Annotated in this window: 54 protein-coding genes and 3 tRNA genes (1 of these 57 running past the window's edge); 23 read left to right on the top strand and 34 right to left on the bottom strand. The window is 65.0% G+C overall.

The features are described 5' to 3' along the window. Positions 1-809, bottom strand: the 5' portion of a protein-coding gene (locus NOG11_RS10685; RefSeq protein WP_256619749.1) for an HWE histidine kinase domain-containing protein. The gene continues 292 nt to the left of window position 1, outside the view; only the first 809 of its 1,101 coding nucleotides appear in the window; it begins with the start codon at positions 807-809; its stop codon lies beyond the left edge, outside the window. 125 nt (positions 810-934) lie between these two features. On the opposite strand from NOG11_RS10685, the gene NOG11_RS10680 reads away from it, so the two are divergent. Genes NOG11_RS10680 through NOG11_RS10660 form a run of 5 tightly spaced genes read left to right on the top strand, consistent with a single transcriptional unit; the run spans position 935 to position 5,471 of the window. Continuing rightward, positions 935-2,899, top strand: a complete 1,965-nt coding sequence (locus tag NOG11_RS10680) for a heme lyase CcmF/NrfE family subunit (RefSeq protein WP_256619748.1) — start codon at positions 935-937, stop codon at positions 2,897-2,899. Then, a complete protein-coding gene (locus tag NOG11_RS10675) occupies positions 2,896-3,249 on the top strand; it encodes a cytochrome c-type biogenesis protein (protein ID WP_256619747.1) in 354 nt (117 codons plus the stop codon). Before NOG11_RS10680 ends, NOG11_RS10675 begins: the two co-directional genes overlap by 4 nt. Further along, positions 3,249-3,848, top strand: coding sequence for a YdcF family protein (locus NOG11_RS10670; protein WP_256619746.1), 600 nt, complete (start codon positions 3,249-3,251; stop codon positions 3,846-3,848). Before NOG11_RS10675 ends, NOG11_RS10670 begins: the two co-directional genes overlap by 1 nt. Before the next feature lie 5 nt (positions 3,849-3,853). Further along, positions 3,854-4,549, top strand: a complete 696-nt coding sequence (locus NOG11_RS10665; RefSeq protein ID WP_256619745.1) for a lysophospholipid acyltransferase family protein — start codon at positions 3,854-3,856, stop codon at positions 4,547-4,549. Between the two features lies 1 nt (position 4,550). Next, positions 4,551-5,471, top strand: a complete 921-nt coding sequence (locus NOG11_RS10660; RefSeq protein WP_256619744.1) for a DUF2125 domain-containing protein — start codon at positions 4,551-4,553, stop codon at positions 5,469-5,471. Between the two features lie 189 nt (positions 5,472-5,660). On the opposite strand, the gene hisC is transcribed toward NOG11_RS10660, so the two are convergent. Both hisC and NOG11_RS10650 read right to left on the bottom strand, forming a co-directional pair. Further along, on the bottom strand, positions 5,661-6,761 hold the full coding sequence (hisC, locus tag NOG11_RS10655) for a histidinol-phosphate transaminase (RefSeq protein WP_256619743.1): 1,101 nt from the start codon (positions 6,759-6,761) through the stop codon (positions 5,661-5,663). 32 nt (positions 6,762-6,793) lie between these two features. Next, positions 6,794-7,543: a class I SAM-dependent methyltransferase gene (locus NOG11_RS10650; protein WP_256619742.1), complete on the bottom strand. Its 750-nt coding sequence runs from the start codon at positions 7,541-7,543 to the stop codon at positions 6,794-6,796. Between the two features lie 86 nt (positions 7,544-7,629). On the opposite strand from NOG11_RS10650, the gene gloB reads away from it, so the two are divergent. The 3 genes from gloB to NOG11_RS10635 are packed head-to-tail and all read left to right on the top strand — an operon-like array spanning position 7,630 to position 9,287. After that, entirely contained in the window at positions 7,630-8,406 is a 777-nt protein-coding gene (gloB, locus tag NOG11_RS10645) for a hydroxyacylglutathione hydrolase (protein ID WP_256619741.1), read from the top strand. Beyond that, a complete protein-coding gene (locus tag NOG11_RS10640; protein ID WP_256619740.1) occupies positions 8,403-8,768 on the top strand; it encodes a cupin domain-containing protein in 366 nt (121 codons plus the stop codon). The genes gloB and NOG11_RS10640 overlap by 4 nt, the downstream gene beginning before the upstream one ends. Positions 8,769-8,777: 9 nt before the next feature. Further along, the gene (locus NOG11_RS10635; protein ID WP_256619739.1) at positions 8,778-9,287 is read left to right on the top strand and encodes a DUF3429 domain-containing protein; all 510 of its coding nucleotides are present in this window, start codon (positions 8,778-8,780) and stop codon (positions 9,285-9,287) included. 183 nt (positions 9,288-9,470) lie between these two features. On the opposite strand, the gene pdeM is transcribed toward NOG11_RS10635, so the two are convergent. Beyond that, entirely contained in the window at positions 9,471-10,196 is a 726-nt protein-coding gene (gene pdeM / locus NOG11_RS10630; protein ID WP_256619738.1) for a ligase-associated DNA damage response endonuclease PdeM, read from the bottom strand. A gap of 714 nt (positions 10,197-10,910) precedes the next feature. Continuing rightward, positions 10,911-11,990: a 2'-deoxycytidine 5'-triphosphate deaminase gene (locus tag NOG11_RS10625; protein WP_256619737.1), complete on the bottom strand. Its 1,080-nt coding sequence runs from the start codon at positions 11,988-11,990 to the stop codon at positions 10,911-10,913. 87 nt (positions 11,991-12,077) lie between these two features. Between NOG11_RS10625 and apaG the strand changes: the two genes are divergently transcribed. Further along, a complete protein-coding gene (gene apaG, locus NOG11_RS10620; protein WP_256619736.1) occupies positions 12,078-12,494 on the top strand; it encodes a Co2+/Mg2+ efflux facilitator ApaG/CorD in 417 nt (138 codons plus the stop codon). A gap of 188 nt (positions 12,495-12,682) precedes the next feature. On the opposite strand, the gene ttcA is transcribed toward apaG, so the two are convergent. Then, positions 12,683-13,531, bottom strand: a complete 849-nt coding sequence (ttcA, locus tag NOG11_RS10615; protein ID WP_256619735.1) for a tRNA 2-thiocytidine(32) synthetase TtcA — start codon at positions 13,529-13,531, stop codon at positions 12,683-12,685. Between the two features lie 58 nt (positions 13,532-13,589). Here ttcA and trpS point away from each other — a divergent pair, with 58 nt between their 5' ends. Then, positions 13,590-14,603 carry a tryptophan--tRNA ligase gene (gene trpS, locus NOG11_RS10610; protein WP_256619734.1) on the top strand — a complete coding sequence of 338 codons (1,014 nt, stop codon included), beginning with the start codon at positions 13,590-13,592 and terminating at the stop codon, positions 14,601-14,603. Positions 14,604-14,812: 209 nt separating this feature from the next. Here the strand turns inward: trpS and NOG11_RS10605 are convergent, their stop codons facing one another. Genes NOG11_RS10605 through pyk form a run of 3 tightly spaced genes read right to left on the bottom strand, consistent with a single transcriptional unit; the run spans position 14,813 to position 17,743 of the window. After that, positions 14,813-15,676, bottom strand: a complete 864-nt coding sequence (locus tag NOG11_RS10605; RefSeq protein ID WP_256619733.1) for a hypothetical protein — start codon at positions 15,674-15,676, stop codon at positions 14,813-14,815. Between the two features lie 13 nt (positions 15,677-15,689). Continuing rightward, positions 15,690-16,328 carry a bifunctional 4-hydroxy-2-oxoglutarate aldolase/2-dehydro-3-deoxy-phosphogluconate aldolase gene (gene eda / locus NOG11_RS10600; RefSeq protein WP_256619731.1) on the bottom strand — a complete coding sequence of 213 codons (639 nt, stop codon included), beginning with the start codon at positions 16,326-16,328 and terminating at the stop codon, positions 15,690-15,692. Then, complete coding sequence (gene pyk / locus NOG11_RS10595; protein WP_256619730.1) at positions 16,325-17,743, bottom strand: pyruvate kinase; 1,419 nt, start codon at positions 17,741-17,743, stop codon at positions 16,325-16,327. The genes eda and pyk overlap by 4 nt, the downstream gene beginning before the upstream one ends. 84 nt (positions 17,744-17,827) lie before the next feature. On the opposite strand from pyk, the gene NOG11_RS10590 reads away from it, so the two are divergent. The 3 genes from NOG11_RS10590 to phoB all read left to right on the top strand — a co-directional run bounded on the left by NOG11_RS10590 (position 17,828) and on the right by phoB (position 20,987). Further along, positions 17,828-19,234, top strand: a complete 1,407-nt coding sequence (locus NOG11_RS10590; RefSeq protein WP_256619729.1) for an ATP-binding protein — start codon at positions 17,828-17,830, stop codon at positions 19,232-19,234. Positions 19,235-19,566: 332 nt separating this feature from the next. Next, the gene (gene phoU, locus NOG11_RS10585) at positions 19,567-20,277 is read left to right on the top strand and encodes a phosphate signaling complex protein PhoU (RefSeq protein ID WP_256619728.1); all 711 of its coding nucleotides are present in this window, start codon (positions 19,567-19,569) and stop codon (positions 20,275-20,277) included. Positions 20,278-20,285: 8 nt separating this feature from the next. Next, positions 20,286-20,987 (top strand): phosphate regulon transcriptional regulator PhoB, encoded by a 702-nt coding sequence (phoB, locus tag NOG11_RS10580; RefSeq protein WP_256619727.1) that lies wholly within the window; start codon positions 20,286-20,288, stop codon positions 20,985-20,987. Between the two features lie 29 nt (positions 20,988-21,016). Here phoB and NOG11_RS10575 read toward each other — a convergent pair whose 3' ends face one another. Then, positions 21,017-22,492 carry a TrkH family potassium uptake protein gene (locus NOG11_RS10575; protein WP_256619726.1) on the bottom strand — a complete coding sequence of 492 codons (1,476 nt, stop codon included), beginning with the start codon at positions 22,490-22,492 and terminating at the stop codon, positions 21,017-21,019. Positions 22,493-22,676: 184 nt separating this feature from the next. Here NOG11_RS10575 and NOG11_RS10570 point away from each other — a divergent pair, with 184 nt between their 5' ends. Beyond that, complete coding sequence (locus NOG11_RS10570; protein WP_256619753.1) at positions 22,677-23,825, top strand: patatin-like phospholipase family protein; 1,149 nt, start codon at positions 22,677-22,679, stop codon at positions 23,823-23,825. 299 nt (positions 23,826-24,124) lie between these two features. Here the strand turns inward: NOG11_RS10570 and NOG11_RS10565 are convergent, their stop codons facing one another. Continuing rightward, a complete protein-coding gene (locus NOG11_RS10565; protein ID WP_256619725.1) occupies positions 24,125-24,577 on the bottom strand; it encodes a M23 family metallopeptidase in 453 nt (150 codons plus the stop codon). Between the two features lie 92 nt (positions 24,578-24,669). Between NOG11_RS10565 and NOG11_RS10560 the strand changes: the two genes are divergently transcribed. After that, positions 24,670-25,467: an undecaprenyl-diphosphate phosphatase gene (locus NOG11_RS10560; protein ID WP_256619724.1), complete on the top strand. Its 798-nt coding sequence runs from the start codon at positions 24,670-24,672 to the stop codon at positions 25,465-25,467. 170 nt (positions 25,468-25,637) lie between these two features. After that, entirely contained in the window at positions 25,638-25,877 is a 240-nt protein-coding gene (locus NOG11_RS10555) for a DUF1150 family protein (protein ID WP_256619723.1), read from the top strand. A 296-nt stretch (positions 25,878-26,173) separates the two neighbouring features. Here the strand turns inward: NOG11_RS10555 and NOG11_RS10550 are convergent, their stop codons facing one another. The 8 genes from NOG11_RS10550 to NOG11_RS10515 form a co-directional block, all read right to left on the bottom strand. Further along, positions 26,174-26,641 (bottom strand): PTS sugar transporter subunit IIA, encoded by a 468-nt coding sequence (locus tag NOG11_RS10550; protein ID WP_256619722.1) that lies wholly within the window; start codon positions 26,639-26,641, stop codon positions 26,174-26,176. Positions 26,642-26,792: 151 nt separating this feature from the next. Further along, a complete protein-coding gene (gene hpf, locus NOG11_RS10545) occupies positions 26,793-27,368 on the bottom strand; it encodes a ribosome hibernation-promoting factor, HPF/YfiA family (RefSeq protein WP_256619721.1) in 576 nt (191 codons plus the stop codon). A 219-nt stretch (positions 27,369-27,587) separates the two neighbouring features. Beyond that, entirely contained in the window at positions 27,588-29,015 is a 1,428-nt protein-coding gene (gene rpoN / locus NOG11_RS10540; protein ID WP_256619720.1) for an RNA polymerase factor sigma-54, read from the bottom strand. A 67-nt stretch (positions 29,016-29,082) separates the two neighbouring features. After that, a complete protein-coding gene (lptB, locus tag NOG11_RS10535) occupies positions 29,083-29,859 on the bottom strand; it encodes an LPS export ABC transporter ATP-binding protein (protein WP_256619719.1) in 777 nt (258 codons plus the stop codon). Continuing rightward, entirely contained in the window at positions 29,859-30,362 is a 504-nt protein-coding gene (locus tag NOG11_RS10530; RefSeq protein WP_256619717.1) for an LptA/OstA family protein, read from the bottom strand. The genes lptB and NOG11_RS10530 overlap by 1 nt, the downstream gene beginning before the upstream one ends. A 41-nt stretch (positions 30,363-30,403) precedes the next feature. Next, complete coding sequence (gene lptC, locus NOG11_RS10525) at positions 30,404-31,096, bottom strand: LPS export ABC transporter periplasmic protein LptC (protein WP_256619716.1); 693 nt, start codon at positions 31,094-31,096, stop codon at positions 30,404-30,406. 120 nt (positions 31,097-31,216) lie between these two features. Continuing rightward, a complete protein-coding gene (locus NOG11_RS10520; RefSeq protein ID WP_256619715.1) occupies positions 31,217-31,843 on the bottom strand; it encodes a ribonuclease D in 627 nt (208 codons plus the stop codon). A 60-nt stretch (positions 31,844-31,903) separates the two neighbouring features. Further along, positions 31,904-32,176 carry a CBU_0592 family membrane protein gene (locus NOG11_RS10515; RefSeq protein WP_256619714.1) on the bottom strand — a complete coding sequence of 91 codons (273 nt, stop codon included), beginning with the start codon at positions 32,174-32,176 and terminating at the stop codon, positions 31,904-31,906. A gap of 61 nt (positions 32,177-32,237) precedes the next feature. Between NOG11_RS10515 and NOG11_RS10510 the strand changes: the two genes are divergently transcribed. After that, entirely contained in the window at positions 32,238-33,131 is an 894-nt protein-coding gene (locus tag NOG11_RS10510; protein WP_256619713.1) for an NAD(P)-dependent oxidoreductase, read from the top strand. 317 nt (positions 33,132-33,448) lie between these two features. On the opposite strand, the gene NOG11_RS10505 is transcribed toward NOG11_RS10510, so the two are convergent. From NOG11_RS10505 to NOG11_RS10470, 8 genes are all read right to left on the bottom strand, one after another. Continuing rightward, positions 33,449-33,524, bottom strand: a tRNA-Thr gene (locus NOG11_RS10505). Positions 33,525-33,550: 26 nt separating this feature from the next. After that, on the bottom strand, positions 33,551-35,932 hold the full coding sequence (pheT, locus tag NOG11_RS10500; RefSeq protein WP_256619712.1) for a phenylalanine--tRNA ligase subunit beta: 2,382 nt from the start codon (positions 35,930-35,932) through the stop codon (positions 33,551-33,553). Next, on the bottom strand, positions 35,929-36,327 hold the full coding sequence (locus tag NOG11_RS10495; RefSeq protein WP_256619711.1) for an acyl-CoA thioesterase: 399 nt from the start codon (positions 36,325-36,327) through the stop codon (positions 35,929-35,931). The genes pheT and NOG11_RS10495 overlap by 4 nt, the downstream gene beginning before the upstream one ends. Then, positions 36,327-37,385, bottom strand: a complete 1,059-nt coding sequence (pheS, locus tag NOG11_RS10490) for a phenylalanine--tRNA ligase subunit alpha (RefSeq protein WP_256619709.1) — start codon at positions 37,383-37,385, stop codon at positions 36,327-36,329. The genes NOG11_RS10495 and pheS overlap by 1 nt, the downstream gene beginning before the upstream one ends. A gap of 66 nt (positions 37,386-37,451) precedes the next feature. After that, positions 37,452-37,943: a hypothetical protein gene (locus NOG11_RS10485; RefSeq protein WP_256619708.1), complete on the bottom strand. Its 492-nt coding sequence runs from the start codon at positions 37,941-37,943 to the stop codon at positions 37,452-37,454. A gap of 89 nt (positions 37,944-38,032) precedes the next feature. Beyond that, positions 38,033-38,392, bottom strand: coding sequence for a 50S ribosomal protein L20 (rplT, locus tag NOG11_RS10480; protein ID WP_256619707.1), 360 nt, complete (start codon positions 38,390-38,392; stop codon positions 38,033-38,035). 28 nt (positions 38,393-38,420) lie between these two features. Then, positions 38,421-38,621 (bottom strand): 50S ribosomal protein L35, encoded by a 201-nt coding sequence (gene rpmI / locus NOG11_RS10475; RefSeq protein ID WP_256619705.1) that lies wholly within the window; start codon positions 38,619-38,621, stop codon positions 38,421-38,423. 114 nt (positions 38,622-38,735) lie between these two features. Beyond that, positions 38,736-39,701, bottom strand: coding sequence for a complex I NDUFA9 subunit family protein (locus NOG11_RS10470; RefSeq protein ID WP_256619704.1), 966 nt, complete (start codon positions 39,699-39,701; stop codon positions 38,736-38,738). Between the two features lie 129 nt (positions 39,702-39,830). On the opposite strand from NOG11_RS10470, the gene NOG11_RS10465 reads away from it, so the two are divergent. Together NOG11_RS10465 and NOG11_RS10460 are read left to right on the top strand one after the other, a co-directional pair. Beyond that, positions 39,831-39,917: transfer RNA gene (locus NOG11_RS10465), tRNA-Leu, on the top strand. A gap of 361 nt (positions 39,918-40,278) precedes the next feature. Continuing rightward, on the top strand, positions 40,279-41,445 hold the full coding sequence (locus NOG11_RS10460) for an aminotransferase class I/II-fold pyridoxal phosphate-dependent enzyme (protein ID WP_370468266.1): 1,167 nt from the start codon (positions 40,279-40,281) through the stop codon (positions 41,443-41,445). Here the strand turns inward: NOG11_RS10460 and NOG11_RS10455 are convergent. After that, the gene (locus NOG11_RS10455; protein ID WP_256619702.1) at positions 41,428-42,231 is read right to left on the bottom strand and encodes an LD-carboxypeptidase; all 804 of its coding nucleotides are present in this window, start codon (positions 42,229-42,231) and stop codon (positions 41,428-41,430) included. The two genes, NOG11_RS10460 and NOG11_RS10455, sit on opposite strands and share 18 nt — an antisense overlap. Further along, the gene (locus NOG11_RS10450; RefSeq protein ID WP_256619701.1) at positions 42,228-43,619 is read right to left on the bottom strand and encodes a Mur ligase family protein; all 1,392 of its coding nucleotides are present in this window, start codon (positions 43,617-43,619) and stop codon (positions 42,228-42,230) included. The genes NOG11_RS10455 and NOG11_RS10450 overlap by 4 nt, the downstream gene beginning before the upstream one ends. A gap of 321 nt (positions 43,620-43,940) precedes the next feature. On the opposite strand from NOG11_RS10450, the gene NOG11_RS10445 reads away from it, so the two are divergent. Then, a complete protein-coding gene (locus NOG11_RS10445) occupies positions 43,941-45,044 on the top strand; it encodes a Fic family protein (protein ID WP_256619700.1) in 1,104 nt (367 codons plus the stop codon). Positions 45,045-45,160: 116 nt separating this feature from the next. Here NOG11_RS10445 and NOG11_RS10440 read toward each other — a convergent pair. Both NOG11_RS10440 and NOG11_RS10435 read right to left on the bottom strand, forming a co-directional pair. Beyond that, a tRNA-Arg gene (locus tag NOG11_RS10440) sits at positions 45,161-45,237 on the bottom strand. A gap of 58 nt (positions 45,238-45,295) precedes the next feature. Further along, entirely contained in the window at positions 45,296-46,021 is a 726-nt protein-coding gene (locus NOG11_RS10435; protein ID WP_256619699.1) for a YbjN domain-containing protein, read from the bottom strand. Between NOG11_RS10435 and NOG11_RS10430 the strand changes: the two genes are divergently transcribed. Then, positions 46,020-47,405: an RsmB/NOP family class I SAM-dependent RNA methyltransferase gene (locus tag NOG11_RS10430; RefSeq protein ID WP_256619698.1), complete on the top strand. Its 1,386-nt coding sequence runs from the start codon at positions 46,020-46,022 to the stop codon at positions 47,403-47,405. The genes NOG11_RS10435 and NOG11_RS10430 overlap by 2 nt on opposite strands. A 151-nt stretch (positions 47,406-47,556) precedes the next feature. Here the strand turns inward: NOG11_RS10430 and NOG11_RS10425 are convergent, their stop codons facing one another. Further along, the gene (locus NOG11_RS10425) at positions 47,557-50,148 is read right to left on the bottom strand and encodes a zinc-dependent metalloprotease (RefSeq protein ID WP_256619697.1); all 2,592 of its coding nucleotides are present in this window, start codon (positions 50,146-50,148) and stop codon (positions 47,557-47,559) included. Between the two features lie 281 nt (positions 50,149-50,429). On the opposite strand from NOG11_RS10425, the gene NOG11_RS10420 reads away from it, so the two are divergent. Then, entirely contained in the window at positions 50,430-51,149 is a 720-nt protein-coding gene (locus NOG11_RS10420; protein WP_256619696.1) for a Bax inhibitor-1/YccA family protein, read from the top strand. Positions 51,150-51,422: 273 nt separating this feature from the next. Beyond that, positions 51,423-52,973, top strand: a complete 1,551-nt coding sequence (locus NOG11_RS10415; protein WP_256619695.1) for a serine hydrolase domain-containing protein — start codon at positions 51,423-51,425, stop codon at positions 52,971-52,973. A 265-nt stretch (positions 52,974-53,238) separates the two neighbouring features. Here NOG11_RS10415 and NOG11_RS10410 read toward each other — a convergent pair whose 3' ends face one another. Next, positions 53,239-53,655, bottom strand: coding sequence for a hypothetical protein (locus NOG11_RS10410; protein ID WP_256619694.1), 417 nt, complete (start codon positions 53,653-53,655; stop codon positions 53,239-53,241). 75 nt (positions 53,656-53,730) lie between these two features. Beyond that, complete coding sequence (locus tag NOG11_RS10405) at positions 53,731-54,063, bottom strand: DUF2794 domain-containing protein (protein ID WP_256619693.1); 333 nt, start codon at positions 54,061-54,063, stop codon at positions 53,731-53,733. Positions 54,064-54,443 lie beyond the last annotated feature (380 nt).

The following is a 54,443-nucleotide window of genomic DNA, read 5'->3' as shown; positions in this document are numbered from 1 at the left end:
GCGAGCCCGATCGCCTCCGCCGCCTCGCCGCTGATGGTCACCGCCGGTCCTTCGATGCTCAGACGGTCGTCCTCTTCCGGGAAGAAGGCCAGCATCTGGCTCGCGATCAGATCGTGCAGCGACGCGCCGCGGTCGCTGGCCGCCAGGAGATGCCCCTGGGCATGACCGAGGGACTGGAAGCGTCCGATAAGCACGCTTTTGGCCTCCTCCAGCGAGCGCTCACCCGACAGGGTGCGCGTGGCGATGGCGCTGGCCACGGCGAGGACGTTCTTGGTGCGGTGGACGCTCTCCTGGAGGGCGGTGGCCTGGCGCGCGGCCTGGCGCTGGAGCTCCATCAGGCGGACGGTCTGGTGGGCGAGAAGCTTGAGCTCCTCGAGCTGCTCCTCGCCCAGCCCTTCGGGCCGAGGCTCCGGGTCGATGACGCAGAGGGTGCCCAGGGGCAGGTTCTCCGACCCGACCAGGGGTATCCCCGTGTAGAAACGCACCGGCCCCTCGGTGCAAAGGGGGTTATCCCTGAAGCGCGGGTCGGCGAGGGTGTCCGGGATGACAAGCGGCTCGTCCAGGAGGATCGCATGGGCGCAGAGCGCGACGTCGCGCCCGGTCTCGGGCTCGCCGAGCCCTTTGCGGGACTTGAACCACTGACGCTCGCGGTCGACCAAGCTGACCAGGGCGATCGAGGTGCCGCAGATGCGGGCGGCGAGGGCCGTGATGGTGTCGAAGGCAGGGTCGGCCTCGGTATCGAGGATACCGTAGCTTTGCAAAGCAGCGAGGCGGGCAGCCTCCTGCGGATGCGGGCGAGCTTCGGTCATGACGGCCAACTTGTGCCTCAAGGGGTTGATGAAAATGAATTAAAACCACTACGCGAGGGCGCGGCAAGCTCGAACTTGCACCTTTCGCAGTGAAGATGCATCTCCTGGCCATGGGAATTAGCGAATTGGGAACTTTTTTGCTAGCCGTGGCGGCAGCGCTGGGGGCTGCGGCGGCGGGTCTCGGCCTGTCCCCCTTCGCCCGGACGAGCCCTCGGATCGTCGCGCTGTCCGGTGCGGCCATGACGGCGGCCTTCGTCACCGTGGCGAGCGCCTTTCTGTTTCTGCTGATCGCCTATGCCGAGACGGACCTCTCCCTTCTCAACGTCTATCTCAACAGCCACTCGCTGAAGCCCCTGGCCTACAAGCTGGCGGGGAGCTGGGGCAATCACGAGGGCTCGCTGCTCCTGTGGCTTCTGATGCTGGCCGGTTTCGGCGCGGCGATCAGTTTGAGCCCCTTCGGCGACCTGCCCACCAAGCGCTACGCCATCGGCGTGCAGGCGATGCTGCTCGCGGCCTTCGGGCTCTTTACGGTGCTGACCTCGAACCCCTTCGCGCCCTATCCCGAGGCGTGGCCGACCCCTTCTGACGGGCGGGGGCTCAATCCGCTTCTTCAGGATCCCGGCCTCGCCATTCATCCGCCTACGCTCTATCTTGGCTATGTCGGGCTCTCTGCGGTCTACAGCTTCACCATGGCCGGGCTTCTGACGGGCCGCATCGGCAGCGCCTGGGCCAAGGCGGTCAGGCCCTACCTCCTCTTCGCCTGGTCGGCGCTCACTTTGGGGATCGGGCTTGGCGCCTACTGGGCCTATTACGAGCTGGGCTGGGGGGGCTTCTGGTTCTGGGACCCGGTGGAGAACGCTTCGCTGATGCCCTGGCTGGCGGCTACCGCGCTTCTTCACTGCGTCATGGTGCTGGAGCGGCGGGACACGCTGAAGCTCTGGGGCGCGGCGCTGGCGATCCTGGCCTTCGGCGCGTCGCTTCTGGGCGCGTTCCTGGTGCGCTCGGGCATCGTCACCTCGGTCCACGCCTTTGCCAACGATCCCGAGCGGGGGGTCTTCCTTCTGCTCCTCTCGCTCCTCTTCATCGGTGCGGGCTTCGTTCTCTTCGCGCTGAGGGGATCGAAGCTGCAGCAGACCGCGCGCTTCTCTCCGGTGAGCCGGGAGGGGGCGATCGTGGTCAACAACCTCCTCTTCGCCGTGGTGCTGTTCACGGTGTTCCTCGGCACGTTCTGGCCCATCGTGATGGAGACCCAGACCGGCAGCCGCATCTCCGTTGGCCCGCCCTACTACAACGCCATGCTGGCGCCGCTAGCTCTTCTGATGGCGGGGACGCTGCTCTTCGGGCTCCTCGTCCCGTGGAAGACCGGCGGCTCGGGGCAGTACCGCAGGCCCCTTCTGGTGGCGGCCGGGCTCAGCATCGCAGGCGCCCTCGCGCTGACCTTAGCCACCGGAAGATCCGCCCTGGCGCTGGCAGGCTTCGCCGCGGCGTTTCTGGTGCTGGCAGCGTCCCTTCTGGACCTCCTGCGTAAGGGCGGGTTCGGCACGGCCGAGGGGTTCAAGGCTTCGCGCCTGCAGGGGGTGACCGCCCGGAGCTGGGGCGCGCTGGTCAGCCATCTCGGCCTCGGCCTCGTGCTTCTCGGCATCACCGCCAGCACGGTGTTCCAGGGGGAGGTCCGCGCTGTCCTGACCCCCGGCGAGAGCACGAGGCTCGGCGCGTTGGAGATCGACTACATCTCCAGGAAGCAAATCGCCGGGCCGAACTACATCGCCGAACAGGACCTCTTCCGGGTGATGAAGAACGGCAGGCTCCTGACCGAGCTTACCCCCTCGCGGCGCTACTATCCCGCGGCCAACCAGGCGACGACGGAGGTGGCGATCGAGCGGCGAGGCCTCTCCAACCTCTATCTGGCCTCCGCGGCCGGTCAGGGCCTGGGCGAAGCCCGGATCGTCAGGGCGCACAGCCACCCCCTCATCCATGTCCTTTGGGGCGGGGTGCTGCTTCTGGCCGGAGGCGGGCTGACCGCCGGCTTTGCCAAGCGCCGCGAGCGGCAGCGGGCAGCGGCGGGCAAGCTGCAGGAGCGTCCCGCATGATCGCGGCGGTTCTTCTTTTCCTGGCGGCCCTCACGCCCGAACAAGCTGCCCGCGCCGAGCGCATCGCCAAGGACATCCGCTGCGTGGTCTGCCAGAACCAGTCCGTGGCCGACAGCGAGGCGGAGCTGGCCAAGGTCATGCGGCGGATCATCGAGGAGCGCATCGCCGCCGGTGACAACGATGCCGAGGTGCGCGGTTATCTCGTGGCCCGCTACGGCGAGACGGTGCTGTTGAGGCCCACCGCCGAGGGCGCGAACATCGTCCTCTGGGCGGCCCCGGCGATGGTTCTCGTCCTTGGAGCGCTCTGGGCCTTCTCCTTGCTGCGGGGCGGCGCTAAGGCCGCTTCGTGATGGGTTCGACCTCCTTTCTCAAAGCCGTGCTCAGCCTCGTCCTGCTCGTGGTGATGGGCGTGACGGCGGGCTTTTTCGCCTTCTGCGCCACCCTGCCGAGGGCGGACGATGCCGCAGCCGGTCTCGACCGAAGCCGTGCCGAGGGACGCGGCATCATCGTGCTGACCGGGGACAACGGCCCGCGCATCGAACGCGGTCTTGAACTGCAGGCGCGGGGCCTCGCCGAACGGGCGCTGATCTCCGGCGTTCACCCTCAGACGCGGAAGGAGGATCTCTACACGATGGGCGACCAGGCGGTGCTCTCCTGCTGTGTGGACCTCGGCCCCTGGGCGCGCTCGACCAGGGGCAACGCCATCGAGAGCCGGGACTGGCTGGTGCGCAACGGTTTCGACACGGCGATCCTCGTCACCTCCGACTTCCACCTGCCCCGCGCGAGGGCCGAGCTGCGCCGCTCCGCCCCTGACATCGCCATCATCGGCGTGCCCGTAGCCAGCGACCTCGCCCCTCAGAAAGAGTGGATGGGCAGCCTGCGTGCCTGGCGGGTCCTGGGGCTCGAATATCTCAAATTCCTGGTCGTCTCGGTCAGGTCCCTCGTCTGAGCGTCATGCAGAAGGCCCTCTCCATCCTCTTCATCGTCTATCTGTTCGTGTTCTCGATCCTGGTCGGGATCATCTGCTCACCGGCGCTTCTCAAGCGAGACTGGTCGATCGCGGTGTCGAAGTTCTGGGCCGGTGGGCTGCTCGGTGGGCTGAACGTGCTGTGCGGCGTCAAAGACGAGGTGCGCGGCGCCGAGCACCTGCCCGAAGGTCCCGCCCTCGTCGCGGCCAAGCACCAGTCCATGTGGGAGACCCTCAAGCTGATGGTGATCCTGCCTAGGCCGAGCTTCGTGTTGAAGAAAGAGCTCGAGCACTGGCCGATCTTCTCCTGGTTCTGCAAGGGCAACGGCTTCATCTTCATCGACCGGGCGTCGGGGGCGAGCGCGATGCGGGACATGACGGCCAAGTCCAGGGCGCGCCTCGCCGAGGGGCATCAGATCGTCATCTTCCCCGAAGGCACGAGAAGCCTGCCCGGCAAGCGCGTGCCCTACCAGCCGGGCGTGGCGATGCTGGCCAAGACCCTGAAAGTCGTCACGGTACCAATCAGCCACAATAGCGGCGAGCACTGGGTCCAGCCGGGGCCGCTCAAGCTGCCCGGCACCATCACCATGACCGTCCACCCCCCGATCAGCTCGATCGCCGACCGCAAAGCGTATTTGCGAGCCGTGGAGGACGCGATCGAAGGGCCTGAGGAGGCCGCCTGACATGTTCAAGGGCCGCCTCGGTCTCATCCTGCCGTTCGTCGGCTTCGGCGTGCTGTTCGCTCTTTATACGGTTCTCTGGCACCGCAGCGCCGATGTGATGGAGGCGGAGATCGCCGCCTTCGCCGAGCGTGAAGCGGCGGCGGGGCGCAGCTTCTCCTATTCCGGCGTCGAGATCGAGGGCTACCCGCTTTCCCTGCGCGGTATGCTGAGCGATGTGGCCTGGGACGGCGGGCTTCACGCCTTTGCCGCCCAAGAGGTGGCCATCGTCACCCTCCCCTACGATCCGAGCCGCATTCTGTTCCAGCCGAGGGGCGAGAAGGCGCTGACCTTCTTTGGCCAGGAGTATGATTTAAAGGCGGACGATCTGCGGTTCAGTCTCGAGCGCGAGTTCTCCGCTGCCGAAGCGCACGGCGTGGTGCTCTCCGACGAGAACGGCGAGGTGGTGTTCCGGGATCTCGTGATGAACCGGCAGAAGCTGGCGGGCGGGGAGAGCATCGCCTTCTCCCTGCAGGGTCTTCAGTTTCCCGAAGAGCAGGTCACCATCCACACGATCGACATAGCCGGTAGCCGGGTACAGGGGGGCCTTGCCGTCAAGGGGCTCGGCATACGGATCGCTTCGGAGGGGGTGCAGATGCCCACAGAGATCGTCGGCGAGGGCGAAGCCTTTGCAGGCGAGGACGGGCTTCTGGACGGCGCCTTCACCCTCACCTTCCAGCGGGAGGATGCAGCCATCGACGCGATGGAGAAGTTCGGTGTGCTGAGCGGTCTGACCTCTCAGCTCGCCAGCCAAGTGCTGGGGCTCTACAGCTCGAAGGGCGAGGAGCCCGTCGAGCTGCCGATGACCATCACGGACGGGCGGGTGAAGCTCGGCTCGATCCCGGTGACGACCCTGCCGCCGGTGGTGGAGCCTTCCGAAGGCTGAGGGAGGAGGCGCCCCAGAAGCAGGTCTGTCGCCTATGCATGATCGCGTCATCCCGGCCGAAGCGCCAGCGGAGAGCCGGGACCCATGGACCGATCGGACAGAACAGCAGCGGCCCTTCAGTCCATGCGTCCCGGATAAGCCTTACGGCTTTCCGGGATGACGGAGGGAATGAGCAGGAACGTTCTCGCTCTAGCTTCGTCGAAAAGCCGAGGCAGCTTCCAAAAACGCATTGTTCGCCTCCTTGCTTCCCACCGACACCCGCACGAAGCCGGGCAGGTTGGAGCTCGATAGGCCGCGCAGCATGACGCCGTGCTCTTCGGCGTGGGTCAGGAACCGCTTCGCTTCCTCCTCCGTACCAACATCGAGAAGGATGAAGTTCGCCCTGGTCGTGCGCACCCGGAACCCTCGCTGGGTGAGGACCCCTTCGAGCCGCGCCATCTCTTCCTCGTTATGCAGACGGTTGCGCTCGACGAAGTCCTGGTCGCCGAGGGCCGCTTCCGCCGCTGCCAGCGAAGGCGCACCGACATTGAACGGCCCCCTCACCCGCTGCATCACGTCGATGACGTAAGGCGGCGCGTAGCCCCAGCCGACCCTTAGGCCGCCGAGGCCGTAAATCTTGGAGAAGGTCCGTGTCATGATGACATTGTCGGTGCCGGTTTCCTCGGCCTCGTCCACCAGGCTGCGTCCTGCATCGTAGCCGTCCTCCTTCACGTACTCCGCATAGGCACCGTCGAGGACCAGCATGAGATGCGGCGGCAGCTCGCGGCGAAGGCGGCGGACCTCCTCGCTGGGAAGCAGCGTGCCGGTCGGGTTGTTGGGGTTGGCGAGGAAGACGAGCCTCGTTCTGTCCGTCAGCGCCGCCAGGAGTGCGTTCACGTCGGCGGTGAGGTCGTCCTCCTCCGCCATCACCGGCACGCACCCCTCGGCCCGCGCGATGATGGGGTAGTAGGAGAAGCCGTGCCTGGTCATCAGCACCTCGTCGCCGGGCTCGGTGAAGCAGCGCACAGAGAGGCTCAGCACCTCGTCCGAGCCGTTGCCGACGATGAGACGCTCCGGGTCGAGATCGTGCAGCTCGGCCAGTTTGGCGCGCAAGGAGGTCGCGGCGCCCTCGGGATAGACATGACTATGGGCTGCCGCCTCCCTCAGCGCCTCGATGGCGGAGGGGGCGGGGCCGAGTGCGCTCTCGTTCGAGCTGAGCTTGTAGGTCCTGCGCCCGGCCGCCCCGGCCTTGCCGGGAACGTAGGGGTCGATGTCGAGAATGCCGGTGCGGGGCTTGGGCCGTTGGGTCATGGCCGCCCTTTGCCCGAGAGCCGCCGGGTTGCCTAGCCGCTGCGGCGCTTCTTCTCGGCGGCGAGCCCCACCACACGCCGCCTGCCTGGCGCGAGGAGCGGGCCGAAGACCTCTGCCTTGCTGCCCGATGCGGGCACGGCGAGGGAGCAGCGCGCCTCGATCAGGAGCGCCCCGGCCACGTTGGGCAGCGGGATGCCGAGGGGCTCCAGCCTGTCCCCTGTGCGCTCCCACAGAGGCGCGATGGGCCTGAGCTGGGTCAGCGGCGGGAAGTAGAGGGCCGAGGCCTGGGCCGTGGGCGCGAACATGCCCTTGGCGAGCAGCTCGTGAAGCTGACGCCTGGAGAAGGGGCGGCCCGCGGCGAGCGGCGAGTTCTCGATCAGAGTCCAGAAGCCGTGACGGTTGGCCGCGATGATGATCAGCCGCCCGTCATCGGTCAGCACCCGCCAGGCCTCGCGCAGGATACGGCGGGGGTCGCTGGCCTCCTCGAGGGCGTGGAACAGCACCAGACGGTCGAGGGAGGCCTCGCGCAGGGGCCAGTTGTCCTCTTCCACCAGCACGGTGTTCGGGCCGATCACCGCCCCTGCCCCGGCGGGAGCCATGTCGATCACCCGCTCAGCCTTGGGAAAGACCGGCAGGAGGCCGCCGGTAAAGCCAAAGCCCCCTACCCGCAGGCCGCTGAGGTCCCCCCAGGCATCGGCCAGCTTCTGGCGCAGCACCTGGACGGCGAGCTGCCCCAGGGAGCCGCCATAGAAGCGGTCGAGCGATGCACTGGAGGTGCGCAAGGGACCTTCGAAGCCTCCTCAGCTCAATTGCTGGACGGGTACGGCTTGTGCCCGCTACGCCCCCACATAGGCAAGGAGCACAAGCAATGCACGAGCTAGGCCCCATCGACGTCCATCAATTCCCCTGCCTTGCGGACAATTACGGCTTTCTGGTGCGCGACCGGGAGAGCGGCGAGGTGGCCGCCATCGACACTCCCGATGCGGCGCGGATCACCGAGGAGGCAGAGAAGCTGGGCTGGCGGATCACCCACATTTTCAACACCCACTGGCACCCCGACCACGCAGGCGGCAACGAGGCGGTGAAGGACCGCTGGGGCGCTGAGATTTTTGCGCCCGAGGAGGGCGGCAAGATCGCGGTGAAGGACCGCATCGTCCGGGGCGGCGACCGGGTAATACTGGGAGAGACGGCGTTCGAAGTCATCGCCGTGCCGGGCCACACCCTCGGCCATATCGCCTATCATGTGCCCGAGGCGGGGGCGGCCTTTGTCGGCGACACGGTCTTCTCCATGGGCTGCGGGCGGATGTTCGAGGGGGACCGCGAGACCTTCTGGTCATCGCTTCAGAAGCTGAAGGCCCTGCCCCCTGAGACCGTGCTCTTCTGCGCCCACGAGTACACGCTGGCCAACGCGGCCTTCGCCCTCTCGGTCGATCCCTCGAACGAGGCCCTGGTTGAGAGACAGGCGGCTGCGAAGGCTGAGCGGGAGCGAGGTGAGCCCACCGTGCCGGTGCGGCTGGCGGACGAGCTCTCCGTGAACCCCTTCCTCCGCGCCGATGACCAGGGGCTGGCAGCCAGCATCGGCCTCGAGGGCGCCTCTCCGGCCGAAGTCTTCGGTGAGCTGCGCCGGCGTAAGGACGCGTTTTGACCCTTACCGAGCTGGTCGAACGCTACGGTCTGGAGCCGCACCCCTTCGAGGGCTACTTCATCCATGACGAGGACGGCTATTTCCAGGCCCTAGGCGCGCTGGACGAGGCGCACTGGCACAAGATCGAAGCCAGCGTGACCTATGCTCTTGTGGAGGGCGGCCCGGCGGTGGTCACCTTCTCCGCCGACGGTAGGACCGCGAAGGCCGTGCGGCTCTCCTCGCCCAAGCACGGCATCACCGTTCCGGCGGGGGCGGCGCGAACCCTTAGCTGCCTAGGACAAGCCGTGCTCCTGCATGTCGCAGCGGACTCGGACGCCGCCGCGCGCTATCTGATGCCGGACGACTGGTTTCCGCATGAATAGGGGGCAGGAATGAGGTCCATTCACAGCGATGTCGATAGCGGGGCGCTGGCGAGCCGCGGCGCGCAGATCTTAGGCTTTGGCGGGGTCATCCCCTTCTGGCTCGCCCTCGCCGTGCAGTTCTTCGAGCCGGCCATCGGCGAGGAGGAGGCGCGGGTCGCCGAGCGCATCGTCGTGCTCTACGCGCTCAGCATCGTCAGTTTCATGGGCGGCGGGCGGTGGGTGCTGCGGCTGCAGAGCCCCGATGCGAAGGTCGGCTCCCAGTTCGGCGGGCTGTTGATGGCGGTGGTGCCGCCGCTCCTCGCCTGGCTGATCGCCTTTCTGCCCGAGACCGTGAACGGCAATGAGTTCAGCCCGCTCATGCGCCTGTTCCTGATGGCGCTGCTCCTGTGGTTCCAATACGTCCAGGACGACAGCCACGGCGCCGAGCCGATCTCCGGCTATCTCCGCTTGCGCCTGATGCTGACGATCGGTGCGACCTTGCCGCTCTTTGCGGCAGTGGCGGTGGCGCCGTTCTTCTAGGCTTCGTGCTTCTCCATTAAAAATAGCTCTCTGACGCTACTTCCCTCACCGTCATCCCGGCCGAAGCGCAGCGAAGAGCCGGGACCCATGGATTGAGCGAGCAAATTAAGATCAACGTTCGGTCCATGGGTCCCGGATAAGCCTTTCGGCTTTCCGGGATGACGAACTGGAAAAATAGCTACTTCACCGTGCCCAGGCCGCAGGTGGGCCGTCCGGCCTGAGGCTGCGCGGCGGCACCTGGTAGACCCGCGACTTGCTGCAGAGGTGGACCTGCAGCTCGCCGTCCATGAGCCCGTGAAACGCCTTGTCGAGCACGTTGAGCCCCCCGGTGAAGGCGCCGAAGGCGGGCATGATCATCCGTGTGCCATCAAGGACGAAGGCCGGAAGCCGCACCCCCCGCCCGTTCTTCGCCGCGATGGCGCAAGGGTGGAGGTGCCCAGCCACGTTCCAGCCCTCGCGTTCCCCCGGCTCGTGACAGAAGGAGAGCCCGGCCAGCTCCACCGCCTCCTCCGCATGCCCCCTGAAGCGCTTGGGCGGCAGCGGGTCGTGGTTGCCGAGCACCCAGACCCAGGAGGCGGCGTTGCAGAGCCGCTCCAGCCGCACCGCATCGGCCTCGTCCATCCGGGCCTCGGCATCCTTGTCGTGAAAAGCATCGCCCAGCGACAGAACCGTCCGTGGGCGGCAGAGCCGCATCAGCCGCTCCACCGCATCCAGGGTCTGGCGGGTATCGTAGGGAGGCAGGAACTGACCTTTACGCGCGAAATGCGAGCCCTTCTCGAAGTGAAGGTCGGAGAGAATGAGAAGCTCCGCCTCCGGAACGAACGCCGCCCCCGAACAGTCGAGCACAAGCTCGACACCGTTCAGGAAGACCGCGCCGGGAAGACAGTTCTGAAGAGCCGTTGCCTGCATGTTCTCCCCCTAACGGCAGATCACGCGAAGGGGAAGATTCGGATTGGTAAGCTTGGGGGGCGCTCCTGTTGCCAACAAACTTGTTGCTCCCCGCTCGACCAAGAAGGCTACGTCGGAAGCAAAACGTCGATCTTGAGGATCGTATTTAAATTCAAACCTATCAAACGCTCCTTAGAAGTCTCTCAAGATTCTCGTAACCATACTCCCGTATGTATTCACGAAGGAACGGTTGCCGCTTTATAGCCTGTAAGTTATAAGCGAATAGCATTCTCGATGATCTTATACTTATTCGACCGAGTCGCCGAAGCGAACCCACCAACTCAAAAAAATTCAAAAAACTGTCCAATTTATGAAGCAAATCTCTGTCATCTTTATTTTGTATAGCTGATCTGAGCCGATCGATAGCAGCCGCTTCTCTGTAAAAAATAATCTGCTCTATCTCCCTAAAATGGTCCGCCTCGTAGTATTTTTCATATAATGCGAAAAACCACTCCGTTCTTTTCTGTCTATAGTTAAAAACAGCTATTAATGCTGCTGATATCGAACCTATGCTGACAAGAGCATATAATCCGACTTGGAGTACGTTCAAATTCATAGCGATCCTGGCAATTTAGTTGTCCTGCGGCATGGTTGCATCGCGCCACAAAACATCACGTTCAGCCATAGCGAAGGTAGGAACTAGCTATAGCACAGGCTATCTGAAACTACTCGCCCTTACCCCGCCCGGAAATGCTTACTCAGCCGCAGCCCCTGGCCCTGGTAGTTGGACGCCTGGGCGCTGCCGTAGACGCGCTGCGGCACCTCTTCCAGGCGTTCGTAGCGGAGGCGGGCGGCGCGCTGGCCGTGCTCTAGGATCATTGGCACGTCGAAGCCGCGCACCTCTAGAACGGCTCGGCTGGGTGCCTCGACGCCGAAGCCTGGGTCGAAGAAGCCTGCATAGTGGGCGCGGAAGGCGCCGATCTCTTCATCGATGGCGGCCATCTCGGCCGCGAGGCCTACCGGGACCACCACCTCCTCGCGGCTGGCGAGGATGTAGAACTCGTCCGGGTCCAGGGTGAGAAGGCCGTCCTTCGGCGCGGCGATAGGCTCGAAATAGGCGCGGGGGTCGAGGATGCCGACCTTGTCCACGTCGATCAGCCCGGCATGGCGCCTCGCCCGCCAGCCGACGACCTCGCCGAGGGACGGGGAGAGATCGACGCTGACATTGAGCCCGTCATCCACCTGGCAGCCTTGGGGCAGCTCGGCGGCGACCTCCCGGTCGGTGAGCCTTCCCTGCCCCCGCCTCAGGCGGAGCTGGTTGAGGGACGAGCCCTCGCGCACGACGATGGGGAAGGTGCGGGGGCAGATCTCGAGATAGAGCTTGCCCTCGTAGCCCGCGGGCACCTTTTCATAGCCCTCGAAATCCTCCGTCAGGAGGCGCACGAAGACGTCGATGCGGCCCGTGGAGCTTTTCGGGTTGGCGGCGCCCGAGAGGTCTTTGGGCAGCCGCAGGCGCTCGGCCAGCTCCACCACATAGACGCAGCCGCGCTCCAGCACCGCACCGTCGCCGGTGAGGTCGAGGGTGTGCAGCGTCAGCGCGTCGAGCCGCTCGGCCAGGCCCTGGCGGCCAGAGGGCAGGAAGGCCGCCCTCACCCTTCGCGCCTTGGGCCCCAAGGTCAGGTCGAGGCTGGCCGGCTGAACCTGCGTGCCCTTCCCGCTGGCTGCGATGGCGCCCTCTTCGATCAGCCTCGCCAGGGAGCTCGCCGTCAGAACGCCTTCCTGCACGTTAAGCGTGCTGCCTGCTGAACTGGCCATCGCGGTTGAAATCCTGTCACTTATGCACGGGCGCCTTGGCGGAACCCTTGGGTTCCCTATCTTATAGGACTGTGCAGGAGTCTAGCCATGGAAGAGTACGAGGAAGAACTGGTATCGGAAGCCCTGACGGACGGCATTCGCGTCCGCGTGTCCTCGGACTATCTCGAGGATGAGAGCCGCCCCGAGGACAGCCACTATGTGTGGACCTACACGGTGCGGATCGACAACGTCTCCGAGAAGTCCGTGACCCTCAAGCGCCGCACCTGGCACGTACACGACGCCAAGGGCCACTCCTATGTCGTCCAGGGCGACGGGGTGGTGGGCGAGCAGCCCGTGCTCGAGCCCGGCGATGCCTTCGAATACACCTCCGGCACGCCGCTGGCGGCGCCGTCGGGCATGATGTTCGGCTCCTACGAGATGGACCGCGAGGACGGCCAAGTCTTCGAGGCGATGATCCCGCCGTTTTGCCTCGATAGTCCCTACGACATCGCGCGGATGAACTAGGCGTTCTCCCTCCCCCGTACCGGGGGAGGTGCCCGAAGGGCGGAGGGGGACTGTCAAAGAGAACAGGCCTGTTTCCGGCGCTTTCCCACGACTTGTCCGTGGGACCCAACTCCCAAGCTTTGCGTTCTCATCCACCCTCAGGTGATAAGTCCCACGGACCGCTTCGCGACCGTGGGAAAGCGTCGAAGCTATAGCTGCTTGAAATCAAACAACCCCTTATCCACCAGGTGGCTGGGCCGCACGTTCTGCAGTGCCCGGAACATCACCTCGCGCTGGCCGGGCTTCTTCTCTTCCCATCTATCCAGCATCTCCTTGATCAGCACCCGCTGCAGCCCGTCCTGGCTGCCGCATAAGGTGCAGGGGATGATGGGAAAGGCACACAGCTCGGCGAACTTAGCCAGGTCCTTCTCCGCCGTGGTGATCAGGGGGCGGAGGACATGCACGTCACCCTCATCGTTGACGAGCTTGGGCGGCATGGCGGCGAGGCGGCCCCCATGCATCAGGTTCATCATGAAGGTCTCGAGCGCGTCGTCCCGGTGGTGGCCGAGGACGATGGCGTCGCACCCCTCCTCCCGCGCCACCCGGTAGAGGACCCCCCGCCGCATCCTTGAGCATAAGGAGCAGTAGGTCTTCCCCTCGGGCACCTTCTCGGTGACCACGGAGTAGGTGTCCTGGGTGACGATCCGGTGCGCAATGCCTAGGCCGCCGAGATAGTCCGGCAGCACATTTTTGGGGAAACCCGGCTGGCCCTGATCGAGGTTGCAGGCGAGAAGGTCCGCCTTGAGGAAGCCCTGCCATTTGAGATCGAGCAGCGCCGCGAGGAGGCCGTAGCTGTCCTTGCCGCCTGAGAGGCAGACCAGCCAGCGCTGAGACGAGCCGTCCTCGCGGGGGCCATCCAGGTGAAAATCGGTGATCACCTCCTGGGTCTGCCGCAGGATACGCTTGCGCAGCTTCTTGAAGGCCACCGAGGCGGGGGCGTGCTCATAGACTTTGAGACCGTTCGAGAATGCGGGAATGAGAGGTGCGCCGTCTGCCATGGCGCCTCCATGCCCTAAGGCTTTCCCCCCTGGCAAGCTTGGGCTAGGCGACCCTCCCATGAGCAAGCACTCCCCCCGCGTCTTCTCCGGCGTTCAGCCGACCGGCAATCTGCACCTTGGCAACTATCTCGGTGCGATCTCGAAGTTCGTGACGATGCAGCACGACTATCCGTCGATCTTCTGCGTCGTGGACCTTCATGCGGTGACGGTGCCCCAGGACCCCAAGCTCCTGAAGGAGCAGACCCGCGAGATCGCTGCCGCCTATGTGGCGGCGGGCATCGACCCGGCAAAGTCCATCATCTTTGCACAGAGCACGGTCTCGGCCCATGCGGAGCTGGCGTGGATCCTCTCCTGCCAGGCCCGCATCGGCTGGCTGAACCGCATGACCCAGTTCAAGGACAAGGCGGGCAAGGACAAGGAAAAGGCCTCGGTCGGCCTCTACACCTATCCCGTGCTGATGGCGGCGGACATCCTCGCCTATAAGGCCACCCACGTGCCCGTCGGCGAGGACCAGAAGCAGCATCTGGAACTCGCCCGCGATATCGCGGCGAAGTTCAACAACGATATGAACGCTGAGGACTTCTTCCCCCAGCCCGAGCCCCTCATCCAAGGCCCCGGCACCCGCGTGATGAGCCTCAAGGACGGCACGGCCAAGATGTCGAAGTCCGACCCCTCGGACCTCAGCCGCATCAACCTCACTGACGATGCCGACACCATCGCCAAGAAGGTGAAGAAGGCCAAATCCGACGCCGATGTTCTGCCTTCTGAGGAGGAGGGTCTCGAGGCCCGGCCCGAGGCGCGAAACCTCGTCGGTATCTATGCCGCCCTGTCGGGGGTGAGCCGGGCGGATGTCCTGTCGGAGTTCGGCGGCCAGGGTTTTGGCGCGCTCAAGCCTCGCCTGGCCGAGCTAGCGGTAGAGAAGCTGGCGCCGATCTCCGAAGAGATGCGCCGCCTACAGAACGACAGGGCTCACCTCGACGGCATCCTGATGGACGGCGCCGAACGAGCCGACGCCATCGCCGCACCGATCCTGCGCGAGACCAAGGAGATTATGGGGTTCTTGGTCAGGTAGAACAGCCCAATATTGGTTTCCCACGGCGCAGCGTAGCGGAGACCGTGGGACCCATCTCCTGGGGTTCAGGCAAAAAGATAAGTTCGGCGTTGGGTCCGATGGATCGCTGCGCGACCATGGGAAGGCGTGGAAAAAAGCGTAGGGCGGAACGGGAAGCTCTCCGCCTGTAAGCGCGGCACTTCGAAAACGGATAGCTTTGCGAGCCCGTCCTACGCTTTACTGCATTTTAAATCATGCGCATAGACGCGCCATCCAGCAACAGTTGCATCTCGTTGATCATCCTCGTCACCATTATAGATAGAGCCAAAGTACTCTCCGGTCTGATGATTTAGAATGGCCGCAATAGCATCGACGACTAATTCCGGACTGTACTGACGATAGGCTTCGAAAGAATCAGAGTGTTGATTAGATAAACGGACATAGCTCGTTCGAAGCTGTGCTCGGTTATCCATTTGATCAATGATCGCGGGAATCGCCGGAGTGCCCAATTCTATCAACTCGTCGAAAACACGCTGTTGTTTCGCGCCATCTACGACCGATAACTTGGAAATCAGTTTCTCCACATCAGTATAAAAGGGGAGGTCTCGGTCAGGCTGCCATCGAGAAACGATCAACGCCTGGCGCTCGATCTCATGATGGACATTGGCGAGAAGAAGCTCGTCTACCGCTTGAACCGCAGCGGGTGAATTGAGAAGATGGTATGTCACCGATTTTCTTGGGACGCTAACAAGAAACACTACGACTGCTTCGTCAGACTTTCCAAGCAATCGCGATAAGGAATTATCTTGAGACCAGACTTGAAAGGAAGAAACTTCCTGTACAGGTCCCTTCAGTATTGCCTCGGCAATCCAAGGAAGCGATACATACTTCGCACTTTGTTTGGTAAGCAAAATACCCCGAATATCGTCTGGCACTTCATAGGTTCCAGTAGCAATATAGGAAGCGCGAGCCGTTGGGATTACGATTTCTGGGGCTGCAAAGCAGGGTGGCACATCAGATGTTTTCGTGTGGCGGGATTGATCTGTCAGCGCACAACCTCCTGCGGCCAACGTACAAACAATAAGACCGAACAATTTTGACGGCATTTTACAGCCCCGCCGCCTGGCGTGCCAGCGCCTCGATCCCGGCCCAGTCTCCTGCGGCCATCTTGTCCTTCGGCGTCAGCCACGATCCGCCTACGGTGAAGACGTTGTCGAGCTTCTTGTAGTCGGGCGCGGTCTTCACGGAAATGCCGCCCGTGGGGCAGAACTTCAGCCGCTGCAGCGGGCCGCCGATGGATTTGAGATAGGCCGCACCGCCCGCCTGCTCGGCGGGGAAGAACTTCAGCCGCTCGAAGCCTGCTTCCTCCGCGCGCATCGCTTCGGATGCCGTGGCGACGCCGGGGAGAAGCGGGCACCCGTTCATATACTGAAGGGCCGCGTTGGCGAGAAGCGTCGTGAGGCCTGGGCTGACGGCGAACTGAGCCCCTGCGTCCACCGAGCGGGAGAGATCGCGCTCGGAAAGAACGGTTCCCGTACCGATCACCATGTCGGGGCGCTCCTTGGCGATGGCGGCCACGGTATCGAGGGCAGCGTCGGTCCTGAGCGTCACCTCCATGGCGCGGATGCCCCCCGCCATCAGCGCGTCAGCCAGGGGCAGAGCCAGGGAGGCGTCCTCGATCACCACCACGGGCATGACCGGGATGCCGGTCAATAGCTCGTCGATCCGTTCGGCTTGGCTGGTCATTTGGGGTCCACCTCGATCAGTCTCATCGTGTTGGTGCCGCCTTTCACCCCCGATGGGATGCCGGCGATGAGGAGCACGCAGCCCCCTTCGGTCAGCTCGCATTCCGTGCGCGCCACATCGGCGGCCTGCTTGGAAAGCTCCTCGAAGGTCTCGTCCTTCTGTACCAGGACGGGTTTGATGCCCCAGGCCAGGGCGAGCTGGCGGGCGGAGAGCGCGTTGGGTGTGATCGCCAGCACCGGCACGGCGGGCCTGCGCCTCGCCACCGCGTAGGCCGTCCCGCCCGAGAGCGTCGCGGCGAGGATGGCGCTGACGCCCGCCTTCTCCGCCGACCAAGCGGCGGCGGCGGCGATGATCTCAGCGCCGCTTTTCGGATCGGTGGTTTGGGCGGCGAAGCCGATCTCGCGGCCCGCCCCCTCGTCCTCGTCCACGGCGCGAAGGATACGCCCCATAATAGCGATGGCCGATTCGGGATGGCGGCCCACGGCGGTCTCGGCACTGAGCATGACGCAGTCCGCGCCGAGATAGGCCGCAGACGCCGTATCCGAGGCCTCGGCCCTTGTAGGCGTCGGGCTCTCGATCATGCTCTCCAGCATCTGGGTGGCGACGATCACGGGCTTGCCCGCCTCGCGCGCCATGCGGATGATCTGGCGCTGCGCCCTAGGCACGGCCTCGAGGGGCAGCTCCACGCCGAGATCGCCCCTCGCCACCATCAGCGCGTCAGCCTCGGCCACGATCTCGGCGAGCTCGGTCATCGCGCCGGGCTTCTCGATCTTGGCGATCAGCTTCGCGCGGCTCTCCCCCATCTTGGAGCGGGCGAGCCTCAGATCGTCGGCGGTCTGAACGAAGCTCAGCGCGACATAGTCCGTCCCCTGCTCCACCGCGAAGGCGAGGTCGGCGGCGTCCTTCTCGGTGAGCGCCGCGAGCGGCAGCTTGCGGCCGGGGATGTTGATGCCCTTATTGTTGGTCAGCTTGCCTGGCACCTCGCAGCGGAAGACCATGCGCTCGGCCCCCGGCTCCTCCACAGTGAAGCGGAAGGCGCCGTCGTTCATCATCACGACGTCGCCCTTCTGCAGCGCATCGAAGAGCTCCCGGTGCGGAATGGGGATGGCGCCCTCGGGCGCGCTCTCGCCGAGCACCGCCTCGTAGCTCTCGCCATAGGAGAGGGCGAGTTCGCCGCCCGCTAGCTTGCCCACCCGCAGCTTCGGCCCTTGAAGGTCGGAGACGATGGCGATCTGGCGCCCGGTCTTCTCCGCCGCCTCGCGCACGATGCGGAAGCGCTCGGCGTGGTCCTCGTGGCTTCCGTGGCTGAAGTTGAAGCGGAAGGCCGAGGCCCCGGCGCGAATCATGGCCTCGATCCGGTGGGAGGCGCTCGAAGCGGGACCGAGAGTGGCGAGGATCTTGGTGTTGGCGATCATGATCTGGACCCTATCCTGACGGGTTGAGGGACGGACGACGCAAAAAGGCTGGCTTCCAGGGTTCGAAGCCCTAGAAGGCTGGCTATGGACGTGCAGGCGAAGAACACAAAAATAAAGCCTCACGCTGCAAAAGACCGTCCGCGCCGGGTGCGCGGCGATCTCAGCGCAGCGGGGCTGATCGTGCTGGCAGCGCTTCTTGTGGCCGTGGTGACCGGAACCTTGAGCTGGGGAGGCTTCTTCCTGGCGGGCGGCATCGCGGCGAGCGGCCTGGTGCTGCGCGCGGTGATCCCGCGCCCGGCGACACTCTGGGGCGGGTTGACCGAAGAGGCGGCCGAGGAGGTCGAGCGCCTGCGCCGCGCGAGCAAGCTGCTCGATTCGCTGCCCCAGCCGGTCATGCTGCTCGACGAGAAGGACCGCGTGGAGGTCGCCAACGCCTCTGCCGTCCGGGTCTTCGGCAAGGGTGCTCTCGGCCAGCATATCGCCGGGGTGGTGCGGGCGCCCCAGGCCCTCGGCGCCCTGCGAGAGGCCCGCCACGACATGGCCGCGAAGGAGGCCGAGTTCTCCACCGCCGGACCCGAACCCCTCTCCGCTCTCTTCTACGTCGCCCCCCTCTCCCGCGAAGCCATCGAGCGCGACGGCGAGATGATCGTCATGGTCCGCGACCGCACCGAGCAGCGCATGCTGGAGCGTATGCGGACGGACTTCATCGCCAATGCGAGCCATGAGCTCAGAACGCCGCTGGCCAGCATCTTGGGCTTCATCGAGACGCTCCAGGGCCACGCCAAGAACGACCCCGAGGCCCGCGCCAGGTTCCTGCGCATCATGCAGGCCCAGACCGAGCGGATGCTCCGCCTAGTGAAGGACCTCGTTAGCCTCTCCGCGCTGGAGCTCAACGAGCGCCGCCTGCCCCAGGACGAGGTGGACCTCTGCGAGGTCTCCCAGATGGTGCACGACATGATGGTTCCTGTCGCCAAGGGGGAGGACGGCACCCTCGCCCTGGCCCCGTGCAACTGCGAGGCGGCGATCGCGGGCGAGCGCGACCAGATGATCCAGGTGGCCCAGAACCTGATAGACAACGCCCTCAAATACGGAAGGCCCAGCGACGAGGACGGCGCCGAGGTCACCTTGTCGGTGGGACGCGGTCCGGGCTCGGCCTTTCAGGGGGCGGATCGTTCAGGCGACAGCCCGGAGCAGATCGCCGTGCGCGCGGGCTGCGCCGCGAAGGACCTCGTCTATCTGCGGGTCGAGGACCGCGGCAACGGCATCGAGCGCACGGACCTCCCCAGGGTCACCGAGCGCTTCTACCGCATCGATGTCGAGCGCAGCCACAAGAAGGGCGGCACGGGGCTCGGCCTTGCCATCGTCAAGCACATTGTCGGTCGGCACCGGGGCGGCATCCTGGTCGAATCGGCAGAGGGCCGGGGCACCGCCTTCACCTGCTACTTCCCCCCTCGCCAAGCGCTGCAGGACGAGCAGAGAGCCGGGCTCTGAACCGCTCGTGCGGAAACTAAGCTCATCTCTCCCTCCGGGAGAGATCGACATCTTCGATGTCGAGTGAGGGCGAGTAGTAGACTGACCTAGGTGCAAAGAAAGCCCTCACCCGAAGACTGCTGACGCAGCCTTCGACCTCTCCCTCTGGGAGAGGTGCGACCTGCGCCTGCGAGGGCCGTTCGGAAGGCCTTATCCGATCGCCATACCCCTGACCCTTCCAGCGCGGACGAAACATGCTAAGCTTACCGACCTATATTTTGCGGAAGTGAGTCAGAAGCTACAAGATTGTGTCATACAAATCAGGCATCCGGGCGGCCGGTTGGGAGTTGGGCATGCCCTTTAGTCTATTAAGGCAACAAGCGGATCGATTCGAGAAGCTCGACGTGGCGCTCGCCACCATGGGCGGCGTGGTCGAGCAGCAGATCACCGATGCGCTGGCGGCGTTCGAGCATCGCGATGCCGATCTCGCGCGCGGTGTGGCCCTGCGCGACCGCGAGACGGACCGCCTCGAGGCGCAGATCGAGCAGCTGGCCGCCGAGCTCTTCCATGAGCGCCGCCGCACCCCTGCCGAGATACGCCGCATGATGGCGTCGGTCCGCATCGCCTCCGAGATGGAGCGGGTGGGCGACCTCGCCAAGAACATCGCCAAGCGCTCGGTCATCGTCGCCGAAGGCGATGACGACGAGCTGACCAAGCATGCCGGTGTCGTCCGCATGGGACGCATCGCTCTGCGCCAGTTCTCCGAAGCTCTCGACGCCCTCTTCCGCCGCAACGCCCAGGCGGCACTGGCCGTGCGCAATGCGGACGATCAGGTGGACGATATCTACAACTCCGTGTTCCGAGAGCTCCTGACGGTGATGAGCAACAAGCCCGCCCTCACCTCCAGCGGCACGCATCTCATCTTCATCGCCAAGAACTTCGAGCGGGTGGGCGATCACGCCACCAACATCGCCGAGCGCGTCCACTTCGCCCTCACCGGCAAGGAGATCGAGGCCGAGCGGATCAAGACCGACGTCACCGCCACGCTCCTGGCCGCGGAGTAGAGGGCGGCATGGCGTCCACCACCGTCCTGGTCGTCGAGGATGACGAGGCCCTTCGCACGCTGATGGAGTACAACTTCCAGCGGGAGGGCTTCGAGGTCGTCTCGGCGAAGGACGGGGAGGAGGCGCTTCTCAAGATCGAGGAGAGCCAGCCAGACGTGCTGGTGCTCGACTGGATGCTGCCCGCCATCTCCGGGATCGAGGTCTGCCGCCGCCTGCGCGCCAAGCCCGAGACGCAAGGGCTGCCGATCATCATGCTGACAGCCCGCGCCGAGGAGAACGACCGGGTGCGCGGCCTCGATACGGGCGCCGACGACTACATGGTCAAGCCCTTCTCCATGGAAGAGCTTGCCGCCCGCATCAGGGCGGTGCTCCGCCGACTGCGACCCGCCCTCGTCTCGGACGTGGTGACCTGCGGCGATATCGAGATGGACCGCACCGCCCACCGGGTCAGGCGGAACAAGGAGGAGGTGCATCTCGGGCCGACCGAGTTCCGCCTCCTCGACCATCTGATGCAGAACCCAGGCCGGGTGTTCAGCCGCGAGCAGCTCCTCAACGCCGTCTGGGGCTCCGACGTCTTCGTCGAGGCGCGGACCGTGGACGTTCATATCGGACGCCTGCGCAAGGCGCTCGGCAAGCACGGCGACAAGAACCCGATCAGGACGGTACGTTCGGCCGGCTACTCGCTGGAAGCGACCGAGCCCAAGGTGTAGCGTAACGGACTGCTTCGCGCTTCGATGCTCTAGCGTACCCAGAAGCTCGGTACGAAGAGCACCAGCACGGTGAAGAGCTCGAGCCGCCCTAGAAGCATGGCCATGGCCATGATCCACTTCGCGCCCGTCGGCAGCGTCGAGAAGTTGCCCGCGGGGCCGACGATCTCGCCGAGGCCAGGCCCCACATTGGCGATCGCCGTGCCTGCCGAGGAGAGCGCCGTGACCGCATCGAGGTCGAACAGGCTGAGCAGCACGGCCACCGTGGCGAAGACCGCAAAGTAGATGAAGAAGAAGCTCAGGACCGAGCGGAACACGCTCTCGTCCAAGGGCCGTCCGTTGTAGCGCGCCACCGTCACGCGGTTCGGATGGCTGAGCTTCTGGATGTAGACGGAGAGCGCGTTGAAGGCGACCTGGAGGCGGAAGATCTTGAGCCCGCAGGAGGTCGATCCCGCGCACCCCCCCACGAACATCACGCAGAAGAAGAACCCCACTGCAAAAGGTCCCCATGCGTTGTAGTTGGTCGTGGCGTAGCCCGTCCCCGTCATCACCGAGACGATGTTGAAGGCCGCGGTCCTCGTCCCCTCCACCGGGTCGTAGCCCAGCGAGCTGACGATGCGGAAGGCGACGATGGCGGTGAAGAGGACCGCCGCCCCGACGAAGAAGCGCGCCTGGCTGTCCTGGAACAGCGCCCTTCCCTGCCCCCTCAGCGTAAGGATGTAGAGGCCGAAGGGCAGGCTGCCGAGGATCATGAAGGTGATCGCCACGACGTCGAGCGGCCCTCGCGCCACCTCGTCGGTCACGAAATAGCCGAAGGAGGCGTCCTTGGTGGAGTAGCCCCCCGTCGCCACCGTGGTCATGGCGTGGTTCATGGCGTCGAACGCCTCCATGCCGAAGAGCCAGTAGAAGGTGAAGCAGAGAAGCGTCAGCGCCAAGTAGAGGAAGAAGACGGCGGCGGCGAGATCGTCCGCCCCCGGCAGGACCTTGTCGGACTTGTCCGAGCTTTCGAGGCGAAAGAGCTGCATCCCACCCACCGATAGGAAGGGCAGGATGGCGATCGCCATGATGATCACCCCGATCCCGCCGATCCACTGCAGAAGCGAGCGCCACAGAAGGAAGCCTGGGGGCCTGCCGTCGAGCCCCGTCACAACCGTGGAGCCCGTCGTCGTCAGGCCCGACATGGCCTCGAAGAAGGCGTCGGTGAGGCTCAGACCCCCCTCGCCCAGATAGAGGGGTACGGACGCGGCGATCACCAGCGCCAGCCAGCTCGCCGTGGTGATGACGAAGCCCTGGCGCGTGGTCAGCGCCTCGATCCGGCCCCAGGCGCTGGCGGCGAGGCCCCCTCCCACCAGGGTGCAGAGCAGGGAGGAGGCGAGGAAGGAGCGCATATCCGCCCGCGCCGCCTCGCTGCCGTCGATCAGATCGGCCAGGACAGGCAGCAGCATGGTGATGCCGAGAACGGCGACGAACAGGCCGACGATCTGAAGAACGGGACGGATCTCGATCATATGAAGCTGCCGTAACCCCTCCCCTCCCCCGCGGAAAGACCCGAGTTTCGAGGAGCGACTGCCTGGCGGGAAGGAAACGGCGTCCACAATCCACGATTGCGTAGCTTTCCTCGTGCAGTCTCGAGCGAAACCGATGGCTCTATGCCGCCGAACAGCTAGGGTAAGGAGAAGCCGCCCCGTGTCGATGATGCCGCAACAGACCGAACGTTCAGCCCTGGTTCTCTCGGGAGGCGGCGCCCGCGGCGCCTACCAGGCCGGTGTCCTCAAGGCGCTCGCCCGCGCGCTGCCCGGCCCCCTGCCCTTCGAGGTGGTCACCGGCGTTTCGGTGGGCGCGATCAACGCCGCCGTCATGGCCGAGGGGGCGGAGGACTTCCGAGCCGCCGCTGACAAGCTGGAGCGGCTGTGGCGCTCGCTTCACTGCTCCTCCGTCTTCGAGACCGCGCCGGGCAAGCTCTTCGGGCGCATGTTCAAGATGGGTTTCGCCTGGACGGGCCTCGAAACGCCCAAAAGCCTTCTCGACGTGGAACCGCTGGCGAGGCTTCTTCGCACCGAGATCGACTACGAGAAGATCGAGGCCAACATCCTGCGCGGCCTGCCCCACTCCTTCGCGGTCACCGCCTCCTCCTACGCCACCGGCGAATCGGTGACCTTCTTCCAGACCGCCGAGGGGGGTTCGGACTGGTGCCGCGCCAGGCGCCGGGGCAAGGCGCGGCATGTCTGCGCCGAGCAGATCCTGGCCTCCGCCGCCCTGCCGGGGCTGTTCGAGGCGAGGCGGATCGAAGGCGCCTGGTACGGCGACGGCGCGCTGCGTCAGATGGCACCCCTCAGCCCAGCCATCCATCTCGGTGCCCAGAAACTGTTTCTGATCGCCGCCCGCGACGGCACCCCCGATGCGGAGGAGAGCCCGATCAGCGACCCCGACGAGTACCCGACCCTCGGTGTGCTGGGCGGTCAGATGCTGGACATCATCTTCAACGACAACCTCGATGCGGACCTCGAGCGGCTGCACCGCATCAACTACACCCTCTCCTCGATGATACCGGAGCGGCGCGAGCGGACCAATCTGCGGGCGCTGGAAACCCACATGGTCCGGCCCTCGCAGGACCTTCGCATGATTGCCGGCCAGCACATGGCCGAGGTGCCGCGAAGCGTGCGGACGATGCTGGGGGCCATCGGCGGCATGAAAGCGCCCTACGTGCTGCCGAGCTACCTGACCTTCGAGCCGGGCTATGTCGGTGCGCTGATCGACCTCGGCGAAGCGGATGCTGAAGCTTCGATGCCGCAGCTCCTAGCGTTTCTAGAGGGCGAGCCGGAGCGGCGGAGCTACGGGTAGCGGGTTTCAAGGGCAGGTTCTCGACCTCATCATCCCGGAAAGCCGCGAGGCTTATCCGGGACCCATGGACCGAGCCCGCAATACACGCCGCCGTTGTTCTTGAAAGGAACCAAAGGCCATGGGTCCCGGATCTTCGCTGCGCTACGTCCGGGATGACGGCCACGGGTTCGCTCCTCAATGAGGAAGAAGCGCAGCGGTGAAGCATGTTCCCAGCAAACCAACGGCCCTTCGGGAAGGCACCCGACCGGGTGCCCGGCCGCGCAGGCCGCCCTACCGGAGCGCCCTTGGCGCGTGAGGTCTTATAGAGGCACCACGCCGCGGGGGTCGACGGGGCGGCCGCTGACCCTGAGCTCGAAATGGAGGTGGTAGCCCGTCGCCCTGCCCGAGCGGCCGACGCGGCCGATCTTCTGGCCCGCCTTCACCTTCTTCCCCTTACGGATGTTGTAGCCTGCCAAGTGGGCGTAGTAGGTCTCGGTGCCGTCGCCATGGTCGATGATCAGCAGGCGTCCGTACTTCTTGTTGCGTCCGCGGAAGGCCACCTTGCCGCTCTTTGCGGCGCGCACCTCGGTCCCCTTGGGCGCGGCGATGTCGATGCCGGTGTGGTAGTTGCGCTTGCGCTTGCCGAAGTTGGAGGTGACCGTGCCGTCCACCGGCGAGGTGTAGCTGCCCTTCGGAGCGCTCGCGCAGCCCGCCGCTGCCACCATCAGCAAGACGGCGCCCAAAAGGCGCACATGGTTCATCGCCCGCTTCAACACCGCCCCCTTGCTGCCTGCGTTAACGAGACTATCACCCAAAAGGGTTTTGGGTCCGTGAAGGGACCTCCATTTTTGCCGGGGCGGATGCCGTGACACTTCTCGAGCTGATCATTCTCGCCTTGATCCAGGGCATCACCGAGTTCCTGCCGGTGTCCTCCTCCGCCCACCTCATCCTGCCCTCGGCGCTGATCGAGGGGTTCGAGGACCAGGGCGCGATGATCGACGTGGCCGCCCATGTTGGGACGCTGTTCGCAGTCATCCTCTACTTCCGCAGCGATGTCCTGCGCCTGATCGGCGGCGCCTTCGACCTCGTCCGGGGGCAGAAGAGCGACCAGCGCCAGCTCTTCACCGTGGTCGCCATCGGCACGATCCCGTTCCTGCTCGTCGCCACCATGGTGGCGCTGTCCGGCGTGGACGAGCTCCTGCGCAGTCCCGTGGTCATCGCCTGGGCGTCGATCGGCTTCGGGCTTCTTCTCTGGTGGGCGGATCGTCAGCCCGAGACCAAGACCGGCGACCCCAGCACGATCGGCGCGGCGCTAACCATCGGCCTCGCCCAGTGCTTGGCCCTGATCCCAGGCACCTCGCGCTCGGGCATCACCATCACCGCGAGCCGCTTCCTCGGCTTCGAGCGGCGGGAGGCGGCGCGCTTCTCCATGCTGCTCGCGATCCCCGCCGTGGGCGCATCCGGCCTCTACGCAGGTTACAATCTCGTCAGTGAGGGGGATGCCGGAAATATGGGGGCCGCCGTGCTCATTGCTGCTCTTTCCTTCGCGGCCGCACTCGCCGCTATCGCCCTCTTCCTCAAAGCATCCGAGCGGTTCAGCTTTACACCCTTCGTCGTCTACCGGATCGCGCTGGGGCTGATTGTTCTAACACTTGTCACGTAAGCGCGATTGATCCCGTTCACAAACACGTTATGTTAGCACTTATCGGGCGTACTGGTCCTGTGAGCATGATCGAGCGGTAAGGGGTGTTAACTCTTTCTTCAGCCTCTCGAACAAGCCTGAGGACGCCGCATCATCCGGTGCGGGTTGCTCGCTGAGATAGGGGCAGAACCATGAACCAGCAGACGATTGAAAAGCAGGACCGCCGGGTTTGCTACGTTCGGGAAGTGTTCGCGAAGGACGTTCGCGAGGACATCGAGCGTGAGCTGGAATCCAAATACGCGTTCGAGGACGACAGCGTGCTGTGGGCACTCCACGCTGACGACGGATCGCGCATCGCGCTGATGAGCGACCGCGAGATCGCCTTCGCCGCCGCTCGCCAGCACGAGATGATGCCGCACAGCGTCCACTGACGCAGGAGGCTATCGCTTCAGGCGGCTACTATTGTTGAGTTCGAGAAACTCCCGCTGCCCCGCAGCCGGGGGTTTTTTGTTGGTGACTTTATCCTTTTCAAACAGACGAAACGTAAGCGCCGGTGGCTGCTCCCCCTCAGCCTACCGGCAGCTCCCCCTCTGGAGGGGGAGCGAGATAGGGAGCGAACGCTGGTTCTGCTTCCCTCCCCCACTGGTGGGGGAGGTGCCCGAAGGGCGGAGGGGGCCGCTCGCGTTTGTAAGAGAGACAGAGGCTTCTATGTTGTCGGGGCAGCAGCCTACGCGGCCTGCTCTTCCGGGTCGGTGACCAGCGCGAGATAGCCGGCCTCGGCGTTGCTGGCGCGGCGGAAGTTCTCGACCACGCCCGGCATCTTGAAGGTCCTGGCGACGCGCGAGAGCGCCTTGAGGTGGCTGGAGCTGTCGTCACGCGGCGCGAGCAGCAGGAAGGCGATGTCCACCGGCTTGTTGTCGATGGCGTCGAACTCCACCGGGCGGCGCAGTCTAAGCGCGATACCGCTGAGGCGGTCCACATCGGCGCGGGTATGGGGGATGGCGATGCCGTGCCCGAGGCCCGTGGAGCCGAGCTGCTCCCGCGCCAGAAGCCCTTGAAGAAGCTCCCTTTCGCGCAGCCCGAACGCGCCCGCACCCATCTCGGCGAGGTGCTCCAGCACCGAACGCTTACAGTTGGCGGGCACGTCCAGATGGACGTCCTGCGGCGCGAGAATACCCTGCAACGACTTGGTCATAACACCTACAAACACCGCCCTGAGGCAATGCTCCTTCGTGGCGGACCGCCACTGACATCGAGGCCACCGACATGCGTGAGCCGTGCCAACCCCGGCGGGCCGTCTGGCAAAAGCCTAGCCTTTAGGCAAGCTCCCGGCCACGTGAACAGGGTTACGATTTGGCCGCAGCCTCGATCCAGCCGATATTGCCGTCCTCGCGCCGGTGGACGACGGAGAGGCTGCCGGTCTTGGCGTTGCGGAAGACCACCACGGGGGTCTCGCCCACATCGAGCTGCATGACAGCGTCGCCGACGCTCATGGAGTGGAGCGAGGTCTCCCGCTCGGCAATGACCAGAGGCGCATCGGCCTCGTCCTGAGCCTCGTCCTGCTCACCGAGACCCTTGAGCACGTAGGAGGATGCCATCTCGGCGGGCAGCGGGGTGCGCTCGCGGGAGTGGTGGTCCTTGAGGCGGCGCTTGTAGCGGCGGACCCGCTTCTCCAGCTTCTCCATGCCCTGGTCGAAGGCGCCATAGGCGTCGCCGCCGCGTCCGTTGGCGCTGAGGACCACGCCCGAGGCAAGGTGCACTGTGGCTTCGGTGGTGAACTCGCTGCCCTCCTTGCCGAAATTGACGTTCGCCTCGGCGCTGCGCTCGAAATATTTGTGAACCCCAGCCGCCATCTGCTCGCGCACATGGGACTGTAGGGACTCACCGAGATCGATGCCTTTGCCGGTGATTTGAACGTCCATGGGAAGCCTCCTTCTGTTCGCCCCAGAGAAACGGGCGAGGAAGGCTAGGATGTAGCGGAGCGTGTGACCGTGATCCAACGCACGGTGCAGTGAGGTATTCCATCTCTCCCTCGGGAGAGATGGACATCTACGATGTCGAGAGAGGGGGTATCGGGCGTCTACCCCTCTCCCCAAATCGAAGATTTGGACCTCTCCCGAGGGAGAGGTGAGACGCAGCGTCTAGATCCCCCGCTTCGCGGCCCTTTTCCGCTCCACCGAGGAGGGCACGCCGAGGCTCGCTCGGTACTTGGCCACGGTGCGCCGGGCGATGGCGATGCCCTGGTTGGAGAGCCTGGCGACAAGCTGGTCGTCGGAGAGGGGCGAGAGGGGCTCTTCCTGGTCGATCAGCTTCTGCAGCTCGTGGCGCACGCTTTCGGCGGAGTAGACCGTCTCGCCATCCGCCGAAGGGATGCCGGGTGTGAAGAAATACTTCAGCTCCAAAACACCCCTCGGGGTGTGCAGGTACTTGCCGGTGGTCACCCGGCTCACCGTGCTCTCATGCATGCCGATATTGTCGGCCACGGTCTTGAGGTTCAGCGGCCTGAGATGCCTCACCCCTTCGGCGAAGAAGCCGTCCTGGTAGCTGACGATCTCGCTCGCCACCTTCAGGATCGTGCGCGCGCGCTGGTCGAGGGAGCGGACAAGCCAGTTGGCGTCGTTGATCTGCTCCTGCAGGAACTTCTTGCTGTCCTCGGACTGCTTCCGGCCGGAGAGCTCGACATAGTAGTCCTCATTGGCGATGACCCGCGGCAGGGTGTGGCTGTTGAGCTCGATCCGCCAGGAGCCGTCGGCCCGCTCGGAGACGTAGACATCGGGCACCACCACCTGCACCGTGTCGGCGCCGTAGGCGAGGCCGGGCTTGGGGTTGAGCTTCTTGATGGCGGTGACGGCCTCGCGCAGGTCGTCATCATCCATGCCGGTGAGCTTCTTCAGCTCGGCGATCTTGTGGCTGCCCAGAAGCGCGAGGTTCTGAAGGAAGAGGCGCATCGGCTCGCCGAGCGCGCCCTCCTCTTCAAGCTGCAAGGTCAGGCACTCGCACAGGGTCCTGGCGCCGACGCCGGTGGGCTCGAAGCCCTGGATGGTGGCGAGGACCGCAGCGACTTCCGTTTCCTGGCAGCCGAGCTTCTCGGCGATGTCCGTGGTGGTAGCCGTCAGGTAGCCTGCCTCGTCGATCAGGTCGATGAGGTAGCGGCCGATGCCTGCCTCCATGGGGTCGCGCACGGCCAAGTCGAGCTGCTCCTCCAGCAGCTCGCGCAGGGACTTCTCCACGCTCACATGCTGGGCGGCGTCGTAGTCCTCGTCGCCGGTGGGCGCGCCGCCTGCGTTCTCCTTGATGCGCTCGCGGCGCTCCAGCACCGGCTCGTCGGAGCCGTCCGCGGGGCCACTCTCGGCCGCGCGGTCGGAGGCCTTGTCGTCGGCGGAAGCCGTAGCACCTTCGCCTTCGGGCGCCTCGCCGCGCTCCAGAAAGGGGTTCTCGAGAAGCCGCTCCTCGACATATTCCTGAAGCTCTAGGTTCGAGAGCTGGAGGAGCTTGATCGCCTGCTGCAACTGCGGCGTCATCGCCAGTTGCTGCGTCTGGCGTGCCTCCAAGCGGCCTGTCATGCGCATCGCGCCACCCCCCAGTTCACTGAACGAGGCCCCCCGGCCTCAGGCTGTTCAGCCCACTGGAAGTTGTCTAGCCGTTATACGTTTCCCCAAGGTATACACGGCGCACGTCTTCGTTGCTGACCACCTCGCCGGGCGGTCCTTCGAAGAGGACCCTGCCCTCGGCGATGACGCTGGCGCGGTCGATGATGTCGAGCGTGTCGCGGACATTGTGGTCGGTGATGAGGACGCCGAGGCCGCGGTCCTTGAGCTGGGTGATGAGCGACTTAATATCGGCGATGGCCAGCGGGTCGATGCCCGCGAAGGGCTCGTCGAGCAGCATGTAGTCGGGGCTCGTCGCCAGCGCCCGCGCGATCTCGAGCCGCCTGCGCTCACCGCCTGACAGGGCCGTGGCCATGGAGCCGCGCACATGGGTGATCGAGAACTCTTCCAGGAGCTCCTCGATGACTTCCTGACGGCGCTTCTTGTTGGGCCAGGCGAGCTCCGCCACCGCCTCGATGTTCTGCTCCACGGTGAGGCCGCGGAAGATCGACGCCTCCTGGGGCAGGTAGCCGAGACCCAGCCTTGCGCGCTGATACATGGGCAGGCCGGTCACGTCGTAGCCGTCGATCAGCACCTGGCCGCCATCGGCCTTTACGAGGCCCATCACCATGTAGAAGCAGGTGGTCTTGCCCGCGCCGTTGGGGCCGAGAAGCCCTACCACCTCGCCGCGGCAGACGCGGAAGTTCACGTGGTGGACGACCCGACGCTTGCGGTAGGCCTTCTGCAGGTTCTGCGCGACGAGACCCTTAGTGGTGTCCTTCTGAACGGCCTCGCCGTCCAGCTTGGCTGCGACGCTCCCCTCCATCAGCGGCTGGCCCGCTGGGGAAGAAGGCCCTTCACGCGGGAGCCCGGCTCTGCCGTCAGGCTCATCTCGCCGGTCTCGACATTGTAGATGAGGCGGCTGCCGGTGGCGACCTGACCGTCCTGGAGCAGCACCACGTTTCCGCTGACGGTCAGGGTCTGCTCGGCTGCGATGTACTCGGCCGCGTCCCCGGCGATGGCGTCGCCCGAGACCGAGGCGTAGCGCACCCGCCCGGTGGCCACGAGGCGCTGCAGCTCGTCGCTGCCTGCGGCCTGGAACACCATCATGCTGTCGGAGGTGAGGATGACGCCGGGCTGGCTGATCAAGACGTTGCCATCGGCATTGAGCTGCGAGCCGCCGCCCGTGCCCTGGACGATCTCGACGCGGTCCGCATCGAAGGTCGTCTCGGCATCGGGGTCGAAGGTGACCCTCGTGCCTTCCGTTTGCGCGAAGGCCGCTGCCGGGAGGAACCCCAGCGCGGCCAGTCCGATCAGTGCTCTACGCAAGACCCACCTCGTTTACCCCGCCTCTTCTGACTTCTCGGCGTCTAGCTGTCGCCGTCACCGTCGCCCTGCTTGTCCTCGGAACCCTTTTTGCGAGGTTTCAACGTCATGCGCACCCCGCCCTCCAGCACCACCCGGTCCTCGTTCTGGTAGATCGTCCCGCGGTCGGCGCGCAGCGTGCCGCGCTCGCTCTCGCCGGTCACCTCGGTGGAGGAGGTCACCACCTGGCTTTCGAGATCGGCCTTGGCCGCGTCGGTCTTGAGGACGAAGGTGCCGCCCGAGCTCGATTGTTCGAGCTCCACATCGCCGATCAGGTCCACGAGCTGGGCCGTCTGATCGTAGGTGCCGTCCTTGGCGCGCAGCACGCTGGTCCTGCCGTCCGGCTTGACCCGGCGCGCCTCGGGCCGGTCGAGGGCCAGGGGGTCCGCATCGTTCTGGCCGCGGGTCGCCGACTGCGCCGCCACCTCGAAGGGACGCCCGCTGAGGTCCTCACCAGCGTAGCGCGGCCGTGACAGCTTGACGCCCTCGCCGTCCTCGGTGGTCTCGATACCGCTGAACTGCGCCAGAAACTCGTGGTCCACCCGCGGCGGCGTGGCGCTCAGCACATAAGTGAGAAGAAGCCCGACCGCGAGGGCGGGTGTGACGAGGCGAAGCCGCCTGACACGCATGCTGTGGCGGCTGACACGGCGTGCCGACAGGTAGAACTCACGTTCGGTCGTCTCGCGATCGTCAGCCATATCCCGTCCAACCGTTCTTACCACCTGCAACCCTATGTGACACGGAGGGGGGAACGATTAAAGGGAGGATAGCCGGTCTTTCTCGTGAAAAGCCGCTTAGAAGGCTGATTTGCTCGCAGCTCAGGCGTGGGCGAAGATGTCGGTCTCGCCCCATCCGCCAAGGTCCAGCGCAGCCCTCGTCGGAAGAAAGGCGAACGCCGCCTCGGCCAGATGCCGCCGCCCTTCACGCTCCAAACGCTCGTCGAGCCAGGCTTTGGCATCGTGAAGATGGAGCACGTCGGAAGCCGCATAGGCCTTCTGGGCATCGGACAATGTCTCCGCCCCCCAGTCGGAGGACTGCTGCTGCTTGGAGAGCTCCACCCCCACCGCCTCGCGTAAGAGATCCTTGAGGCCGTGGCGGTCGGTATAGGTGCGCACCAGCTTGGAGGCGATCTTGGTGCAGTAGATGGGCGAGGTGTCCACGCCGAGATACGCCTTCATCACCGCCACGTCGAAGCGGGCGTAGTGGAAGATCTTGGTGACGCTCTCATCGGCCATCAATGCTTTCAGGCGCGGCGCTTCGTAGCCGTCGCGCCGAAGCTGCACGAGATGGGCGTGGCCGTCGCCCAAGGAGAGCTGCACCACGCAGAGCCTGTCCCTCGCCGGGTTGAGGCCCAAGGTCTCCGAATCCACCGCCACGCAGCCGTCGCGCGCGCCCGACCAGTCGAAGTCTTCGGGCAGGTCGTTCTCGTAGAGCTTGTTGGCCATCTAGGGTCCTCGGTCGGGTGGTGGGCAGCGGCGGGTGCTTGGCCCCGCCCTCCCGCGAAATCAACCGCGGCGGCGCAGGATCTTGGCGATGCCGTAGAGGCTGATGGCGATCCAGCACACCTCGATGACGAAGGAGGCGAGGTTGAAGGTGTGGGTCAGCGAGACGAGGATGAGCACCGCGCCGACGAGGTTCAGCACCGGGTAGCCGAGATCCTCCGAACGCAGCTTCTCGATCTGCAGGAGAAAATAGGCGAGGAGGATGAGGAAGACGCCGATGAGGCCGATAGTGTCGAACATGGCGGCGCTGTTGGTGGGAAGGCGCTTGATCGTCAATCGCTTTCATGGGCAAGGACACCTCAAGGAGTGAAGGAGCGAGCCCCTGCTGACCGTCCGTGTGCATAGCCCGACCCCTGGCGACGTGCTGAAGGCGCTGGGTGAGGTTGGGGGGGTGCGCTTCACCCGCGAGCCCGCCTCCCACCTTCAAGGAGCGGCCCTCATCACCTTCAAGGCGCCCCGTGACGAGGACATCTCGCGCTACGGGTGGATCCATATCGGCGGCGCCGGTCCCGACAGCATCCTGAACGCCCTTCAGGGATGCGAAGGCAGGCCCATCCTGACACGGACCATCGGCGCCATGGGAGAGCAGATGGGCGAGTACGTTCTCGCCTATGCGCTGACCTGGCTCCAGGACACAGCCAAGCGCGAAGGGTTTCAGGCGCGTAGCGACTGGCAGAAGGAGGCGAGCCTGCCGCGCTACCTGTTTGATCAGGATGTCGCCATCATCGGCATGGGGGCCATCGGCAGCGGGGTGGCGAAGATGCTCACCCCCCTCGCCCGCTCGGTTACCGGCTACAGCCGCAGCGGCAGGAATACCGAGGGGTTCGGCGCCTGCCGCCGTCTCGCCGAGTTCGAAGGGGCGGACATCGTCATCGCCACCCTGCCCGCCACCCGGCAGACGGACAGTCTGCTGAGCGATCCCTTCTTTGGACGGATGAACGGCGGGCTGTTCTTGAACATCGGCAGGGGCAGCGTGGTCGAGGAAGGCGCGCTTCAGCGAGCACTCGGCACCGGCAAGGTGGACCGCGCCGTCCTCGATGTCTTCCGCATGGAGCCTCTGCCCAAGGAGCACTGGGCCTGGACCCACCCCCGCGTGGCGGTCACCCCCCACGTGTCAGGGGTTACCCGCCCCGTGGACATTGCCGCAGCGTTCAAGGTGAAGCTGCCGCTGTTTTTAGAAGGTAGGCTGACGAACGAGGTAGATCGGGAAGCGGGTTACGGGGTGCGCTGACACCTACATTTTCCTCGGGAAGCGATCACTACGCATTCTCTCCGCTGCCCGCGGTTTAGCAAAGCCGCAGACCGTGGGATCCGTCTCCTGAAGCCTGTTCCACGTGCACCGGCGGGAGTTGGGTCCCACGGTCAAGCCGTGGGAAGCGTTAGAAGGAGATCGCAGCGCTTCCGTTGAGGACCCTTCGAAGCGCGACGGCGGAACGGGAAGAACCGCGACCGCGGTTCCGGGCCGGTCAGGGCCGCCCATCGGAGGCGCTACGCGCCGTGAGATCAAAAATTTCCCACAAAAAAGCCCGCCAAAGGCGGGCGGTTTTGTGGTGCCGCATGCCGGACTCGAACCAGCGACCTCCTCATTACGAATGAGATGCTCTACCACCTGAGCTAATGCGGCATGCTCCGGCAGCTAGCGCAAGGGGGCTAGCTGCGCAAGGTGCCGCCTTGCTTACCCGCGGCAGCGACGATCTTTTCGGAGACCGTCTCGATGTCCTTGTCTTCCAACGTTTTTTCGCGGGGTTGCAGGACGACTTCGATGGCCAGGGAGCGCTGATCTTCGGGTACGCCCTTGCCCTCATAGACGTCGAAGAGGCGCACCTCGTCGATGAGTTTCTTGTCGGCCCCCTCCACCGCGCGGAGCAGGTCGAGGGCCGGTTTGTCCTTCGGATAGAGGAAGGCGAAGTCGCGGCGCACCGGCATCAGCTCAGAGGCATCAAGGGCCGGTTTGGTGGCGCCTGCCTTCTTCGGCTGCGGCACGGCGTCGAGCTCGACCTCGAAGATGGCGACCGGCGATGGGAGGTCGAACGCCTTGGCGACACTGGGGTGCAGCTCGCCGAAACGGGCCAGCGTTGTCTTGGGGCCGAGACGCAGCTCGCCCGAGCGGCCCGGATGGTACCCGCGTGGCGCCTCGGCAAAGGTCATCAGCTTGGCCGTGGGCGCGCCGATGGCTTCGAGAACGCTGAGTGCCATGGCCTTCGCGTCGAACACGCCCGGCGCTTCCTCAGTACCCTGCCAGTTGCGGGGCAGCGTGCCGGAGAGGACACCCGTAGCCACACTACGCTGGCCCTTGGGCGTCACGTTCGTGTACGCACCGCCCACCTCGAAGAGGCGCACGCTCTCCGCGCCCCTCGCATGGTTGCGCGAGGCGGCCAGCAGCAGGTTCGGCAGCGGGCCGGGACGCATGACTGAGAGGTCGGAGCTGATCGGGTTGAGGAGCTTCAGCTCGTCCGGCTGGTCGGCGAAATGGGCTGCGCCCTCTTCGTCCGTGAACGCCCAGGTGACCGCCTCTAGAAGGCCCTGCGCCGCCAGCACTTCGCGGGCAGCGTGGCTGCGAATCTCCGCAACGGACGGGTTGCGGCGCGGAGCGTCCGAGAGGTTCGGCAGAAGCTCGGTGGGCAGATGGTCAAGGCCGTGGATGCGGGCGACTTCCTCGGCGATGTCGGCCTTGCCTTCCACATCGGGGCGCCAAGTGGGGACGTCCACCTGCCAGGTGCCGCCGCGGGTGACGCCGAAGCCCAGGGCGGTGAGGATCTCCTCCTGCCTTGTCTCCGAAACATCCATGCCGGTCAGGCGAAGGACTTCCGTGGCCGGATAGTCCACGGTCTTCTCCTCCACAGGCGGGGTGCCTGTGACGGTAATGGACGAGGCTCCGCCGCCGCAATGCTCTAGGATCAATGCTGCCGCACGCTTGAGACCATCCTCGATGCTGGCCGGGTCGATGCCGCGCTCGAAGCGGTAGCGGGCGTCCGAGGTCAGGGACAGCTTGCGTCCCGTCTTGGCAATGGTGAGGGGGTCGAAATAGGCGCTCTCGATGAGAACGTCCGTGGTGCCCTCGTCGCAGCCCGAGGACACCCCGCCCATGATGCCGCCGAGGCCGAGGACGCGACTATCGTCGGCGATGACGCACATGGTCTCGTCGACCGCGTATTCCTTGTCGTTGAGCGCCTCGAAGCTCTCGCCGGTCCTGCCTGTGCGAGCACGGATGGCGCCGTTTATCTTAGCAAGGTCGTAGACATGGAGCGGTCGAGCCGCATCGTAGGAGAGGTAGTTCGTAACATCGACCAGCATATTGATGGGCCTAAGGCCCACTGCACGCAGGCGGTCCTGCAGCCAGTCCGGCGAGGGGCCGTTCTTCACCCTGCGGATGACCAGAGCGCCGAAGGCGGGGCATGCCTCGGGAGCATCGGTCTCGACGGTGATCGGCTGCTCGAAAGCGGCGTCGACTTCTGGCACTTCCAGCGGTCTCAGCGTGCCGAGCCCTGCGGCGGCTAGGTCACGGGCAATGGCGCGCACGCCGTTCGTGTCGGGACGGTTGGGGGTCACCTCGAAGTCGATGACCGGATCGAGGGGACCCACCACTTCGGCCAAGGGGGTGCCGACCTCGGCGTCGCTGGGCAGCTCCATGATGCCGTCATGGTCGTCGCCGAGCTCCAGTTCGCGGGAGGAGCACATCATGCCGAGGCTCTCGACGCCGCGGATCTTGGCCTTCGTCAGCGTGGTGTCGAGCCCCGCGATGTAGGCCCCGACGGGGGCGTAAGCGACCTTGATCCCCTCGCGGGCGTTGGGGGCACCGCAGACGATCTGCTGCTCGCCGTCCTTGGTGTCGACGCGGCAGACGCGCAGCCGGTCGGCATCGGGATGCTGCTCAGCGTGCTTCACACAACCGACGGTGATCGGCGCGAGCGCTTCGGCGGGGTCCGTGACCCCTTCGACCTCAAGGCCGACCTTGATCATCGTCTCGACGATCTGGTCGAGGGTAGCGTCCGTATCAAGATGGTCTTTCAGCCAGGAAAGGGTGAACTTCATTCCGAACTCTCCGCAGGGAGGGGGGTGGGTCTGCCCTCGGCATCAAGGGCGACGAAGATGAAATCGGCCTGGGTGACCTTTTCGAGGTCGAACGTCCCCTGACGCTCGACCCAGGCCTCCACCCGGACCGTGACCGAGGTGCGTCCCTCACGGACGATCCGGCCGTAGCAGTTGAAGAGGTCGCCGACCTTGACGGGCCTGACGAAGTGCATGGCGTCCACGGCAACGGTGGCGACCCTGCCGCCCCCTGCCCGGCGCACGGCGATGACCGAGGAGCCGAGGTCCATCTGGCTCATCACCCAGCCTCCGAAAACATCGCCTGCCGAGTTGAGGTCGGCGGGCATGGGCTGCACACGGACGACGAGCTCGCCCTCGGGCTTCTGATCGTCAGCCATCAGACCTCCGTGGGCGCGAAGCCGTAGTGCTCGATCCAGCGCTGATCGGCCGCGAAGAACTGGCGAAGGTCCGGGATGCCGTATTTCAGCATGGCCAGGCGGTCGACGCCCATGCCGAAGGCGAAGCCTTGGTACTCGTCCGGGTCGAGGCCACAGGCCTTGAGCACGTTGGGGTGCACCATGCCGCAGCCCAGGATCTCCATCCAAGCCTCGCCCTGGCCGATCTTCACCACCGCGCCGTCGCGCTCGTACTTCACGTCCATCTCGGCGGAAGGCTCCGTGAACGGAAAGAAGTGGGGGCGGAAGCGGGTCTCCAGCGTCTTCACGCCGAAGAACTCGCGGCAGAAGGCCTCGAGCGTGCCCTTGAGGTGGCCCATATGGGTCTCGCGGTCGATGACGAGGCCCTCGACCTGGTGGAACATCGGCGTGTGGGTCTGGTCACTGTCGCAGCGGAAGGTGCGGCCAGGCGCGATGATCCTGATGGGCGGCTTCTCGTTCATCATGGTACGGACCTGCACAGGCGAGGTGTGAGTCCGTAAGACCATCTTCTCGCCGTCCTCCTTAGGCGGAAAGAAGAATGTGTCGTGCATCTCCCGCGCGGGGTGCTCGGGCGGAAAGTTGAGGGCGGTGAAGTTGTGGAAGTCGTCCTCGATATCCGGGCCTTCCCTCACCTCGAACCCCATGGCGGCGAAGATCTCGGCGATCTCGTCGAAGGTCTTGGTCAGGGGGTGGAGGCGCCCGCGGGGACCCGTGCTCACCGGCAGGGTCACATCGACCCGCTCGGCCTCCAGACGCTCGTTCAGCGCCGCTTCTTCGAGCACCGTTTTGCGCGCACCGATGGCGTCGGCGATCCGGGTCTTGAGGCCGTTCAGGGCGGGGCCTGCGACCTGGCGCTCCTCCGGGCTCATGCGGCCCAGGGTCTTCATCTTCTCCGAGACGACGCCCTTTTTGCCGAGGGCTGCCACACGGATATCCTCCAGCGAGCGCTCGTCCGAGGCGGCGTCGATCTGAGAGGTGAGGTCCGCCTCGAGGGCGGCAATGTCGGCTTCTAGGGTCATGCAGCACCGGGAACGAAATAGCGTCCGCGCCCTCTGCCAGCGCGGGGGCCGGGGATCAATGGGGAGCTAAGAATCGCAGGTGGGTTCGGGGTCCATGGCGAACCATAGAACCTGAGCGGTGACTTTGCTCCAGTCCATCGTCGGTTCTTCCATCGTTCCGTATTTGTCTATCTCTTTCTCGTCGCCAAGAATCCAACCGATTAGGTGGAGGCGATTGAAGCACGAGGTGCCCGAGATCTCTCTTCTGACAGTCAGCACGTTCGCAGCGCCGCCCTCAAAACTCCAGCCCGCTTCACCTAGCTTGGCAACGTAGTCCCACTCGAACGGTTCTTGGCGTTGATTAAGGACCTCAAGCGGCATCGCTACGCATCCGATGAACGTTTCCTCGATCTCATCACTAGACGGAAACTGGCAGTCGTCGGGAATAAACGCGCCCTCGATGAGTGGTAGGTCCAAAACTTCGGGAGCAATGACAGCCGGATCCTGGCTTGGTGCCGACCTCGAGGCACAGCTCGCTAGACCTACAGCCGCGACAACTCCGAGACAGATCGAACGCATTGATTTCTCCTCTTAGTGTTGGAAGCCTAAAAGAAAAACCCGCCGAACCGAAGCTCGACGGGCCAAACTCTCAGCAGAAGCGTGAGCGCTTACGCAGCAAGTGCTTCTTTCGCCTGGTTCGCAATCGCCTCGAACGCCTGCGGCTCGCGGGCGGCGATGTCGGCGAGCATCTTGCGGTCGACCTCGATGCCGGCTTTCGCGAGGCCGTTGATGAAGGTCGAGTAGGTCATGCCGTGGAGGCGCGCCGCAGCGTTGATGCGCTGGATCCAGAGCTTCCTGAACTCGCGCTTACGGTTCTTGCGGTCTCTATAGGCGTACTGGCCGGCCTTCTCCACCGCCTGGTTGGCAATGCGGAAGGTGTTCTTTCTACGGCCGTAATAGCCTTTGGCGGCCTTGATGACCTTGCGGTGACGGGCGTGGGAGGCGGCGCCGCCTTTAACTCGTGCCATGTGTCAGATCCTCTTAATTAGGTGCGGCTCAGCGCGCGTAGGGCATGTACTTCTTGACGATGCGCTGATCGCACTCCGCCATCGGTTCCATGCCGCGCTTCTGGCGGATCTGCTTGTTGGTGCGCTTGATCATGCCGTGGCGCTTACCAGTGCTGCCTGCCATGATCTTGCCGGTGCCGGTGACCTTGAAGCGCTTCTTGGCGCCCGACTTGGTCTTCATCTTGGGCATGTTCGTCTCCTCTTGGGGTCAGTTCATGCGCCGCCGAGGCCATGCCGTTGTGCCAGGCAGCGCGAAGGGGCGCGGATGACAGAAAACCGCCGCCCGCGCAAGAGCGGATCGGTCCTAGACGGGCACTTCCGGCGAGAACTGGCCGTGGCTTCTGTAGCGGAAGAGATAGGTGGGCAGCACCGCGTCCAGCGTGTCCGGCGTGATGCCGAGATCGGCGAAGGTCTTCACCCCTTGGCTCGAGACGACATTGTCGCGCTTGAGGAGCTTCACCTGGTCCTCGGTGATCGGCGACTGGACGATAGGGAGCTTCGCCGCGATGTCCCCTGCCCGGCCCATCATAGAGGCCGCAAAGAAGGGCAGCGGCACCAAGGCACGCTTCCGGCCGATGATCTTCAGCATGAGCTGCAAACACTCTTTGAAGGTCAGCACCTCCGGCCCGCCGAGCTCATAGATGCCGCCGGTGGGGGCCTCTCCAGCAACCAGCCTCGCCACCGCGTCGGCCACATCGTCCACATAGACCGGCTGGAACTTGGTCTTGCCGCCTCCGATGAGGGGAAGCGCTGGGGCGAGCCTCGTCATCCCGGCGAAGCGGTTGAAGAAGTCGTCCTGCTTGCCGAACACGATCGACGGGCGGACGATGGTGGCGCCGGGCACCGCATCCAGGATCGCCTTCTCGCCCTCCGCCTTGGTGCGGGCGTAGTCGCTGTCGCTGTCGGGATCGGCGCCGATGGCCGAGACATGGACGAGGTTGGCAATGCCGTTCGCCGCGCAGACCTCGCCCACATGGCGCGCGCCGCCGGCCTGGACGCTGCCGAACTTCTGCTTGCCGGTCTCGGCCAGGATGCCGACCAGGTTCACGCAGGCATCGGCGCCGTGCAGCGCGTCTTCGACCGAGGACCTGTAGCGGATATTGGACTGGAAGAGCTGCACCTGCCCCACCGCGCCCATGGGCTGCAGGAACACCGCCTGGTGAGGACGCCTGACCGCCGCCCGCACCCGGTAGCTGCGCCTGGCAAGCTCCCGCACCACATGCCGCCCAACAAAGCCCGAAGCACCGAACACCGTCACCAGCTTGCTCATGGGGAACCCTCTTCGTTAAGCGCAGCCATCCGAGCCGCGCCGATAGGGCATCGGGGCACTTTTGGCGAGGGGGCACATGATCCTTCTTGACGCCGCTAAAACCGGGAGGCTAGAGCGCCGCTTCCACCTGCCCAGGTGGCGGAATTGGTAGACGCGCCAGCTTCAGGTGCTGGTGTCCGTATGGACGTGGAGGTTCGAGTCCTCTCCTGGGCACCACAAAAGCGCCCGCCTTTGGCGGGCTTTTTTGTGGGAGATTTTTGATCTCACGGCGCGTAGCGCCTCCGATGGGGGCGGGCCTGACCGGCCCGGAACCGCGGTCGCGGTTCTTCCCGTTTCGCCGTCGTGCTTCGAAGGGTCTACAACAGAGGTGCTCCGCCCTCCTTCTAACGCTTCCCACGGCTTGACCGAGGGACCCAACTCCCGACGGTCCACCTAGGGTAAGCTTCAGGAGATGGCTCCCACGATCTCCGATATACTCCGCCTCACCGAAACATCCCTCGAAATCGCTCCGTAACCTTGCTTTGGCATGATGGGCATGTTGCGTTGCACCATCCGCCCTCAGCCAGAGCCCAAACCCATGTTCCGCTTCCCCGCCCTTGAAGGTCTGCCGCCCTATCTCTTCGCAGACCTGGCTGCGCGGAAGGCGGTAATGGTGGCCGAGGGGCGGGACGTCTTGGACCTAGGCCTTGGCAACCCGGACCTGCCGCCCCCCGCCCATGCGCTCGAGACCCTCCGCGCCGCCTCAGCAGAAGAGGCCAGCCACGGCTACGCCTTCACCGACGGCTCGCCGGAGCTGAGACAGGCCCAGGCCGACTACTATCAGCGCCGCTTCGGCGTGACGCTCGACCCCAGGACGCAAGTTCTGCAGACGATCGGCTCGAAGGAGGGCTTCGCCACCCTGGCGCGGACGATCTGCTCCCCAGGGGACAGGGCGCTGGTGCCGAACCCCTCCTACCCCATTCACCGCTACGGTTTCCTAATGGCGGGCGGGACGATCACGGATATTCCGGACACGCCGGATAAGGCGCAGCTACGCGCCGTGGACGAAGCCGCTGCGAAAAGCCCGGCCCCTATCGCCTGGGTTCTCAACTATCCCGGCAACCCGACGACTAGAATAGCGAGCCTCGACTTCTACCGCGAAGCCGTCGCGCTCGCGAAGAAGCGCGGTTTGCTGATCATCTCCGACCTCGCTTACGGCGAGCTCTACTATGGCGACCCGCCGCCCTCGATCTTCGAGGTGCCGGGGGCGATCGACACGGCGGTGGAGATCACCTCGGTCTCCAAGACCTTCTCCATGGCAGGCTGGCGCATAGGCTTTCTATGCGGCCAAGCGGAGGTCGTTGCCGCCGTCGCCAAGGTCAAATCCTATCTCGACTACGGCACGTTCGAACCCCTCAAGCGGGCAGCCACCGAGGCGCTCAGGCGCTTCGATGAGAGCTGCCCGCCCCTGCGCGAGACCTATCGCAAGAGGCGCGACGCGCTGGCCGAGGGGTTCGCCGAGGCGGGCGTTTCCATCGAACCCACCCCCGCCACCATGTTCCAGTGGCTGCCCATTCCGAAAGGCGAGGAAGGCGGCAGCCTCGGCTTTGCCGACCGTGCCCTTCAGACCGAAGGCATCGTCGTCAGCCCCGGCATCGGCTTCGGCAGCGGCGGTGACGGCCATGTGCGGGTCGCCCTGGTCAAGGACGAGCCCGTCATGCGCGAGGTGGGGCTGAGGCTCGCCCGCCTATACGCTGGGCACTGAGGGAAAAGCGATCAGCTCGTTGTCCGCATCGTGGCCGATGGGCGCACTGCCCAGATAGGGCACGCCGTAGCGGCGGCACCAGCGGTGAAGGATCGCTTCAGGCTCCTCGCCGAACGCGATGTCGTTCTCCGGCACCTCGCTCACCCTTCCCAGCATCACCCCCGACGCGCCGCGCAGGGCGCCGCTGGCGAAGACGGTGAACAGCATACGGTCGATGGCGTAGAGGTGCTCGCCCACCTCCTCGATCATCACCGCCTCGCCTGCGAAGTCCGGACAGTGATCGGTCGCCACGAGCGAGCTCAGCACCGCCAGGTTGAAGGCGTAGGCTACCGGTCGCTCCTGGCTGTCACCCGCGAAGAAGGACAGCACACGGCCGACCGCCTCCTCCCCGCCCTCTCGGAGAAGGTCGGCGACCATCGGGCCGTGCACGCATTTGCCAAAACCCGCGGCGCCGAGCGCGCCCAGCAGGTAGCCCCCATCGGAGTAGCCGAGATAGGTCTTGCTCCGTGCACTCTCTTCCAGACCTTCCAGAACGGGGGTCAGGATGCGGCAGGCGCCGTAGCCGCCGCGGGCGAACCACACCGCATCGACCTCCGGATCGTTCGCCGCGCGGATGAAGGCCGCTGCGCGCTCCTGATCGCTTCCGGCGAAGTGACCCTCGCTTAAAAAGCACTGATCGTCGAACCGGAGGGTGACGCCCGACACCCCGGCGGCGAGTTCCGCAGCCCGTTCCGCCGCCTCTCTAGGCAGCATCCGGCTAGGAGCCACGACCCTGATGTGGGTCATCGTTGGGCCAGCTTCGCGAGGAGGTCGTGAGCGAAGGTCGTGAGGCTGTCGTCCCTCGCGCCCATGACGACGACCAGGTCGCCCTCCTCCGCCTTCTCAACATGATCGGCGAAAGCGCTTCGCTCCTCCGTATAGTGCGCGTTGAGGCCTCTCTTTTCGAGGGCAGCTACGAGCCTTTCGGCATGGTCGTGGGTTTCGACCGTTCCGCCGAAATAGGCAGGCTTACTGATGAACAGGTGATCGCCTTGGCGCAAACCGCTGGCGAAGGCGTTCTCCCACAGATCGAGACCGCTGCGCAGGGGGCCGTAGCCGTGCGGCTGGTAGTAGACATGGATGCGGTCCGAAGCAGCGGTCAGCGCACCGAGGGACCCGGCGATCTTTTCGGGGTTGTGGGCGAAGTCGTCGATCACCGTGACCCCTCCCCCGGTGCCGATGCGCTGAAGGCGCCTGGCGCTGCCCTTGAATGTGCGGAGCGCATCCACCGACCGCTCGATCTCCGCGCCGAGAAGCTGCGCGGCCGCCAGCGCCGCCAGCGCGTTGTCGATGTTGAACCGGCCCATCAGCGGCAGAAACAGCTCGGCTTCGTAGCCGCCGCCCCGGTCCTTCAGCATGCCGCGCAGCCCATCGGTGCTGGCTTCGACGCCAGCGGCCGAGAGATCGGCATCGGCTTCCTGCCCGACCGTGACGACTTTGTCCGTAGGCAGCTCCTTCGCGATGGTCCTGACCGGATCGCTGCCGACGCCCAAAACCACCTTCCCCGCCCGCTCGGCATAGCCGCCGAAGAGCTTCATCAGCTCGGGCATGGGCTTGTGGTCTTCGGAGACGTTGAGAAGAACGCCCACGGAGGGGTTGTAGAGAGCGATGGAGCCGTCGCTCTCGTCCACCTCGCAGACGAAGGGGCCATCTCCCTCGCGGAATGCCGCGGGGCTGCCGTCCATGTCCTCGATGTTCAGCATGGGCGCGCCGTTGACCACCGCCGGGTCGGCGCCGATCTCGGCCAGGATATGCGCCAGCATGGCCGTGGTGGTCGACTTACCCGACGTGCCCGCGACCCCGCAGCTCACCTCCGCGCTGTTGGCGAGGGAGGCGAGAAGCTCGGCCCGGATCATCCGCCTGGAGCCTTTCTCGACGGCCGCCGCCACATCCGGAATGGTCGCCTCCACCGCCGAGGAGGTCACGAGCACTTCGCCCCCGGTGATGCCCGAGCCGTCCTGGGGATGGACGGTGATGCCAAGGCCCTTAAGCTTGGTGCGGAGCCCATCGGCCCGCCCCTGATCCACCGCCCGGTCGGACCCCTCCACCACCGCCCCCCGCGCATGAAGAAACCGCGCCAGAGGCAGCATGCCGCTGCCGCCGATACCGCAGAAAAAGTAGCGAGGCTCCGCCATGGGTCACTCCGTGGGCTGGGGATGCAAACAGCTAAGCATGGCGCCTAGCCTTTGCGCGAGGCTTAACGGCTGGCAGCTTCAAAGGACACGACCGTGTCCCGGCCAGTCAGGCCGCCCCGTCGGAGGCGCCACGCACCGTGAGCGAAAAAGTGGCGCGGATTAGACCAGAAACCTGGAACCAAATTTGGAGTGATATGAGGCTTTGGAGGCATGTCCTAGCTGACCTAAAGCTTTTAGATTCTGAGCGATGATGGATAAGGCACCTCCGTATCAATCATAAATATGTTGATTTTTGATCGATAAGATGATAGTTTATCGATCATGAAGTGGAATTGGGAACTCGATGATTGGCCGAACTTTTCGGCACCGAAAGCAGATATCAGCAGCCAAGAACGTCAGTTTCTAGAGAATGCTGGCGTCATCATCGGGACGGCCAAACACCTCAGCCCTGGCGATCAAGAGACGATCACCGTTTCATTGATGAGTATGGAAGCCCTCGATACTTCGAGCATCGAGGGCGAAACGCTGGATCGCGAGAGCGTTCAATCTTCGATTCAACGAGCGCTGGGTCTGAAAGCATCTAAGAGCTCTCATCGTCCTGCTGAAGCTGGTATCGCAGAGATGATGGTCGACCTCTTCCGCTCCATTGAAGCGCCTCTCACCGACCAGAAGCTGTTTCATTGGCACGAGACCATGTTCCAGGGGCGGTCTGATATAGCGCTTGGCAGATATCGGAAAAGCCAAGAGCCGATGCAAATCATCTCAGGTCCTTCTTATGCCCCCAAGGTGCATTTCGAAGCACCGCCCTCAACGGCTGTACCTAGAGAAATGAAGACGTTCCTGAAGTGGTTCAATGAGACATGCCCCGATGGACCCAATAGCCTTCCTACGATCAAGCGCGCTGCGCTTGCGCATCTGTGGTTCGAGAGCATTCACCCCTTTGAAGATGGGAATGGACGACTAGGGCGAGCCATCTCAGAGAAAGCTCTTGCGCAGGGTCGGACAGAGCCGGTGGTCACGTCACTCGCAGGGACCTTGCTCGAACATCAGAAAGACTATTACCGGGAACTTCAGCTCACGAACCATGATCTCGATGTGAGCCGATGGGTCGCATGGTTTGCTGATCGGGTCTTGGAGGCACAGCAAACCAGTCTCCAACATATTGAATTCTTGGTCTCAAAAACGAAGCTGCTTGATCGTCTGCGAGGTCAGCTCAACCCGCGCCAAGAGAAAGTCCTTCTACGAATGTTTGCTGAAGGACCTAGCGGGTTCAAAGGCGGGTTGAGCGCCAAGAACTACATCACGATCACAGGCACCACCACGGCCACCACCACGCGTGACCTGAGTGATCTTGTCCAAAAGGGCGCTCTCCGACGTGAAGGCGAGCGAAAGGCGACGCGCTACTACCTCAACCTCGATCAGTAGGCGAATCGTCATGCCTAAGCCGATTTGGAAGCAAATATTATTTGAATTCAGTAGCTTAGCATGGGGCCAGCTGGAACCGAAAATAACTTCTGAATGATTTCAACAACTTAGGCAATTGGCGCACCCAAAAGGATTCGAACCTTTGACCTCTGCCTTCGGAGGGCAGCGCTCTATCCAGCTGAGCTATGGGTGCGTGGTCCTACCCTATGGCAGCGGGGGGGCGGGGTTGGCAAGGGGTTTGACGGGCCTGCCTACTGACCGAGCTCGTTGACGATGCGGCCGGGATAGACGGCCTCGGCCCTCACATAGGTCTCGACGATGTCGAGGGTCTCCTCGAAGGCGACGGCGTGGCTGTGCGGCGGGGCGATGCCGCCCTTCACCGCCACCGGAATGGCGCGGGCGAGGCCCTGGCGGTTGAGGGAGTGGGCCGCGAGGTCCGAGCCGTCGGGGGCCTGCTTCAGGCCCCTCGGGCTGTCGCTAAGGTGCTCGGCGAAGAGCTCGGCGGTCTTGAGGAACACGTCGATGCTGGTCGCGAAATTGCCGGCGGGCATGCCGTAATCGGCGATCTCGTAGCGGGTGAGATAAGCGATGTCGTCGCGGCTGACCCCGGCGGAGACGAAGGCGTAGCGCTCGTTGAAGGCCGCCACGGTGCGCCGGTCGGCACCGGTCTCGAACAGGGTGACGAAGTGCACGCCTCGGCAGCGCCCCTCCTTGTCGCAGGAGAGCGGGGTGATCTGGAACCGGTGCCCCTCGGGCGAGCGCACCAGAAGCGCCTTGTCGCCCCGAGGCAGGGTCACCCCCTCATAGTCGAGGTCCATCTGGGAGAGGATCGGCACCAGCTCCTCGGCGTTGAGGCTGGCCAGGGGGGCGGAGGGGTTGCGGATTTTCGCAGGCGTGCGAGACGCCGCTTTTTCCTCGGCCTGCGCGCCCGTACCGATGAGAAGCGCCGCCGCCGCCAGCAAGAGATACCGCACCATGGAACAGTCCCGCCAAAAACCACCTAAGCGTAGCGAAGAGTCCGGCGCTCGTAAACGTGGCGAGGGCGACGAGAAGAAGGGCCGAAAACCCAAACCCCCGCCCCAGGGCGTTCCCGCCCGCGACGCGGCGCTGGCGCTGATCCACATGACCACGCGCGGGCTGACCCTGAACGAGGCGGTGGAGACCTGTAAGAGCTTTCAAGCGCTGGAGGGTGCCGACCGCAGCTTCGCCCGTGCCCTCGCCTCCACGACGCTCAGGCGGCGCGGCGCCCTCGACGAGGTGTTCGAGAGCTACCTGAAGATCCCCCTTAAGCCCAAGCAGACCCTGCTCCGCGACCTCTTCCGGGTGACCGCGGCGCAGCTCTGCGTGATGGATGTGGACCCCCATGCGGCGGTCTTCTGCGCGGTGGAGATCGCCAAGCTGCGCGACACGACAAGGGGCTACAAGAACCTCGTCAACGCGGTCGCCCGCGCCATGAGCGAGGACGGCAAGGAGCGGCTGGAGAAGCTGCCCATCCGCCAGGACGCGCCGGGCTGGCTGTGGCGTCGCCTCGCCAAGGCTCACGGCACCAAGACGGCAGAGAAGATCGTCCTCGCCCACCGGGACGAGGCGCCGCTGGACCTCAGCCTCAAAGACCCTTCGGCGGAGCTGGTTCTCGGCGAAGAGATCGAGGCGAAGCGGATCGGCGTCAGGACCCTGCGCACGGCCTCCCGCCTGGTGCCGGGCATTCCGGGCTATGAGGAGGGCGCGTTCTGGGTGCAGGACGTCGCTGCCACCCTGCCCGCCGCGATCCTGGGAGCCACCGAGGGCGCGAAGACCTTCGACCTCTGCGCGGCTCCGGGCGGGAAGACCATGCAGCTCATGGCCGATGGCGCCTGGGTGACGGCGGTGGACACCTCGGCCTGGCGCCTCAAGCGGCTGGAAGCGAACCTTCAGCGCGTCGGCTTCTCCGCCTCGGTGGTGCAGGAGAACCTCCTCGAGTGGAAGCCGAGCGGTCCGGCCAAGTTCGTGCTGCTCGACGCGCCCTGCTCGGCGACGGGGACGATCAGGCGCAACCCGGACCTTCTCTGGACCTCGCGGGAGGAGCAGCTTCCGCTTCTCAAGGACCTGCAGGCGAAGATGCTTGATAGGGCCGCCGACCTCACCGAGGCGGGGGGCACCTTGGTCTATGCCGTCTGCTCGCTCCTGCCCGAGGAGGGTGAGGAGCAGGTGGAGAAGCTCTTGGCGCGCCGGGACGATCTCGAACGGGTGCCGGTGGAGCCGTCCGAGGTGGGCGGCCTGCCGGTGATCAACAAGCAGGGCGATATCCGCTGCCTGCCGCACCTTCTGAACGATGAGGGCGGCATGGACGGGTTTTTTGCCGCAAGGCTGAGGAAGAAGTAGAAATTGCTCTCCAACCTCCGTCATCCCGGCCTTGATCCGGGATCCATGGACTAATCGCTCAATACGGAAACCATGTCAGTCTTGTCGGACACCCAAGGCCATGGGTCCCGGATAAGTGCTACGCACTTTCCGGGATGACGCAGTCAGTAGCCTACCCCGCGAACCCAAGCTCGAACTTCAGCGCCGCGCGGTGCGCTCTGGTCTCGAGCGGCAGGAGGAAGCCGGGGACGAAGCCGAACCTTTGTTTGATGTCGTTGATGCCCGCGAGCGCCGCGCCTTGGGCCACCGGGTCCCAGCCCTGGCCGTAGGCGATGCGCACGAGGCGCTGGGTGTAGGCGATCTGAAGGTTGCGGCGATAGGTGTTGGTCACCCCCATCAGATCGTTGCCGAAGATGGCGTCGTTGAGGTCCTGCACCACCTCGGCGGCGGAGTAGTTGCCGCCGTAAACCGCGCTGTTGGTCATGCGCGACATGACCTGCGGGTTCAGGATCTGCGAGATGATGCCCATCTGAACGCTCAGCGCCCGCTCGTGCAGCTTGGGGTCTTCGGTGTTGAAGAAGAAGTTGTAGCCGCGGCGCTGGGGCTGGAGGTGCCGGATCAGCTCTTCGGAGGCGTCGAAGGCGTCGGCGGCGAAGAAGTGCTCCGCCAGCGCGTTCATCGCGGCCTTCTGCTTCTCGCGGGAGACTGGCGTGTAGGGCACCTTGGCGTCCTCCTGGCCGGGCGCGGTGCGCTCGACGTGGATGCCGCCGAGCTGCTTGGAGAGGACCACGCCCATGCGGCCCGCCTGGCCGGTGAGGCTGAGATACTGCCGCCACAGCTTGTGGTAGCTCTCCTCGTCACCCGCTTCGCCGTAACCGTCCATCAGGCGGCCGAGGAGGTCGTCGATCAGCTCCAGCCGGTCGATGGAGTAGGTCACCGTGTCCGACGACTGGTCGAAGATCATCACCCGCGGGTCGATGCCGTTCCAGGGGCTGCGCATGTCGTCGGCATCGTTGCCGAAGGCCAGCGCCGGATCGCCCGACTTGGCGAGCAGCGCCTCGCGCTCCGCCTCGTCGTCCAAGTCGGGGTCGTAGCCGAAGCTGATCGCCCAGTGGTCGTAGCTGCCGGGGCGGGTGTGGTCGTAGTCGCCCTGCTCCATACCCAGCGGCGCGAAATTAGTGGCGTGGTAGTCCATGACCGAGCCCGACGGCGCGCCCTTGGTGACGCCCTTGTCGTGAATCTCGCGCGGGCCGAAGACGTTGGTGCCCTTCATGTTGTGGTTGAGGCCCAGCGTGTGACCGACCTCGTGCATGATGAGGTTAGAGAGGCTCTGGCGCACCAGTTCCTTCATCTCCTCTTCGCCCTCGCCCATGACCTGGAGCGCGGTCATGCCGAACTCGATCTTGGCGCGCGCCTCGGCGCCGGCGAGGCAGAGATGGCGGTCGTGATGGGTGTCGGCGTCGGGGCGGATGATCGCGCCCTTCTCGTCGAACTCGACCTTCTCGGTGATCTGCGCGGGAAGCCCGGCCGTCTCGAAGGTCTCGGTCTCGAAGGTGCTGCCCATCAGGTAGCTCAGCTCGAGCATGATGTCCGCGCCGAGGATCTCGCCCGTGCGGGGGTTGGAGAAGCTCGGGCCGTAGCCGCCGAAGGGCGGGCGCGGCGAGGATGTCCAGCGAAGCACGTTGTAGCGGATGTCGCCGGCGTCCCACTCGGCGTCGTCCGGCTGGACCTCGACAGCGACGGCGTTCTTGAAGCCCGCGCTCTCGAAGGCCTCGTTCCAGGCCAGCACGGCCTCGGCGATCACCTCGCGGTACTCGTGGGGGGTGGTGTTCTCGATCCAGAAGGTGATCGGCTCGACGGGCTCGGAGAGCTCCGCCTCGGGGTCCTTCTTGACCAGGCGCCAGCGGTTGATGACGTCGCGGTAGGGCGTGGTGCTGAAGCTCGTCAGATCGGTGACCTGATCGAAGAAGTAGCCCACCCGGTAGTCGTCGAAGCGGGGGGTGAAACCCTCCTCAGGCATCGCGATCAGCGAGTGCTGCACGGTGAGCTGCGTCGAGCGGGCGTCGGTCACCGCCATGGAGCCCTGGTTGAAGGGCATGGGGTTGTCGAAGACGTAGTTCACCCGGACGTCGACGTTCTCAGGGTAGCCGCGCACCACATCGTACTTGGTCTTCTTGCCGGACAGGCCGCCCAGGTTGAACTGGAAGGGCCCCGCCAGCGGGTTCGGCCGGTTGAGCTGGGTCAGCATCTCCGACTTGAAGAGCGGCGCGCCGGAGATGAGGTAGCGGGAGCCGTCATCACCCTCCCCCTTGGTCTCGGCGATGATCTTGAGCGTGCCGATGATCGAAGGCGTGATGTTGGCGTCGGAGGCCCTGGCGACGGGGCTCTCGGGGTCGAAATAGTAGGAGGTGTTGACCTCGTTCAGCTCGAGCTGGCCGAAATGCTTGTCGAAGCGGATCACCCGGTTGTCGGCGTAGGAGCCCTTGAACGCACCCGCGTCGAGGAAGCCGTTCTCCACATAGGTGAAGGCGATGAACTCCTCGCCGAGCTGCTCCTCGGAGACCTCAAGATAGATCGAGCCGTCCTTGGCGTCGCGGTAGATCGGGAACAGGCCGTCCGTGACCTCGTAGCCCTCGGTCTTCTCCGCGATGGTCGGCAGGCCGCCCTTCTTCTTGTCCTGCGCGATGGCAGGAGCGGCCGAAGCCAGCGTGAATGCGGTAACGGCCGCGCCTAACAGCGCGCGCCCCTTCATCGTGCGGATCATCCTGCCTGCCCTTCCCCGTCGCCTACGGCCTCGCCGCCCCCGGCTCAGCCTTTCCTAGAGTTTAAGTACACCGTAACGGTTTGAGCCGGGAGCGCAACGCTCTGCTCACGATTTCGCTATTTTTTAGGGTTCCACTGCAAAGCGCGGGCCGAAACGCCGCAATCGGCTAAAGGGGCTGCCAAGGATGCCCGGGACCGCTTGCGAAGGAGGCGGGGTTCCCCCATCTTCCAACGCATGTACGGGCGCGGGCCAGGGGCCCTGTGCCGACAAGGAGAAACTGAATGTCTGAGACCAACCGTCTTCATCAGCGCGCAGGCACGGGCGCGCTCGCCTATGATGAGGGCCTGCGCAAGTACATGCTGGGCGTGTACAACTACATGGCCCTCGGCATCGCCGGCACGGCGCTGATCGCGCTGGCCTTCATCCAGAACCCCCAGTGGATCGCCACCGTCGGGGGCCTCGGCTTCATCCCGTTCATCGGCGTTCTCGCCGTGGGCTGGTTCGCGCCCAAGGTGATCTTCTCGGGCAGCCGCCAGATGGCCTTCGGCGCCTACGCCCTCTACGTGGCGCTCTGGGGCGTCCTGATCGGGCCCTTCGTGGCCGCCACCGCCCTCGGCCCGCAAGGCGCGGCGGATGTGGCCCTGGCCTTCTTCATCGCCGCCTCGATCTTCATGGCGATGTCGCTCTACGGCTACACCACCAAGAAGGATCTGAGCCCCATGGCGAAGTTCCTGTTCATGGCCGGCATCGGCTTCCTGGTGCTGATCGTGGCCAACTTCTTCATCCAGTCCTCGGGGCTCAGCTTCCTGATCTCGGCGGGCGTGATCCTCTACATCTCGGCGGTCACCGCCTATGAGACGCAGATGATCAAGAACCTCTACGCCGATGGCGCGACCGAGCAGAACGAGCGGGCCGCCATCTTCGGCGCCTTCGCCCTCTACGGCAGCTTCGTCACGCTGTTCATCCACGTGCTGAACCTGCTCGGCATCATGCGCGACTAGGCGCTGCCGCCAGCGACAACGACAAAAGCCCCGGCCTCACCGCCGGGGCTTTTTGCTGGGCGACGCCTATTTATGGGACGGCCTCTTCTTGTGCTGCCCCCCTCCCCTTCAGCCTCCCGGCAGCTCCACCACGGGTGGGGGAGGTGTCCGGAGGACGGAGGGGGCAGCCTCTGTTGCAACAGAGCACAGCCTCGAAGCGGCTCGCTGCCATTCGCCCTTTCAGGGATGCCTTTCGCTTCTTACCTGCAACGACGCTCAGGGAGGGCCGCAGGGATGACCAACTTTAGAACGCTTTTGATCTCGTCCAGCTTCGCCGCCGCGTTGCTGCATCTTGCCGGATGTTCGGAGCTGTCAGGGGGCAGTGAGACATCGCCGCCACAGGCCGAGGCATCCTCGGTCGAGGTTTTCGACGCCGGAGAGCTGATCGCCGAGGCGGCCATTCCGGCCCTGTCCCTGGCGGTGATCGAGGGCGGCGAGGTCGTCCGCGTCGAGCAGCTCGGTGTGGTCAGCGCCGAAACCGGCCAGCCGGTGACCGAGGACCACCTCTTCCAGGCCGCCTCGCTCAGCAAACCCGTCATGGCCTATATCACCATGCGGCTCGTGGACCGGGAGCTTCTCACCCTCGACACACCCCTTCACACCATTCTGCCGTCGGAGAGGTTCGCCAATCAGGACTATGCCGAGGAGCTGACGCCGCGCCTCCTCCTGTCCCACCAGTCGGGTCTGCCGAACTGGGGCGGCACGCCGCTCGAGTTCAACCGCGCGCCCGGACAGCGCTGGGGCTATTCGGGCGAGGGCTATGTCTACCTCCAGCAGGTTCTCTCGGAGCTGACGGGCCTGAGCCTGGAGGAGATAGCCCGGCGCGAGGTCTTCGAGCCCCTGGGCATGACCAAGAGCAGCTTCTTCTTCGACGGCGATGATCCGCCGCTCATCGTGGCCCCTCACAACGATGCCGGAGAGGCCCAGCCCCTCGGCGAGCCCTACAGCAACGCCGCATCGAGCCTTCATACGGAGGCGGGCGACTATGCCCGCTTCATGCTGGCCGTTCTCAATGGCGAGGGTCTGTCCGAAGCCTCCCACCGGGAGATGCTCTCAACCCAGATCATGATGCCCACCGAATGGAGTGATGAAAACGCGCCCCTCACCGACAATCTCGGCTGGGCGCTGGGCTGGGGCACGATGAGCGAAGATGACGGCCAGGCCCTCTGGCACTGGGGTGACAACGGCACCTATCGGGCCTTCGCCTTCCTTGAAACGGGTACCGGGGACGGCGCCGTCTACTTTGCCAATTCGAGCCACGGGCACAGCATCGCCAACGCGCTCTACGAAGGTCTCGGCCACGATATTGGCGATATCTCCGCATGGCTCGGTTTCAGGGACTACGACGCACCCGGCTTCAAGGCTTGGCGCCAGGGCATCGTCGCCGAGGCCGCAGGCGACTACCGCGAGGCCGCGGCGAAATACCGGCAATCCTACGAGGAAGAGGGGGGCACGAACGAGCGCCTAGCGGTGACCCTCGCCTGGTACGACCGCTTCGGCGAGGCCCTCAGCACCGAACCCGCCGCCATGAGCGCCGAGGAAGCCGCGCCCTATACCGGGCAGTACGGCCCCAGGCGGGTCTGGTTCGAGGAGGGCTTCCTCTACTATCAGCGTGAGGAAAGACCCGCCTTCCGACTGCTCCCGGCAGGCGAGCACCTCTTCCTCCTCGAAGGCTTCCCCGGCTTCCACCTCGCCTTCGAGATGGCAGAGAACGGAGAAGCGACGGCGCTAGTCGGCCACTACGGCGACGCCAGTTCCGACCGCAGCGAACGGGACGGGTCGTAGCCTCTGTCCTCGAGTGCGAAGGACGGGGTACGACAGTCCCGTCAAGATCGGTACTGTTTCAGTCTGGATCTCGGTTAGGAGGTCTGACCGCTGACCACCTCTCCCAAGGGAGAGGTCGAAGGCTGCGCCAGCAGGCTTCGGGTGAGGGCGTTCTAGGCACCGGTCCACATCCCGAGGACAAAGCGTTGCGCGCTACACGCCCTCACTCGGTATCGAAGATACCGATCTCTCCCGATGAAGAGATGACCAAAGCCGAGGGGACGATCTACTGAACCGGTCTCTCCTCGGCGACGCCTGTCCCCGTGTCGGGGCTCACCCGCTCCAGCCCTTCCAGCATCAGGTCGGGGCTGAGCGGCATCTCGCGGAAGGCGTCGAGGTCCGGGCCGCCGCGGTCCTTAGCGATCTGCATGGCCCCTTCGAAATCGTCCGCCTCGTCCATGCCGAGCAAGGTGAGGGCGGCAAGGTCCAGGCGCTGGCTGGCGTTCATCTCGCCATAGAGGCCGCGGGCGTCGGAGAACTCGCCCTCTTTGTCGGACAGCTCGAGATTGTCCTCGATCATGTCCGTATCGTTGCTGCCGTCATTCTGCCCGGTCATCATCTCCTTGGCGTGGTAGCGCTTGAGCATCACCGCAAAGGCACGCACGTCCTCCTCGCTCACGTTCAGGCTGATCTTGTTGGCCATGCTGGTCTCCGTATCCGTTCGCAGGAGCTAACACTCCACAGAGAGAACCGGCTCAGCATTCCGTGTCTTCGATGCCTAACTCACCACCTTCAGCCGCTTGGCGTCGAAGACCCTCAGCACCTGGTCGAGCTCGTGCCCGCGCTTGAGGATCTGCCCGGCCATGGAGACCACCGACCACTGGCCCTGCCGCCCGCGCAGCTTGGGCTGCTTCTCGATGCGGTAGAGCGGCGCCTCGGCAGCCCGCCTGAACACCGAGAACACGGCCCGGTCGGAAAGCCCGTCAATGGCGTAGTCCTTCCAATCGCCCTTGGCGACGAAGAAGCCGTAGAGCTGGAGGAGCCGGTCGAGCTCTCGCCGGTCGAAATGCACCGCCTCGCGGGCGCTGTTCTTCATGCGAAGATCGTTCATCACCTTGGAGCTTAGGAGCCGGAGCGCCCCGCGCAAGGGGCGATCACCCGATGCCCGGAAGACGCCCAGCCCCCGCCGCAATCTCGCCCCCTTCGCCCCGCAGACCGGAGGAAGGCCAGGCAGGGGGTACGGGCCTTCGGATCATCTCGCCCCCCAGCCCCCCGTGGGCTCGGGCTTCCTGTCTGGCTTATTTATCTCACGGCGCGCGGCGCCTCCGATGGGGCGGACCTGACCGGTCCGGGACCGCGGTCGCGGCCCTTCCCGTTCCGCCGTTGGTTTGCTGGGAAGACTGCATCGCCGCCGCGCTTTCCTCCCCCTTCCAGGGGGAGGTGCCCGGAGGGCGGAGGGGGACTTTCAACAAGCGCCTTCGATAGTTGCGA

This window comes from Parvularcula maris (assembly GCF_024505085.1).
GTDB classification, from domain to species: Bacteria; Pseudomonadota; Alphaproteobacteria; order Caulobacterales; family Parvularculaceae; genus Parvularcula; species Parvularcula maris.
Note: the sequence above shows the minus strand (reverse complement) of the source record. Positions and strands in the feature narration are given on the sequence as shown.

What these genes read in the sequence shown, in the direction of transcription:
- NOG11_RS10430 (WP_256619698.1), top strand. Translation starts at nt 46,020, where the DNA reads ATGGAACAGTCCCGCCAAAAACCACCTAAGCGTAGCGAAGAGTCCGGC.
- NOG11_RS10410 (WP_256619694.1), bottom strand. Translation starts at nt 53,655, where the DNA reads ATGGCCAACAAGATCAGCCTGAACGTGAGCGAGGAGGACGTGCGTGCC.
- NOG11_RS10495 (WP_256619711.1), bottom strand. Translation starts at nt 36,327, where the DNA reads ATGGCTGACGATCAGAAGCCCGAGGGCGAGCTCGTCGTCCGTGTGCAG.
- NOG11_RS10420 (WP_256619696.1), top strand. Translation starts at nt 50,430, where the DNA reads ATGTCTGAGACCAACCGTCTTCATCAGCGCGCAGGCACGGGCGCGCTC.
- pheS (WP_256619709.1), bottom strand. Translation starts at nt 37,385, where the DNA reads ATGACCCTAGAAGCCGACATTGCCGCCCTCGAGGCGGACCTCACCTCT.
- lptB (WP_256619719.1), bottom strand. Translation starts at nt 29,859, where the DNA reads ATGGAGGGGAGCGTCGCAGCCAAGCTGGACGGCGAGGCCGTTCAGAAG.
- NOG11_RS10470 (WP_256619704.1), bottom strand. Translation starts at nt 39,701, where the DNA reads ATGAGCAAGCTGGTGACGGTGTTCGGTGCTTCGGGCTTTGTTGGGCGG.
- NOG11_RS10575 (WP_256619726.1), bottom strand. Translation starts at nt 22,492, where the DNA reads ATGATCGAGATCCGTCCCGTTCTTCAGATCGTCGGCCTGTTCGTCGCC.
- pyk (WP_256619730.1), bottom strand. Translation starts at nt 17,743, where the DNA reads ATGATCGCCAACACCAAGATCCTCGCCACTCTCGGTCCCGCTTCGAGC.
- apaG (WP_256619736.1), top strand. Translation starts at nt 12,078, where the DNA reads ATGGAAGAGTACGAGGAAGAACTGGTATCGGAAGCCCTGACGGACGGC.
- NOG11_RS10550 (WP_256619722.1), bottom strand. Translation starts at nt 26,641, where the DNA reads ATGACCAAGTCGTTGCAGGGTATTCTCGCGCCGCAGGACGTCCATCTG.
- NOG11_RS10660 (WP_256619744.1), top strand. Translation starts at nt 4,551, where the DNA reads ATGTTCAAGGGCCGCCTCGGTCTCATCCTGCCGTTCGTCGGCTTCGGC.
- NOG11_RS10665 (WP_256619745.1), top strand. Translation starts at nt 3,854, where the DNA reads ATGCAGAAGGCCCTCTCCATCCTCTTCATCGTCTATCTGTTCGTGTTC.
- NOG11_RS10555 (WP_256619723.1), top strand. Translation starts at nt 25,638, where the DNA reads ATGAACCAGCAGACGATTGAAAAGCAGGACCGCCGGGTTTGCTACGTT.
- ttcA (WP_256619735.1), bottom strand. Translation starts at nt 13,531, where the DNA reads ATGGCAGACGGCGCACCTCTCATTCCCGCATTCTCGAACGGTCTCAAA.
- phoB (WP_256619727.1), top strand. Translation starts at nt 20,286, where the DNA reads ATGGCGTCCACCACCGTCCTGGTCGTCGAGGATGACGAGGCCCTTCGC.
- hpf (WP_256619721.1), bottom strand. Translation starts at nt 27,368, where the DNA reads ATGGACGTTCAAATCACCGGCAAAGGCATCGATCTCGGTGAGTCCCTA.
- NOG11_RS10625 (WP_256619737.1), bottom strand. Translation starts at nt 11,990, where the DNA reads ATGGCCAGTTCAGCAGGCAGCACGCTTAACGTGCAGGAAGGCGTTCTG.
- pdeM (WP_256619738.1), bottom strand. Translation starts at nt 10,196, where the DNA reads ATGCAGGCAACGGCTCTTCAGAACTGTCTTCCCGGCGCGGTCTTCCTG.
- NOG11_RS10415 (WP_256619695.1), top strand. Translation starts at nt 51,423, where the DNA reads ATGACCAACTTTAGAACGCTTTTGATCTCGTCCAGCTTCGCCGCCGCG.
- NOG11_RS10405 (WP_256619693.1), bottom strand. Translation starts at nt 54,063, where the DNA reads ATGAACGATCTTCGCATGAAGAACAGCGCCCGCGAGGCGGTGCATTTC.
- NOG11_RS10460 (WP_370468266.1), top strand. Translation starts at nt 40,279, where the DNA reads ATGTTCCGCTTCCCCGCCCTTGAAGGTCTGCCGCCCTATCTCTTCGCA.
- eda (WP_256619731.1), bottom strand. Translation starts at nt 16,328, where the DNA reads ATGACCAGCCAAGCCGAACGGATCGACGAGCTATTGACCGGCATCCCG.
- phoU (WP_256619728.1), top strand. Translation starts at nt 19,567, where the DNA reads ATGCCCTTTAGTCTATTAAGGCAACAAGCGGATCGATTCGAGAAGCTC.
- gloB (WP_256619741.1), top strand. Translation starts at nt 7,630, where the DNA reads ATGCACGAGCTAGGCCCCATCGACGTCCATCAATTCCCCTGCCTTGCG.
- rpmI (WP_256619705.1), bottom strand. Translation starts at nt 38,621, where the DNA reads ATGCCCAAGATGAAGACCAAGTCGGGCGCCAAGAAGCGCTTCAAGGTC.
- NOG11_RS10675 (WP_256619747.1), top strand. Translation starts at nt 2,896, where the DNA reads ATGATCGCGGCGGTTCTTCTTTTCCTGGCGGCCCTCACGCCCGAACAA.
- rplT (WP_256619707.1), bottom strand. Translation starts at nt 38,392, where the DNA reads ATGGCACGAGTTAAAGGCGGCGCCGCCTCCCACGCCCGTCACCGCAAG.
- NOG11_RS10520 (WP_256619715.1), bottom strand. Translation starts at nt 31,843, where the DNA reads ATGGCCAACAAGCTCTACGAGAACGACCTGCCCGAAGACTTCGACTGG.
- NOG11_RS10635 (WP_256619739.1), top strand. Translation starts at nt 8,778, where the DNA reads ATGAGGTCCATTCACAGCGATGTCGATAGCGGGGCGCTGGCGAGCCGC.
- NOG11_RS10670 (WP_256619746.1), top strand. Translation starts at nt 3,249, where the DNA reads ATGGGTTCGACCTCCTTTCTCAAAGCCGTGCTCAGCCTCGTCCTGCTC.
- pheT (WP_256619712.1), bottom strand. Translation starts at nt 35,932, where the DNA reads ATGAAGTTCACCCTTTCCTGGCTGAAAGACCATCTTGATACGGACGCT.
- NOG11_RS10445 (WP_256619700.1), top strand. Translation starts at nt 43,941, where the DNA reads ATGAAGTGGAATTGGGAACTCGATGATTGGCCGAACTTTTCGGCACCG.
- NOG11_RS10455 (WP_256619702.1), bottom strand. Translation starts at nt 42,231, where the DNA reads ATGACCCACATCAGGGTCGTGGCTCCTAGCCGGATGCTGCCTAGAGAG.
- NOG11_RS10570 (WP_256619753.1), top strand. Translation starts at nt 22,677, where the DNA reads ATGATGCCGCAACAGACCGAACGTTCAGCCCTGGTTCTCTCGGGAGGC.
- NOG11_RS10450 (WP_256619701.1), bottom strand. Translation starts at nt 43,619, where the DNA reads ATGGCGGAGCCTCGCTACTTTTTCTGCGGTATCGGCGGCAGCGGCATG.
- hisC (WP_256619743.1), bottom strand. Translation starts at nt 6,761, where the DNA reads ATGACCCAACGGCCCAAGCCCCGCACCGGCATTCTCGACATCGACCCC.
- NOG11_RS10425 (WP_256619697.1), bottom strand. Translation starts at nt 50,148, where the DNA reads ATGATCCGCACGATGAAGGGGCGCGCGCTGTTAGGCGCGGCCGTTACC.
- lptC (WP_256619716.1), bottom strand. Translation starts at nt 31,096, where the DNA reads ATGGCTGACGATCGCGAGACGACCGAACGTGAGTTCTACCTGTCGGCA.
- NOG11_RS10590 (WP_256619729.1), top strand. Translation starts at nt 17,828, where the DNA reads ATGGACGTGCAGGCGAAGAACACAAAAATAAAGCCTCACGCTGCAAAA.
- NOG11_RS10485 (WP_256619708.1), bottom strand. Translation starts at nt 37,943, where the DNA reads ATGCGTTCGATCTGTCTCGGAGTTGTCGCGGCTGTAGGTCTAGCGAGC.
- NOG11_RS10435 (WP_256619699.1), bottom strand. Translation starts at nt 46,021, where the DNA reads ATGGTGCGGTATCTCTTGCTGGCGGCGGCGGCGCTTCTCATCGGTACG.
- rpoN (WP_256619720.1), bottom strand. Translation starts at nt 29,015, where the DNA reads ATGCGCATGACAGGCCGCTTGGAGGCACGCCAGACGCAGCAACTGGCG.
- trpS (WP_256619734.1), top strand. Translation starts at nt 13,590, where the DNA reads ATGAGCAAGCACTCCCCCCGCGTCTTCTCCGGCGTTCAGCCGACCGGC.